Raw genomic sequence first — 57671 nt, forward strand, 5'->3', positions numbered from 1 at the left:
GGGGTGAATGTTCTACTCGAATTAATCCATAAAATGATTGAAAATCATAATTATGGATTGTATGAGAGTAAATCCCGATATAGAAAATATTAGCAACTGTCGAAGGCAGTTGCGCTATATTTTCATAATCGGGGTTCAATCAATATAAATGACATAAAAGAGGCTTGCCCAGCTTTTATATGTCATTTAATTTATTGAACAGGGAGGGATGAAGCGTAATTTGATCTTGAATTTTTGTGCCATCGCTAAAGCTAGGGCGACATGCGATTGTAACTTTTTTTTTCAAGAAAAAAAGTTTAGTAAAAAAAGTCCGCAATCTGTTTAACTGATCATTCATACCTGCATTTGTTTTACTTTATTCCTTATTTATATAGAGTTGTAAGGGATATAGAAAGTCAATAAAATAAGCTTATCTACAAGAAGAAGCAATTGAATATAAAAAGAAATCAGACAACTTCAGTATAGATTAATCAAATTAAAAAAGGTGAAACCTAAAATTATCCCAAAGAAAAACCCCCGAAAAAAATCCCGGGGGTACCTTTGAGAAGTTATAGCGATTAGTATTCTACATCAACCACTCGCCTTTCGAATCGGAAATTTTTAATATTGTCTATGAATTTTAAATGTGCCGGGTGATTGCGATAAACATCAAGCGACTGGCGGTTTTCAAATTCGGCTATTAGCACTACATCGGCTTGTTCTTTTTGTTCAATGGCATTCGCCCCATACTCAAACCGCTCGATTTGTGGAATTTGGGCCGGAAGCTCTGTAAGTTTTTTTAAGAAAATGCTTTTAATCCCGGCCTTCGAACGTCCATCTACTTCCTCATGCAGTCGCCACATTACAATATGCTTAATCATCAGCCTGATTGATTTCGTGTTTCAATGCTACCATTTTAATGGCTGCACCGGCTGCTTCTACGCCTTTGTTGCCGTGTTTGCCTCCTGCGCGGTCAAGTGCCTGTTGCTGGTTTTCGGTAGTCAGCACGCCAAAGCCCACAGGAATATTGTATTTTAAACTTACTTCATTTGTTCCCTCTGTTACGGCTTTGCACACAAAATCGAAGTGTCTTGTTTCACCTTGTATTACGCAACCCAGTACAATTATGGCATCAACATCGGTGTATTCAGCCATGTATTGCGCACCCAACGACAATTCATAGCTTCCGGGTACATATTTGAAGAGTATATCTTCGGGTTTTACGCCATGTTCAATGAGGGTATCTTTGGCTGCTTTGCCCATCGATTCTGTTACTTCAGGATTCCATTCTGCCACAAGAATTCCAAATTTGTATCCGGTGGCGTCCGGTATAGGCTGTATAGATGTATCGGAGAGGTTTTTTAATGAGGTAGCCATAGGTCCAAATTTTTATTGTTCTTAATAAAAAAGGAGGTATTTTTTAACACCTCCTTTAATCTCGTTAAGCCTTTGGTTATGAATTCATCATAGCCTTTGTGCGGCTTATGTATTTTTCAATTTGCCGGTATTCGCGACTTTCCGGAAATTCTTTTTCGATACGTTCGTAAAGCTCCAGTGCTTTTTCGTACTGTCCTTCGGTGTAATACACCTGTGCAGCTTTCATTAGATAAATAGGCGAAGTAAATCTATTTTTAAAAACATTGGCAGCTTCTTGGTAGTATTCTGCGCCTTTAATGTTTTCACCCATTTCTACATATGCATCACCAATGGCTCCTTTAGAAGTTACCCGGGTCATAATGTCTTCGGCAGAGTAATCTTTCAGGTAGTCTACAGCCTCTGTGAAGTTGCCCATGTGAAGATAACTTATACCGGCATAATACTGAGCCAGGTTTCCTGATGGTGTTGAACCATATTCGTCAATAATATCGAGGAAACCATAATTGTTTCCGTCCCCGTTGAGTGCCAGGTTAAATGAATCGCGCTGAAAATATTGTTCAGCCGGGAAAATCATTTCCTGCGCTTCCATAATTTTAGGTTGCATGATATATTTCTGATACCCCCAATATCCTATTACGAGGAGGGCTACCACTACAGCTACAGTGGTGATTGTTTTTTGATTCTTTTCAATGAAATGCTCTGTGCGACTCAACGCCTGTTCAACATTCTCAAATGTTGATTCCTGTGCCTGGTTTTGTTTCTTCTTTTTTGACATCTTCCTTACAGATTTTTCTATTAATTCAGCGCAAAATTAAGCGAAATTATTTCATCGGCAAATAAATTTACGAGCTGTTAAACGATTGTGGGTAAGTTTTCTGTTTTTTATACAAAATCTAAGGTGCAATGATTAATTTTGCACCCATGTATTTGAACAAGCTTACACTACTGAATTTTAAAAATTATGAATCTGCCGGGTTAGATCTGTCGCCGGCAATTAACTGTTTTGTAGGAGATAACGGTGCTGGGAAAACCAATTTGCTCGAGGCTGTATATTATTTATCTTATTGTAAAAGCTGTTTTAATATTCCTGATCTACAAAATATTAAGCAAGGCGATCAATTTTTTATGATTGATGGCAATTTTAATTTGCGCGACGAAGAGGAGAAAATTGTTTGTGGTGTGCAGGAGGGGCGGAAAAAGAAATTCAGCCGGAATAAAAAGGAGTATCAGCGCCTGTCTGATCATATTGGATTAATTCCTGTTGTACTCAGTACACCCAGCGATACACAGCTCATACACGACGGTAGTGAAGAGCGCAGAAGGCTGATCAATACGTTAATTTCTACCCATAATCGCAGTTACCTTCAAAAACTTATCGATTACAATAAAGCGCTGGAACAGCGAAATCGCTTGTTAAAACTTTTTGCAGAACAAAATTATTGGGATGAAACCTCGCTTGAGATGTGGGACGAAGCATTACATAAAAACGCCATGCCCATTTTTGAAGCGCGCAAGGAACTTCTTGAACAGTTAATACCCGATTTTCAGGAATACTACAATTATATTTCCGGTCAGCAGGAAGCGGTTTCCCTACAGTATAGATCCGATATTTTTGATGGCAAGCTAAACGATTTGTTGAAGCAAAACCGCAAGGCAGATCAGCTGGCGCGATATACAACTAAAGGGATACATCGCGACGATTTGATGTTTATGATTGGCGACCGCAATGTAAAGAAGACCGCCTCGCAAGGGCAGCAGAAAACTTATTTGGTGTCACTCAAATTTGCACAGTTCGAGCTCATTAAGAAAACCATGGATAAAAAACCCTTGTTGTTACTCGATGATGTTTTCGACAAGCTCGATGCTTCAAGGGTTGAACGCATCATTTCACTGGTGGCCAAAGATAGTTTCGGGCAAATTTTTATTACAGATGCCAATAAGGTAAGGATTGACAAAGTGCTTGAGAAAGTTTCATCAGATTTTCGTATCTTTAATGTAGTAAATGGACAAATTTCACCGGTAGAATAAATTAATACAATGAGAAGAAGCAATGAAAGTTCGCTGGGCGATTTAATTGATAATTGGCTTAAAAAGCAAAACAAACATTCACCTATAGTCAGGGCGCATGTGGTGAACCACTGGGAAAATTATGTGGGAAAAATGGCCGCTCGCTATACAGACAATGTGAAATTTAAAGACGACAGGCTTATTGTTAAAATGAAATCAGCAGTTGCGCGGCGCGAACTCGAAATGATAAAAACACCCCTGATTGAAAAAATCAACCAGGAGGCGGGGAGTGAAGTTGTATCTGATATTGAGTTTAATTCCTAATTCTGTGCACGCAGTATTTGTCTTCAAAAAACAACTTAATGCTCTTTCATTAATGGTTATTCTTTTTTACCATTAAGAAGTTAAGGAAGATGAAGGATAAAAAGCAAAAAACAATTGTGCGCTACTGGCGGCTTCAGCAATTCATCTAGCTTTCACTACAGCCCGTTTTTTTAACTTCAAAAAATTTCTCATACCCTGCAAAGAAGTATTCACTCTCTTTTTGGGCATTTTCGTCACTATCCGATCCATGTACAGCATTGGCCTGTACTGATTTTGCAAACATATTTCGTATGGTACCCGGATCGGCCTTTTGCGGATCGGTATTGCCTATTAGCTTACGAAAATCATCTACAGCATTTTCTTTCTGTAAAATAGCCGCAACGATGGGTCCTGATACCATAAATTCAACCAAATCTTCAAAGAATGGTTTTTCTTTGTGTATACAATAGAAACTGCGGGCTTCGCTTCGGCTAAGTTGTACCATTTTCATGGCCGCAATGTGAAAGCCAGCATTTGAGATTTTATCTAAAATGGGTCCGATATGCTCATTCTTTACAGCACCCGGCTTAATAATAGTGAGCGTAATAGTTTCTGACATGTTGTGAGTTTTATTAATTAAACATTCATGAAATACATTTAATACAATGATTTGTTCAGCTAAGATAAAAAGAATCCAAATAAAAAGTCAATCAGTTACTAATATCTCGCTGCAAATAAGTTTTGTTTTGGATTATTGATAATATTATTTCAATTTTTTTCAACAACTCAAGGGTGGTATGAGTTAGTTATATAAACGATTGTGGACATAAAAAAGAACAGGAGTAGCAGATGTTTGCATATCTGGTATTGATTATGAGTTTTAGTTTTGCATTGAATAGTAGCTTTGTTGAACAACAGACAAAAGAAAGGAATATTTTGACAGATATTTATAAGTTTCAAATTCTAAAAGCCGGTGATATCAATCCGGGTGGATGGATAAATAAACAATTAGAACGTGATTTAAACGATGGTTATGTAGGCCATTACGCCGAAGTGAATCCTACGGTTACCCACGATGTGTTTTTTAACCAAAACCGGATAAGTAAACGAAAATTCTCGTTACGTAAAGAATGGTGGAGTGGAGAACACGAAGGTTATTGGAAAGATGCTGTGGTACGCATGGCTTTTCTTACCGGAGACAGTGCCTACATCAATGAAATGCGTTCATGGATGAATGAATTACTGGAAAATACCGGAACGGAAGGTTATATTGGAATTTATCAGGACTGTGAAGCCACGGGTTGCCGTTTTCATCACGATCGAGGCAACGGTGAGTTGTGGACTACCAGCAGGGTTTTAATGGCCATGTTGGCTTATTACGAATTTACCGGCGAACAAAAAATTTTAGATGCTGCCGAAAAAGCCACTCAGCTCGTGATGCAGCAATATCAGGATAAAAACTATTTTTCGCATACTTCAAAAGGTGGCGGTGTGAGTCATGGAGTTGGTTTTTTTGAAAACCTGGAATGGCTCTACAGGCTTACAGGAAAAACGGAATATCTCCGTTTTGCAGGCAAATTGTACGAAGATTTTAATGAAGGCCCCATCAGAGATGATGATTTAAAAACCGAACTGTTACTCAATGAAGAACAATTGTTTGAAAAGCATGGCGCCCATATTGCTGAAGGATTGTTTGTGCCGGAATTTATAGCTACAATACAATCGGGTCATGCGTTGGATAGCGCCGCAGGTAATGTAATGGAAAAGCTGAAACAACATCTTACCCCCGGCGGGGCTATGCGTTGCGATGAATGGATAAAGGGTCGTGAAGGTACGGCTGATGAGCATTACGAATATTGCGGTATTGCCGAGATGATTAGTCCAATGAATAAAATGATTGCTTTTACCGGCAATTTTAACTTAGCCGATCGCATTGAGAAGATGACTTTTAATGCAGGGCAGGGTGCACGAATGCCTGTTTTAAAGGCTGTTTCTTATCTCACGACCGATAACCGCATAAAAATTAATCACAGTGAAATAGCCAAGCGTGAGTCATACGATGCTGCACACTTTGCCGCTGCGTGTTGTGCGCTCAATGCGGGCAGGTTAATGCCTTACTACGTAGAAGGCATGTGGATGAAGGCTGCCAATGACAATCAATTAGCAGCTATGCTTTATGGACCCAACACCTTAGAAACTTCTTTGAATGGTGTGCCGGTTAAGATTATCGAAGACACAGATTATCCGTTTTCCGATCAAATAACTTTTAACATAGCACCTGAAAAGCCTGTTGAATTTGATTTGGTGCTGCGGAAACCTTTTAATTGTCAGGACTTTAAACTTCAGAAACCAGCAGGTGCTGAAGTCGAAGAATTGGACGACAGGGTATTGTTACGCCACGAATGGAAACAAGGCGATAAGGTATCAGTTCAGTTTAATTTTAAGATAAGGCAACACGATCATCCAAAATCAAAAACTGTTAAAGGTAAAGGTGTATACATTCAACGTGGACCGCTTGTTTATGCTTTACCATTTGAGCATAAAACCAAGAAAGTAAAAGAACATCATAACAGTGGTTTTCACAGGTATAAAATAAAAGCAAAAGACAGAAGCAACTGGAAGTTGAAACTGGATGTGAACGAACCTTTGCAATTTATCCCGGCAAAAGCGGATAATCTTCTCACACCCTGGGATAAACCGGCAGTGAAGATAGAAGCTACGCTAGCAGATAGAAAAGGAAATCGAGATCGATATTTGTTAATTCCCATGGGGAATACTATATTTCGCCGTGTAGCATTTACAAAAGCTAACCATAAAAAATAAGATATGAAGGATAAAACCAGTATAGTAATTTGTGCCTATAATGAAGAACCAACAATAAAGGATGTGGTTTCGAAATGTAGAGCATATAACCCGGAGAGTGAAATTATAGTTGTTGATGACGGCTCACAGGATAAAACAGAGCAAATTTTAAGAGAATTAAATCAGGAGCTCGATTTTCGGTATATCCAGCTCGATGAGAACCAGGGTAAGAGTAATGCCATGGTTATTGGTGTAGAGCATGCCAAGCGAGAAATTATCCTGTTTTTTGATGCTGATGTATCAGGTATAAAAAAGGAACATTTCAATCAGTTGCTCGATCCACTGGAAGATGAGGCCGACATGGTGCTGGGTTCACCTTCTGAAACCCTCATTGATTATCGTGTAAATCCATTTAAAAGCCTAACGGGTGAGCGTGCTTTGTATAAAAAAGATCTTGAGCCCATTCTTGAGAACATTCAGGATATTCGATTTGGGGTAGAAACCTATATGAATTTGTATTTTCAGGCACATGGAAAAAAAATTAAGTATACCTTACTCGATGGGCTTACACATCCTACAAAATATGATAAAACAACGGCCGATAAAGCTACGAGGGAGTTTATAAATGAAGGAAAAGAAATCGCTGTTACTTTACTTAAAAATTATGACCTTATTACACAGCGTATTTCCAACTCATTCGGCGAGCAAGGCGACAATATTAAGGAATCGTTCAAAAAATTGCATAAAGATTTGAACGAAAAAATTCAGGTTTTACTAAAAAATAATGGATAGAAAGCGTATTGTCAGGTCTGCAGTTTTTCTAATTGTGGGCATCGGTCTTTTGTGGTTGGTTTTTCGCGATACTAAACTCGATCAGTTATACAGTGAATTGAATAAAATCAATCCGTTCTGGATAGGTCTATCGATTCTAATTAATATTTTAAGTCAGTTTGTGCGGGGTCTGCGCTGGAAGATGCTTTTCAGACCCATGAACTACAATCCACGCACAACAAATATATTCTTGTCCGTTATCGTTCTTGCATTTACCAACCAGGTGATACCACGTGGAGGAGAAATAGCACGGCTTGGTGTTATTAATCGCTATGATAAAATTCCGCTGGCAAAATTGTTTGGTACAGCACTCGTGGAAAGGCTCACCGATTTATTTATTTTGTTCCTGATTTTTGTAGCCCTGTTGGTGTGGCAAATGCCGTTAATAATTAAAATTATAGAGTTGCCAGAAATCAGTATGCAAAATTTGAGTTTCTCTACTGTGATGATAATTATTGGTGGCTCTGTAGTCTTTTTGCTGGTTGCCTGGTTTATTCTAAGAAAGTTCAATGTGTTTGAGCGTTTTCGCTATAAATTGAAGGCGGTCGGTCATGATATTAGAGAAGGTTTCACTTCGCTTTACAAGATTCAGGGAAAGTTATGGTACATCTTACAATCTGTTTTGATTTACGTCCTCTGGTTATTGATGTTTTATGTGCTCATTTTTGCTTATCCACCCATGAAAGATGTTAGTTTCACTGCAGCAGCTTTTACTTTTGGTGTAGCCACTTCAGCATTTTTATTGCCAATTCAGTCAGGTATGGGAGCGTGGCATTTTTTAGCCATACAAAGTCTGATGCTCTTCGGTATTGGACACGATACAGCTGCCGTTTTTGCACTAATGGCCCATGCTGTAACCAATTTGGTGCATTTGCCTCTGGGCGCAATTGCTTTTGCAGTGTTGCCCATTGTGAACAGAAACAAATCAACCAGCGGTTGAGGCTTTTATCCTGAGGATAAGTGGCTTTTCTTCCTGAAATAAGGTTTTAATTTTAGAAATTGTTTTTCATAAAAGTCGTAAGAAACCATAGCAAGTATATATGTTGCAAATAGTTCTGATGTTATAGCCAACAATGGGTGCCAATCTTCTAAAAATATAGTGCCAATAGTGATTGTAAAACCACTGTATACATATAATCCATAGGTGTATCGACCCAAATTTTCAGTTAACATAAAGACTCTGTTTTTTTTTATTCGGGGAGCCCATTCTATAAATACCAGTATTAGGGAAATGAAGCAAATTGATAGTTGAATATGATATATAATGGGGGGTGTGATTAAAATCAGGGATAAACAACTGAATACAAAAACCAGCATGGTAAATTTTATTCTATATTTTTTATTGTAAAATAGGAAGGCTCCTGCCATACCGGCAGCAAAATTTACAAAATGGGTAATGGTATGCGAATATGTTGAAAACTCATTGTTCCCGGCCCATAACATAAAAGTAACATAGGTTATTACAAGTAATATAACAAAAGTCCAGAGATGTCGTTTAAAAGAGTTTGCTATGAATAAAAATATGAGATAAAATTGCTCTTGTACACTCACGGACCAAAGGAGTTTCAATGAAAAAAGGGTATCAGAATTTTCATAATTTGACAAAAATAACCAGTACATCCATGGTTTTTTGGGCATAGATACCGAAAAGTCCCAAAAATATGTCATCAATGGCAGAAGTCCCATTAGGACTATTAATACAAGAAAGTATAATGGAAAAATGCGAAGTGCACGGCGCCAGAAAAAGTTCCTTTTTGAAAAACCGTTTGTAGTATCAATTTCCCGCAGTGTCAGCCATGTTAGTAAGAAACTGGATAATACAAAGAAAAAATCGACTCTTCCATAACCATAAATCCAATCTGAGGCACTATGGAAAAAGAAAATCGCCAGAAAAGCTAAGAAACGTAAAGTGTCTAACCCGGCAATTCTTTTCATATTGCTTTATGATAGTCTTTCCAGCTTGAGCTCATCATTTTTTTGCAATCCCCTGAGAAATTCTTCTGCTGAGACGCGTTTTTTAGACTGGGGCTGAAGCTCCTTAATTTCGTACCAGCCTTTTTTAACAGCTATTGCCAGGGTGGTTTGGTCTGTTTTTATGATGCCGGGAATGATGTCGTGATCCTCGCTGGTATAATGTCCCGTGAAAATTTTGGCCGTAAATGGCTTCCCGTTTTTTGTGAAAGTTGTCCAGGCTGCCGGGTGGGGAGATAGTCCGCGTATGAAATTGTGTATTACTCTGCCATCTTGCGACCAGTCTATTTCACAGTCTTCTTTGTAAATTTTTGGTGCAAACTTGTCTGATTTCCTGATTTGTGGAATTGCTTCTGCTGTGCCTTCTTCTATTTCATTTACTGAGGCACTTAAAATGGAAGCACCTGTAACCATGAGTTTATCATGTAGTGTACCTGCAGTATCGTTTGGGTAAATATTTACATTATGCTGCATGATGATGCGGCCTGTATCTATATTTTTTTCCAGAAAAAATGTTGTTACTCCTGTCTGTTTTTCACCGTTAATTATGGCATGATTTATTGGAGCTGCACCCCGGTAGTCAGGCAGTATGCTTGCATGCAAATTTATTGACCCGTGTGTTGGTAAGTCGAATACAGCCTCCGGTAGCATCCGAAATGCTACTACAACATTCAGGTCTGGCTGGAGTGCCTTAAGTTCGTCAATAAACTCTGGATCCTTCAGGTTGGTGGGTTGCAGTACCGGTATACCGGCTTTTACAGCAAATTCTTTAACGGGTGTGGGTATTACCTTTTGTCCTCTTCCACGTTTTTTGTCTGGTGCAGTAACCACTGCTACTACATTATAATTAATGTTAAGGGTCTCCAGCGATTTTACGGCAAAATCAGGAGTGCCCATGAAAATTATGCGCATATGAGTTATTTTCGAGGTGAATATATTATTCTACTGCTTGTTTTTTAGAAACCTTAATCCAGTCCACGGTAAAATAGGCCGGAAGATTTTCCGGTTGCTTCTCTAAAATGGATGCCAGATTAATGTAAAGTTCCTCGCCATTGAGTTGATGGGGCTCCCTTGCTACTTCAATGTTGTTCAATGACCAGATAAGCTCGTTTTCATTCCATTCAAGGCTGTAAATAAAAAACTTGTCATTTATATTGATGCCTTTTATTTTATGACTGATAACCTGCTTGCCATTTTCTTTGGGAATGTAGCGTACTTCAAATCCATTGCCATTCCCTGTTTTAATAAGATCTATGTGTGGGGTGATTTGTTCTCCTTTCAGACTCAGTCCGTGTACAATGTTGCTTGGTTGCTGTAAGCTGACTTTGGCTTCAATCTTACCCTGATTGAAGCGGAAAGCTTTAGCGGTATTAAGGGTACCGGAAGTAAAATCGAACTCATTTTCCATAAAACCTAGTTTTTTACTCCAGGTTTTACCTTTGGTATGTTCTTTTTTCGTTTCTATCTTGAGTGCCGACTGGTCAATACGCAGATTGTCACCTTTAGTGAAAAATTGTTTTTCGCCTTTGGTTACATAGTTGTCATTGAAAGCCATCATTCCGGCAAAAACCACAGGGGACCAGACATCATTATTCAATTGCTGTTCATCAAAATCATCAGAAAAAATGGTTTCCCACTGACGTATTGCTTTAAACCGGTCTTCTTCGGTAGCTTTAAAGTACCATTTTAAATCTTCGTTGTTTTCCAGTTCCTTAAATTTTGCCAGGCTTTTATATTCCTCTGTTTTCTCAAATTTCTTGTCGTCTTTCAGGTATTCCACTTTTTCTGTGAACGCGGGATCTTCCGTTTGTTCTTTGAGTTCATAATAGCGTTTCAGTTTGTCGCTCTCTTTTACTTCAAGGTAGTTTTTATACTGTTTCGATTGCTCAAACTTGCGGTAGAACTTAATATCCGGATCTTTTTGCAATTGTTTGTACTCTTGCTGAACTTTGAATAAATCGGAATTTTTAAAAGTGGTTTCTTTAAGTTTATCCTGGTATTCATCTGATTGCAGATAGATTTCCAGTGCTTCATACTCATTCATTAATTCGCCGCCCGATGTTTGATCTATGAAGTCGGGATGTCCTGCATTGACGAATTTAAAATATACTTTGAGCTCACCATCTTTTTGAAGGTTCTGGTATTGATCCCGCTGGTCAATTTGCTCCTTATATTCGGTCTCGTTTTCTTTATTTATTTTACTGTAATCAAAGCCCGCTACAGCTTCTTTTAATGAATTGAAACTGTTAAGTTTATCACTATCTTTCAGGCTTTTATAGGTCTTGAATCCCGGGCTATTGATTAGTTTGAAGTATTTTTTGAGGTCGGGCTGTTTTTTTAAGCTTTTAAACCGTTTTGCTTTATCAAGCTCTGCTTTGTGGTCAGCATCCATCTGCTTTTTAATCTCTTCTATCTGACCACTTTCTACGGTTTCTTTAATTTCATTGTACCTTGCAAGCTTCTCGCTTGCGGCTATCTCTTCAAACCGTTTGAGCTCATTAGATTCAAGCGTTTTAAAATAAAGTTGTATGCTTTTATCTTTTTGCAGATTAGTGAACTCGTTTATGAGTTTTTCTTCATCACTGCCTGTATAAATTATGGATTCTATCTCTTTTTTCTTTTGCTGAAACTCATCCGATTCAATGTATGCTTTCAGGTCTTCATATTCTTTAAGCATGTCAGATTCATCAATTTCCTGATGCCGTTTTTGTTCTTCAACCAATTGGTTCCGTGCTGATTCCAGTTTTTCAGTGTCCGGAATTTGCCCAAGTATGTTTTTTAACCACAAATTTGCCATAATGATTCAATTGTTTGTGTAACTGATCAAGTGGATAAATATACAAATTTCACAGGTTTGGTGGTACTTTATTGTGAAATAATTGGCAAATTTGTATGATGAACCATCGGTTTGAACAAAATTTTTTACTGCTATGTTAAAAAATCCAGTGCAAAAGGTAGCTGCAATTCATGACTTGAGTGGGTATGGAAGAGCCTCTCTAACAGTTGTTATTCCGGTTTTAAGTTCAATGGGTTTTCAGGTGTGTCCAATTCCCACAGCTGTGTTATCAACACATAGTCAATTTAAAAATTACCGGTTTGTGGATTTAACCGACCATATACCCGGCATTATGGAACACTGGAAAGAGCTCAACCTCCAGTTTGATGCTATTTACAGTGGTTTTCTGGGGTCTGCCAGACAAATTGATATGATGATACATTTCATAGATCAATTTAAGGACAAGGATACCATGGTAATGATCGATCCGGTTTTGGGTGACAATGGAAAAATTTACGGACCTTTTAACCAGGAGATGGTCAATGAAATGCGCAAACTGGTGTGTAAAGCCGATATCATTACACCCAATATTACAGAAGTTGGACTGCTACTCAATAACGACCCTGAGATGATTCGCAACACAAAAGATACCATTCTCGCCATTGATCAATTGACTGCTCTGGGGCCCGAAATTATTGTGGTAACTAGTGTACCCGATGACGATGATGGCAAAACCGCAGTTGTTGCCTATAACCGTCAGGATGGCCGTTATTGGAAAGTACCCGTAGATTATTTGCCTGCCGCTTATCCTGGCACTGGCGACACTTTTGCAAGTGTACTGCTTGGCTCGCTTTTGCAGGGCGATAATTTACCCATGTCGCTCGACCGTGCCGTACAATTTATTTCGCATGGCGTGCGCTCAACTTTTGGATTTCATTATGATGAGAAAGAGGGTATTTTATTGGAAAAAGTGCTGCCTGCATTGAAGTCTCCGGTACAACTGAGTAGTTATGAGGTTTTAAAAAAATAAGTAATTCCACAGTTTTATGAAGATAAGAATCTGTCAACCCGTCATTATGTATTTACCTGCATTCAAGCACTTTGTTTTAGCAATCATGTTGCCGCTGATGCTAATGTCTTGTGGTAGACAGCAAATAAATCAGCAAACCGCATTAATTCCAAAACCAGATAGTGTGGTGTTTTACACCGGATTTTTTAACATTAGTAATGGTGTGGATCTGATTTCTGACGGGTCTCTTAATGCTGAAGTTGAACTGTTGCGGAAATATTTGACGGAGCAAAGCATTATTGTTACAGACAATGTAGACCAGAAAGTGGAACTGATGCTTGATGGTAACCTGAAAAAAGACCATTATAAGTTAGAGATAACCGATAATCAGGTGCTGTTAAAATCAGGCAGTAGGCAAGCATTGAAATATGGTATACAAACCTTAAGGCAACTTTTATTTTTTGCGGTAGCTGACCAAAAAGCCATAGCTTGTCAGCATATTTCAGATGCGCCCAATTACAAGTATCGTGGCATGCACCTCGATGTGGCCCGTCACTTCATGCCCGTAGCATTTGTCAAAAAGTATATTGATATGATGGCCATGCTCAAAATGAACTATTTTCACTGGCATTTGGTCGATGATCAGGGTTGGCGCATAGAAGTTAAGCAATATCCGAAATTAACTGAAATTGGCTCAAAACGAAATGAAACCCTGACAGGACATGGAGGTGTGAAACCTTTTGAATACGATGGCATTCCGCATGAAGGGTTTTATACACAGGAAGAAATTAAGGAAATTGTAGCTTATGCCACTTTACGTGGAATAACAATCATTCCCGAAATCGAAATGCCCGGACATGCCCGCTCAGCCATTGCAGCTTATCCTGAATTAGGTGTTACGGGCGAGAAAATTGGTGTGTGGACACGTTGGGGTGTTTCGCCTTACATTTACAACGTGGAAGAATCCACTTTTGATTTTCTGGAGGGTGTTTTAGATGAAGTTGCTGAACTATTTCCCGGAAAATATATTCACATTGGCGGCGATGAGGCAGTGAAAGATCAGTGGAAAGCTTCTGGCCGCGTGCAGCAGCGCATAAAAGAATTGAACCTTACCGATGAAGCTGCGCTGCAAAGCTATTTCATTAATCGCATGGCCGATTATTTGCGAAAAATAGGCAAAGCCATTATCGGGTGGGACGAAATTTTAGAAGGTGGAGCACCTGATGACGCCGTGGTTACCTTCTGGCGCAGTTGGCACAAACCCAGTCCGGCCATTGAAGCTGCCCAAAATGGACATAAGGTGATTTTTACACCTGCTTCGCTTTGCTATTTCGATCATTATCAAACCACTTTACAAGATTCTATTGAACCATTAGCCATTGGCGGCTGCACACCGGTGGATTCACTTTACATCAAAAAACCTATCAATAGTAACTTTCCGGATAGTTTACGCCAATTTGTCTGGGGCGCGCAGGGAAACGTGTGGACAGAATACATGAAAACCCCTGAACATGTGGAACATATGGTGATGCCCCGTATGGCTGCTCTGGCAGAGGTGCTGTGGACGGATGAAAAAAAGCAGGATTTTGAAGATTTTAAGCGCCGGTTTAAAAATTTTGCCAAATGGTTGGAGGCGAATAATATTAATTATGCCAAATATATCTTCGAAGACAATTAGTAATGACTGATCGAAAACTAGAAATATGTTGCTATACGGCTGAATCCGCTATTCTGGCTGAAGCAACCGGAGCCCATCGCATTGAGTTATGCGATAATTATGCAGAAGGAGGTACTACGCCCTCTTTTGCCACAATTCAAAAAGTGGTTGACAATCTTGAGGTGCCGGTAAACGTGATTGTGCGTCCACGTGGTGGCGATTTTTTATATTCGGAACTGGAGTATGCAATTATCAAAGAGGATGTAAGGCAAATAAAAACACTTGGGGCAAATGGAGTGGTGGTTGGTTTTTTAACTACAGAGGGTGAAATTGATAGCAAAAGAACCAGCGAAATTGTAGAATTGGCTGGAAGTATGGAAGTGACTTTTCACCGGGCTTTTGATATGTGCAAAGATCCATGCAAAGCATTAGATCAGCTTATTGAATTAGGCGTAATTCGCATACTAACCTCTGGACGTATGAATAGTGCTTTAGAGGGAGCCGATTTAATTGGAAAGCTGGTTCAGAGAGCTCAAAACAATATTATTATAATGCCCGGAGGTGGTGTGAACGAAAAGAACATTTCGGAACTTATTCATTCTACAAATGCCCTGGAATATCATAGCAGCGCCAAAACATTTGTTCAAGGTAAAATGAATTACCAAAACCAAACCGTTAGCATGAGTGGTAGTACTAATCCGGAAGAATTCAGGCACATTTCGGTTGATCAGGAGCAGATTCGTGAAATGCTGAAGATATTACAAGAAGTATAGTCATCTGAAAATGAGGAATAGTAATCCCTTGTTTGAGCTGCACAATTCCAAATATGGAAACGTCATGGCGAGGAGGAACAGCCTGTTCCGATGAAGTCGGAAACGACGCCATCTGTTTCAAGCTTCTCTCGCGGTTTTTCACCTCATCCTAACCTTCTTCAGTCGAGAGCCTGACACAGCCTCAAGGAGAAGGTGCGCTTCGATCAGGCTGTAGTACAGAGTATTAAGCTGATTGTGGGTAATTTTGTTCGTTTTGCTGCGCATAGCCGTATGATAAAAATTCTGTAATGGCTGCACGGTTGGAGTCCGCTCTTTTGGAGAGTTAGTGAGGTGCGCGGTGGGGAAGTGATCTGTTTCCCTGCCGGCCATGCGGTGGCGGTTCCCCCTTCAGGGGGTTTGGAGCCCCGAAGCAAGCGAAGCAGTCTGCTTCAAACTGCACGAACGTTCAGCTGAATTGCAAATCCAGCCTTATTCTAACAGCTAACATAATAAAACAAAAACCGATTGGGTATTATTTCCAACCGGTTTTGCTATGTAATTGATTATATTTTTATTTTGACTATAGGTCAAATCCACCACGCCAACCAATTGAGAACTGTATTGAACCGGCTGATTCTTTTTGGTCGCCCCATGTTTCATATTTCATAGGTAATAGGTACATAGCAGAAATTGTAAAACCTCCAAGCTCTACGCCAATTTCAGGAGCTACTCCAAAAGCATAAGTGGATCCACCCTCAGCAATAACCTGACCATCTGATGTAACTTCAGGCACCTCTAAACGTGATGCTCCAGCTGAAATTGCGCCATATGGTGATACCTTGCTGTCAAAAAAACGGTAAAGTCCTTTAATTCCGCGGATACCCAAAAGGTACATATCGAGGTCGAAATTGTTGTCTGACGAACCTCCACCCACTAAAAGAGCATCATTGTATACTAACCCTACAGCAAGTTTGTTATCAAATTGTGGCAGGTGATAAAGGATATCAACACTATACCCAAAGCCTCCTTTTCCACCAGAACCTTCATCGTAAGTAAAAGCATCACCCTGAGGAGAAGCGTAACCAACAAAACCACCAATCGAAATTCTTTGCGCATTAGCGCTAAAAACAAATAATAAGCTTAATAAGGCAAAAAGTAAACTAATTTTCTTCATAAAATTGAATTTAATATTTAAAAATGAGACTTATAATAAAAAACTTAAGCTATCAATAGGTTATCTGCAAAAAAAAGTAATTTAATAAAGTGTCGTTTTAAGAGTATTGCGTTCAAAAGTAAAATTTTTTTTTCACTGTGCGATTAAAACGTGAAATTAGTTATAAAAAAATGGTTGTTAAAAGATTAAGGTTTTTGCTTTGATAGCTTTCGAAAGAAAGTCCCCGTATATTTTAAAAGTCACATATAATTATTGCCTTTTGCTATGAGGTTTTTATGTTGGATTTGCTTCAAATTATGTGAATGTTAAATGCCTCTATGCCAGTTTGCTTGAAAATAATGACGTCTTTGGTTGTATTGAAACCCTCATTTCGTCCATAGTGAAAGAATTTGTTTGAAACTTTACAACAGATAATTAGATTAGATCGATTTGTTGTTTCAGTTTCTAATTCAGCGGTGGTTCAGGTAAATTTTCATTAAATTTGACTATCACAAAATCGAAATCTCTGCTCAAAATGAAAAACACAACCATAATTCTACTAGCCTTTTTATTTTTCATAAGCTGCAATCCAAAACAAAAAACACCTGATGCAACAAATAAACTTCCGCGAATAGCAATCTGCGGACTGGCAATAGAATCCAGTACTTTTTCTCCGGCACAAACCCACCAAGATGCTTTTCATGCCAGAGTGGGAGATGAGATTTACACGTATTATCCGTTTTTAAGTGAGGATTCTGCCACAAGAAAACGAGCCAGGTATTTTCCAGCTCTACGTGGACATGCATTGCCAGGAGGTATTGTGACCAATGAAGCTTATGAAAGTTTGATGGCAAAAATGCTGCAAAAACTGGAGGCAAATGTACCCTACGACGGCGTTTTTTTCGATATTCATGGTGCCATGAGCGTAGTCGGTCTGGACGATCCTGAAGGAGATATGATACGCCGCGTGCGTGATGTGGTAGGGGAAGATGCTTTAATTTCAACGTCAATGGATTTGCATGGAAATGTCTCCCCGCAACTGGCGCATCAGTCAGATTTAATTACCTGTTACCGAATGGCGCCGCATGAGGATGCCCTTGAGTCTAAAAAACGTGCATTGACAAATTTACTTGACCGGATTGAGTCCGGCAAGGGAAGGCCAGCTTACAAAGCGTGGATTCCTGTGCCAATTTTGCTGCCGGGCGAAAAGACCAGTACGCGTATTGAGCCCGCCAAAAGTTTATATGCCAAAGTAAACCCTATGACCCATAAAGAAGGTGTGTTAGATGCTGCCCTCTGGGTAGGTTATGCCTGGGCCGATGAGCCCCGAAACCATGCGGTGGTAATGGTTACAGGAGATGACAAAAAGCAGGTGAAAGCATCGGCTGAAGAACTGGCGCAAAGTTTTTGGGATGTGCGGGAACAGTTTGAGTTTGTGGCGCCTGTGGCTACACTAAATGAAAGCCTTAATATGGCGTTGCAAAGCGATAAAAAGCCATTTATTATCAGCGATATGGGTGATAATCCCACAGCCGGCGGTGCCGGTGATGTTACCTGGACTTTGAAGCAAATTCTCAATAAAGCGGCTTTCCAAAAGGTTGAAGGCCCAACATTAATTTATGCATCTATACCCGGCCCCAAACTGGTTGAAAAAGCCCTGGAGGTTGGCGTGGGAGGAAAAGTTAACGAGTATGCAGGTGCTGAAGTAGATAACCGCTATGAAGGGCCAGTCAGGCTTAAAGGCGTAGTGGAAGCAATCAATAAAGGAGATAAACACGCCGGAGTTGAAGTTGTGGTGCGCGTTGGAAGTGCTCGGGTAATAGTAACCAAAAAACGTAAACCCTACCATCACGAGGCTGATTTTACCAACCTTAATTTAAAACCACGTGAAGCTGATATATTGGTTGTGAAAATTGGATATCTGGTGCCTGAATTGTACAACATGCGCGGCGACTGGATCATGGCGCTGACACCGGGCGGGGTAGATCAAAATTTAGAACGATTACCATACAAACGTATCAAGCGTCCCATGTATCCTTTAGATAAAGACATGGCTGAGCCGGATTTGTCTGCCCGTTTTATTCCATTATCCAATGAACAAAAAGCTTTAATTGAAAATTAATTTGTTTTAACCAATTAATTTGGTTTGTTATAGTTTGAAAAAATAGAAAATAATACACTTATGAATACAAATCTTGCAGTATTAATCGACGCCGATAATATTCCTCCGGGCAATGTAAAAGAAATGATGGAGGAAATTGCCAAATATGGAAATCCTACCATTAAACGAATTTATGGCGATTGGACCAAGCCTAATTTAGCAAAATGGAAAAGCTTGTTGCTTGAGAACGCTATTACGCCCATTCAACAATATGGCTACACATCGGGCAAAAATGCAACAGATTCTGCCATGATAATTGACGCAATGGACATCCTCTATGCACAAAAGGTCCAGGGATTTTGTCTGGTCTCAAGCGATAGTGATTTTACCCGCCTGGCAACCCGTTTGCGTGAGGCCGGTTTGCAGGTAATTGGTATTGGCGAGAAGAAAACCCCCAGTCCGTTTATCGTGGCCTGCGATAAGTTTATTTACCTTGAAATTCTGAAGAAACAGGCTGATAAACAAACTGATGACGATGGAAAAGAACAGAGTAAAGAGTCTGTGGATAAAATCACCCGAAAGGATATTAAACTTATATCTTCTACCATATCCGATTTGTCAGACGACGATGGTTGGGCCTTTTTGGGAGATGTAGGTAGCTTGTTGCAAAAGAAACAACCAAACTTTGACTCACGGAATTATGGTTTCGAAAAACTTACACCATTGATAAAATCAATCGGTCAGTTTGAAATAGAACAGCGCGAAAACCCCAAAAGCCGTAATAAACTAATTTTTGTGAAAAATAAAGAGAAAACGAAATCCGGCCCGAAGAAGAAAGTTTGAGTTTTATAAACTTCAGCTTTTTTAGGTTCGTGCTGCCTAAGTAATTTAAAATTCATTTTTGGAGCAAAAGCAAACGTAGCGATTTTGTTAATCTTTCTCGAGGAGAAGATTGGTAATGCAAAAGGCTAAATTTAAGAAGCGAATTAGTTGTAAATAGTAAAAAAAGCCTCTTAGTGATTATTAACAACTAAGAGGCTTTCATAATTTGATTAGTATTTCTGTATTTTTATATCGGTTACGATATTATCAGAATTCAGCTCTTTTGCTTTTATACTTCCCTTTCTACCATCTTCTAATTCAAAGAAAATCATGTTGGGGATTGTTGACGAACCAAAAACATCCTGATCATAAGTAACTGTCATATCAACCAATAAGCTGTCGTTAGTCATGCTGTCAAATTCTTCAACAGTAATAACCGGACTACTTTGGTAATTGTCGACTATGGTATGCGTAGCATTAGGAATTGCTACACCAGCATCATTAGCATTGTCCGGGCTGACAAACTTCATCACTGATGTTGTATTTGAGTTGAATCCAATATGTATGGAGCTTCCATTTTCGCCATTAATGAGATTAGCTGTATAAATTTGTTCTGTGTCAAATGAATAAAACCTGCCGTAAGTTGAGTTCTCATTAAGGCCAAAAGTAATGTCTGTATAAGTTTCAATTGCGCTAAAGCCTGCAACTTCGATAGAATCTGTTTTGCTATCGCTGCCTTCACTATTTTTAGCAGTCAACATAACATATAATTTTCCTGCTTTATCGACTGTAATGTTTTGAGGTTCGGCTTCTTCCGATGTTTCTACACTTGCACCTGCGCTAAAGCTCCACTCATAAGATGTGGCATCGGAACTCAAATTATTAATTGTTAATTTTGCATTTGGAGATTCCCCGCTTACAGTCAATTCAAAATCTGAAACTGGCTTTGTTCCATCGTTTTCATCGTCAGAACAAGAGACCATAGCTGCGAAAAGTAATACTAATAAAGTAAATTGTTTCATGGTAAATGTGTTTTTAATATAATTTATAAAATGAACGACAAAATTAAAGATTTAAGTAAAACAACAATATTTAATGGAGTTTTTTTACAATATTCCGTAAGATGTGGCCGTCTCCGATTAAACCGTACAAACCCACAAGCAACGACGCGTCACCACGATCCGCCGGCTGGCGAAGAAGTGATCTGTTTCGAGCTTGCGCTGCGGTTGTTTGCAAAAGATTGCCACGGGCTTCGCCCTCGCAATGACGTCTCCGAATGGACGATGTCGTTGCCGTTTTTGCTGTGCAAGCCCAAAATCACCGACGCGTCATCACGAGCGGAGCGAAGTGATCTGTTTCAAGGTTTCACTTGCGGCAATAAATCATTCCATTGCGGATTTATCTTCTCAATTAAATCGATTTTCTTTTGCCGAGACCCGGATTTGATTTGCTTTTCTCTGGCAATAGCCTCTTCAATACGAGGAAAAACTTCAAAATATACCAAATTGGTAACGTTATACTTTTTTGTGAAAGCGTTGGGATGGTAGCCGGTTTGATGCTCATTGATTCGTTTGTAAAGGTCAGATGTAACGCCTGTGTATAAAACTGTGTTGTTTTTATTGGTTGCTATGTAGGTAAAACCGCCTCGTTTCATTGTTTTTTGTTCAAAAGTACATATTTTTTCATAGATTGGCTGAGCCGAGCTTGCACTAAGTGCTGCCGTTCAGATTACCGTTCCGTTTATTTCAACAGATTGCTTCATTTCGACTGTACTCAATGACCACTTCGCTACGCTCATCGCAATGACGTCGCTGATTGGACTACACAAACCCAAAATCACCGACGCGTCATCACGAGCGGAGCGAAGTGATCTGTTTCGAGCTTGCGCTGCGGTTGTTTGCAACAGATTGCCACGGGCTTCGCCCTCGCAATGACGCGTCTCCGATTGGTCTGTACAAACCGAAACCGAGAATCGGAGACGTCATCACGAGTGCAGCGAAGTGATCTGTTTCAAGCTTGCGCTGCGGTTGTTTGCAACAGATTGCCACGGGCTTCGCCCTCGCAATGACGCATCTCCGATTATCCTGCACAAACCCAAAATCGAAAACGCTCTCTCTCAGCGGAGTGGTTACTGCATGGTCGAAGTACCGAAGCAACCTGTTACAAGTTCTGTCCACCGCCGATTTTTTACCTACAGGCAACACCGACCCGCCGCAGCGGTTGGTGGGTTTTAAAAAGAAATAAACACCCAAAAATCTAATTCCCGGCAACATTTTTGTTAATCTCTTGTTTATTGAATTAGTATGAAATACTTTTTATCAAATATCGCCATACTCACATACATCGTCGGCCTTTTTGGCTGGCAGGTGAACAAACACTATTCCGATGGTGAGCTGTTTGATATTAAGTTGTTTGCCGAGGCCGAAAAATGCTGTGATACCGGTTGCGATTGCTGCGATGATACGCTAGATATCTATCAGCTCGATACAGAACACGATACGGGACAAAAAACAGAAATCGAGGTTCCTGTGCTTGATCTGTCAACCAAACACAATGTTTTCGATTTTTTTACGGCAGATGCAACTCATACTGAACCTACAACCATTCGCCCACCACCATTAATTTCATACTTACATACTTTACCTAATTTACAAACATTCCTTTGTTGATTGATTATCACTGTTTCTTCAAAACTTGTCACTAAGTAATATGTTGAAGTTTTGAGCAGTGTTCATTCTATTAATAATCAATCAAATGCTAGTGTTATGGGCTTCTTACACGCTTAAATAGCTGAAGATAGAACATATACGGCATCCTAAACAAAAAGGAACATGTTTAATAAAACCATAAAGTTTTTTCTTGAAAATAAACTGGTTACATTTCTGGCACTTGCTGTATTCGTAGCATGGGGAATTTCAACTTCACCATTTAATTGGGATACAGGTATTTTACCAAACGACCCGGTTCCAGTTGATGCAATCCCCGATATCGGCAAAAATCAGCAAATTGTGTACACCGAATGGCCGGGCCGTTCTCCGCAGGATATCGAAGATCAAATTTCATATCCCCTCACTACCGCACTCCTGGGTATTCCGGGTGTTGAAACCATTCGCAGTAATTCAATTTTCGGGATTTCGAGTATCTACGTAATTTTTGAAGATGATGTGGAGTTTTATTGGAGTCGTACACGCATACTGGAAAAACTTAATTCTTTGCCGCCGGGTACTTTGCCGGACGATGTAAAGCCTGCGCTGGGGCCTGATGCCACGGCATTGGGACAGATTTACTGGTACACGCTCGAAGGGCGCGATAAAAACGGCGATCCGGCAGGCGGCTGGGACCCGCATGAGTTACGTACTTTGCAGGACTTTCATGTGCGCTACTCGCTAACGGCGGCCAAAGGAGTGGCGGAAGTGGCCTCTATCGGCGGGTTTGTGAAAGAATATCAGGTCGATATTGATCCCGATGCCATGAAAGCCCACGGCGTGAATATCAGCCAAATAATGAGCGCTGTAAAAAACAGTAACCTCGATATTGGTGCACGTACCATTGAATATAATCGCGCCGAATATCTTGTCAGGGCCCTCGGCTATATTCAGGAACTTGAAGATTTGGAGAAAAGTGTTGTAGCTGTAAAAAATAATGTACCCATCACGTTAGACGATGTGGCCAAAATTAATTTTGGTCCGGGCACACGCCGGGGTGGTCTGGATAAGGGTGGAGTAGAGGCTGTTGGTGGCGTTGTGGTGGCGCGTTATGGCGCCAATCCCATGAAAGCCATCGAAAACGTAAAGGAAAAAATTGCCGAAATTGCTCCGGGTTTGCCTTCTAAAACGTTGGAAGATGGCACAGAATCGAAAGTCACCATTGTGCCGTTTTACGATCGTACCGGATTGATTAAAGAAACCCTTGGTACGCTTGAAGAAGCCATTTCACTTCAGTTGCTCATTAGTATTCTGGTAATTGTTGTGCTGGTAATGAACCTTCGGGCTTCATTTCTCATCTCCAGTTTGTTGCCCATTGGTGTGTTGATGACGTTTATCACCATGCGCCAATTTGGTGTGGATGCCAACATTGTAGCGCTTTCTGGAATTGCTATTTCTATTGGTGTGATGATTGATGTGGGCGTGGTTTTTACCGAAAATATTATCCGGCACATCGAAATGGCCAAAAACGTGGGAGCCAGAGGTAAAAAGCTGCTGAATGTAATTTATGAAGGCGCTGTAGAGGTTGCCGGGGCAGTTGTTACGGCCATTTTAACCACAATTGTGAGTTTCCTGCCGGTCTTTGCTATGGAAGCTGCCGAGGGCAAATTGTTTAAACCGCTGGCTTTTACCAAAACTTTCACCATGGTATCGGCGCTGATTATTGGTTTGATTATTATTCCGGCGCTTGCTCACCTGGTGTTTTCTATGAGATTTGATAAAAAACAGTACAGAAAAGTGCTTAATGGTTTTGCAGCCATTGCCGGTGTTGTGTTGGCTGTATCAACCGGATATTATCTGGCGTTGGCCATCACGGCTTTTGGTGTGAATAACTATTTTGCCGATCGTTGGCCCGAAAAACGAAGAAATTTCGTGAATTACATCAACATAGCCATTACAGCCGCTATTGTAATTTTCTTTCTGGCAAAAGTCTGGATGCCCCTGGGCGCACAAAACTCATTGTTTGCCAATTTCTTTTTTGTGATAATGGTTGTGGCGGTGATTCTCGGTGTATTGTCAACCGTGGTGTACTTCTATCCCACAATTTTGAAATGGACATTGAACCATAAATGGGCGTTTATGGTTCTTCCGATTTTAATTGTCTTATTCGGAATTACGGCCTGGCAGGGTTTTGACCGCATATTCGGTTTTATGCCCAAATTTGTAAAGGATACAAAAGCATATCAATCATTAAATGAAGCTGTTCCGGGCCTTGGTAAAGAGTTTATGCCTGATCTCGATGAGGGCTCATTCCTATTGATGCCTACAACCATGCCGCATTCAGGTGTTCAGGAAAATCTTGATGTAATCCGGATGCTCGATAAGCGGGTAAACTCCATTCCGGAAGTCGAAATTATTGTAGGAAAGTGGGGAAGGGTAAACAGTGCACTCGACCCGGCTCCTGTGTCCATGTTCGAGAATGTGATTAACTATAAGCCGGAATATATTTTGGATGAGGATGGTCATCGTATGCGGTTTAAAACCAACGATGATGGCGCTTTTGTCTTACAAGACGGCTCAACTTATAATCCTGCGGAAGAGGATTTCCGTTTAATTCCCAAAGAGCAACTCATACAGGATAATAACGGTGACTATTTCAGGCAATGGCGCGATAAAATTCGCTCTGCAGACGATATTTGGAACGAAATTATCGACCGGGCGAAAATTCCCGGACTCACATCAGCTCCCAAACTGCAACCTATTTCTACTCGATTGGTAATGTTGCAAACCGGCATGCGGGCACCTATGGGAATTAAGGTGTTTGGCCCTGATTTGGAAACTATTGAATCTGTCGGTCTCCAACTTGAAGAACATTTGAAAGATGTAGAAGGCGTATCACGTTCGTCGGTTTTTGCCGATCGGGTAGTGGGTAAACCGTATCTTCAGATAGATATCGACCGCGATGCAGTGGCTCGTTACGGGCTAACGATAAAAAAATTGCAAACGGTTCTCGCCGGAGCTGTGGGCGGCATAAAACTCACCACCACGGTAGAAGGACGTGAACGGTTCCCGGTGCGCATGCGCTATGCCCGCGAATTTCGCGATAATCCTGAAGGATTGAAAAAGATATTGATTCCAACATCAACGGGCGCGCAGGTTCCTCTGAGTGAGGTTGCAGATATCACATACAAGCGTGGCCCCCAGATGATTAAAAGTGAGAATACTTTCCTGGTTTCGTACGTTATTTTCGACAAAATAGATGGTTTTGCCGAGGTTGATGTGGTTGAAAAAGCACAGGAACATTTAAACGGGTTATTGGAATCAGGCGAATTTGAATTGCCGGGCGGCGTAAGTTATGTGTTTACGGGAAATTATGAGAATCAGATTCGGGCTACAAAACGCCTGGCATTAGTCATTCCTATTTCGCTCATCATCATTTTCCTGATATTGTATTTTCAATTCCGGTCAGCCACCTCCACAACACTGATATTTTCAGGTATTCTGGTGGCTTTCTCCGGCGGCTTTATCATGCTTTGGCTGTATGGTCAGCCCTGGTTTTTGGATGCACAGATGGCAGGAATGAATCTGCGTGAACTGTTTCAAATCAAAACCATCAACCTGAGTGTGGCCGTATGGGTGGGTTTTATTGCACTTTTTGGAATTGCAACTGATGATGGTGTGCTGATTAGTACTTACATCAAGCAATCGATGGAACGTCATAAACCCAAAACAGTGAAAGAATTGCGGGAAGTGATTGTCGAGGCAGGCTCAAAACGAGTACGCCCGGCAATGATGACAACCGCCACCACGCTCATTGCATTGCTGCCGGTTCTCACATCCACAGGAAAAGGTTCCGACATTATGGTGCCTATGTCCATTCCATTATTTGGAGGAATGTTCATTGAAGTGCTAACCATGTTTGTAGTTCCCGTACTTTACAGTTTCTGGCAGGAACGCCGCATTCTAAACGCTGCCAAACAAGGCCAATTGCAGGAAAACGCAATATCTGAATAAAAATGAGAAGTGATATTCAAAAACCAAACGAATAATCTCAAATTGATATGAAACATATAATCAAAATAATAATAATAATCATTGGACTTGGTCAGATGTTGCAAGCTCAGGATCAGCTCAACCGTTACCTGGAAACAGCGGCTGAAAACAATCCGGAGTTACAAGCGAAGTTCAATGAATATATGGCAGCTTTGGAAGTTGCTCCACAAGTGAAGGCATTGCCCGATCCAAAGCTGGCATTTGCCTGGTTCATCAGTCCGGTGGAGACTCGCGAAGGTCCGCAGCAACTCAAAATTTCAGCATCGCAGTATTTTCCGTGGTTCGGAACGCTGGAAGCCAAAAAAAGTGCTGCCGTGCAAAACGCGAAAGCTAAATATGAAGTGTTCAAACAAACCCGGTCGCGACTGTTTCAGGAAGTTAAAGTCGAGTTTTATAACCTCTATTTTAACGAGCGGGCCATCACTATTACAATGGACAATATTCAACTGTTGCAAAGTATCCGGCAAATGGCCATCGTGAAGATTGAGTCCGGACTTGTTTCCATGGTCGATGAATACCGCATACAAATGGAAATCAACGAGCTCGAAAACCAATTGGCGTTGCTGCGCGATGAAAAATGGGCGTTACAAACCGGGTTTCGGAATTTGCTCAATGCAGGGAATGATTTGAACATGATTTTACCTGACACACTCCGGCGAAGCGATTTTCCGCTGAAAAAGCAGGCTGTGTTGGATTCAATACAGGCCGGAAATCATCAGCTTTTAAAACTGGATTTCAAGCAGGCAGTCCTGACTCATCGTAAACGCGCTGCCAAAAAAGCCGGGATGCCCGACTTTTCTGTGGGATTGACTTACACTTTAATCGGTGAAGGTGAAAACAATGCATCAGGTAAAGATGCCTTTGTGTTTCCTTCGGTCGGCATTACAATTCCACTGTACCGGAAAAAGTATAACGCTATGGTAAACGAAGTTGCATACCTCGAAGTGGCGAATCAGAAAAAGAAAGAAAGTAAAAAAGATGCATTAGAAACGTTGTTTGAAAAAACCTGGAACAATTATCAGGATGCCGGGCGGCGGATTGTACTCTACGAAAAACAGGCGAACCTGGCACGGCGGGCCCTGAACTTATTGGAATCGGAGTATGCGTCTGAAAATACCGATTTTGAAGAAATTCTTCGTATGGAGCGTAAAGTATTGAAATATAACCTGGAATTTGAAAAAGCAAAAACCGATAAGCAAGCAGCCATTGCCTTTATCCGGTACTTAATGGGAAGGTAATTATTTGAAGTGGCGCAATCATAAAAATATAAAAAAATGAAAAAAATAATAGAAAAGATAAGACAGCATTACAAGCAATTATCCATTGCTGTTGCCATTGGGTTAATGTTGGGTATATTGATTTCGTTGATGTTTTCATCAGATAATCAACAAATCAAACCATCAGCAAATCAGCAAAGCGAGGCTGGGCACGATCATGAGTCGGAAGATCCAACCACGTGGACATGCTCCATGCACCCGCAGATTAAGCAGGATAAACCCGGCGATTGCCCGATATGTGGAATGGACCTTATTCCGCTTGAAAGCGCAGAATCCGGTGGCGACAATATCAATCCGGACGAGATTATGCTCACAGAATCAGCGGCAAAGCTGGCCGATATTCAAACCACGGAAGTGAAAAAGGGAAGTCCGGTGAAAACCATTTTTATGCAAGGCAAGGTGGCGGCAGATGAGCGCAACATTGCTGAACTCACGGCGCGCTTTGGCGGCCGATTAGAAAAACTCTTTGTGAATTTTACCGGCGAACGCGTACAAAAAGGTGAAAAGTTGGCGACAATATATTCACCCGAGTTGGTTACGGCGCAGCGCGAACTCATTGAGGCTATTTCATTCAAAGACAATCGTCCACAAATTTACAGGGCGGCCAAAGCAAAACTAAAACTTTGGGATTTAAACGATGCGCAAATTGAAGCCATTGAAACCAAAGGCGAGCCCAAACTCTATTTCGACGTATTAGCTCCCATCAGCGGGACTGTGATGAATCGGCATGTGGCTGTGGGCGATTATTTAAAAATGGGCGATCCGTTATTCAAGGTTGTAAACTTATCCTCTGTTTGGGTGATGTTTGATGCCTATGAATCTGATCTGCCGTGGATTGAAGTAGGCGACAAAATTGAATTTACGGTGAATGCGCTTCCCGGCAAAACTTTTAACGCCAAGGTTACTTTCATCGATCCGTTTATCAATCCTCAGGTGCGTACCGCTAAAGTGAGGGTACAATTGCAAAATCCCAATGCGAAGCTAAAACCCGGAATGTTTGCCGGCGGAACGCTGCACTCTTCCATTGCGGCTAAAGCCAATGAGTTGCTAATTCCCAAATCTTCAATTTTGTGGACTGGCAAACGATCTGTGGTTTATGTGAAAGTTCCCGACAGGGGACAGCCAAGTTTCCTTTATCGCGAAATTGAGTTGGGGCCTGAAGCCGGTGATTTTTATGTGGTGGCCGATGGGCTCAAAGAAGGCGAAAAAATTGCCACCAACGGCGTGTTTAAAATTGATGCCGCAGCACAACTCGAAGGCAAACAAAGCATGATGAACCCGGAAGGCGGAAAAATATCTACAGGGCACGACCACGGAGGTATGGACATGAGTGGTGATGGCGATGCGGAGGCGCAAAACGAAACTCCAACTCCGGAAGATTTAGCCGCGCCGGATGCCTTTAAAAAACAACTTACCGATGTGTACCAAAAATACATCGACATGAAAGATGCTTTTGTAGCTTCTGATGCACAAAAAGTGAGCGATAAGGCCACCCAAGTCAGAAAAATGCTCGATGAAGTTGATATGGGCTTGCTCAAAGGCGATGCTCACATGCAGTGGATGGATTATCTGGAAACGCTGAATGAAACCATTCAATCTATTAGTAAAACAACTGTTTTGGAGAAGCAAAGAAAAACTTTTTCCAAATTTAACCTGGCCTTTTATAAAGCAGTTAAAGCATTTGGACTAAAAGGAGTAGAGACCCACTACCAATATTGCCCCATGGCAAATCGCGACCAGGGAGCTTATTGGTTTAGTAATGAGAAAGAGATCAGAAACCCGTACTTTGGCGAATCGATGTTGAAATGCGGAGAAAACAGGGAAACCTTTAAGTAAAATCCGTAAGGATAATAGTCAAAAGGCTATTGCAAAGGTAGGTAATGACACCAAAAATTATAAAGCAGATGATAAAGCCTATGAAGGTTTACCCGGATGTAGTAAATAAGAAAGATCCGAAGAATAATAAAATGAGGGAAAAAAGGAAGCTGACTGATACTTAAAGTGTCAGTTGGCATTACCTTTTACCCGGGTTTAAATAAAAAACGTGATTTAATATTATAAAAAGAGACCATGCCCCTGTATATTATAAAGCCTGTTTTAATGGTATTAATTTCATGTTCAAAAATACTTATCCTTGTAGATGTAAGGATTAATATTCATTATCGACTATCTTAATAAGGAAGATACATTCGTCAAAAAAAAGGCTCTTTATTTGGATTTAATGATGTTTTTATCTTAATTTAGATTATATTAAAATAACCATTATGTTTTTAAAAAATTTATTACCCGTAACTATTCTATTAATTTTAGTACAATTTGGTGTTGCTCAAACCAATTCAAATGAGCAGCGTGCCACATTGATTCGTGCCAGCGAAAATATGACAGAGGTTCAATCTCTGGCGCAAAAGATGCAATCCGGTAATTTTGTGCCGGCGGAAGAAATCTATAAAGAGGTGAACCCTAAAGAGCGTGGCATTAACCAGGTTGTACCTGGTAAGGGACTTCCAAAAGGCGGAGATCCCCTTCAGGGTTTGCAAAAGCGGTCTGTTCAATACGATAGCCGTGCACCCATTTTTACTTTTGAAGCGATAAGTGCTTATGTAACACCTACCGATCCGACTGGGGCAGTAGGTCCCAATCACTTTGTGAATGCATGGAATTCAGCATTCAGGATTTGGGATAAGCAAGGAAATCCATTAACACCGGAAGCTTCATTAGCTAATATTTTTCCGGGAGAAACCATGGGTGACCCAATTGTGATATATGATCAGTTTTCTGATCGTTTTCTCGTTACTCAATTTTATTCCAATGGTTTTCTTGTAGCTATTACCCAGGGTCCCGATCCTGTAAATGATGGCTGGTATACTTATCAGTTTCCAACAAGCACCTTTCCCGATTATCCAAAATATTCCATTTGGTCCGATGGATACTACATAACAGCCAACAAGAACTCTTCTACAGCCGGAACCAGTGAGGTTGTTTATGCACTCGAAAGGGACAAAATCATCCAGGGTGATCCTACCGCACAAATGATTGGGTTTCCATTGCCTACGATCAATACCAACGGGTTTTTCAGTCCGCTTGGTTTTAATGTAACCGGTACCGAATTACCACCTCCCGGTAATGCCCCTGTTGTTTATATGCAAGACGATTCGTGGGCAGGTGTAGCCGATGATCATCTTAAAATATGGTCCATTGACGTTGATTGGAATTCACCAGCGAACTCTACAATTTCTGCCCAGCAGGAATTGGCCACAACGCCCTTTGATGGCTTATTTGATGGTGGATCGTTTTCTAACCTGCCACAACCCAGTGGTAGTGATATAGATGCTTTGCAGGCCACCATAATGTACATGGCCCAGTATCGCAGGTTTGCTACCCATAATTCGGTAGTTTTTAATTTTGTTGTAGATTTGGATGGTAATGATAATAACAGTGGAATCCGTTGGTACGAGCTCCGACAGGATACCGATACAGATCCCTGGACAATATACCAGGAAGGTACTTATGCGCAACCCCATGGCAACAGTGCTTTCTCGGGCAATATGAATATGGATGCACAGGGCAACATCGCTTTAGCCTATACCATAGTGAGCGATACAGCATATCCCTCTTTACGGTATACCGGAAGATATGCTGCTGACCCCTTAAATGTGATGACGCTTGAAGAAGAAACCATTGCCAACGGCACACAATCAAATCCTTCATATCGTTATGGTGATTATTCACAAATGACCATCGATCCGGAAGATGATCTCACCTTTTGGTCTATTGGAGAGTATTTTACAGGTGGAGCACGTAAAAACCAGGTGGGTGTTTTCAAACTGGCCCCTGATTTCGAGAACGATTTAGGTATTGTAAGTGTAGATTCCCCGCAGGGTTTGCTTATGGGTAGCGAAGAAACTGTAACAGTATCTGTCAGGAATTTTGGGACGGCCAATCAGGTTGATGTGCCGATTTATTATCAAATTGATGATCAGAATGTTGTAAGTGAAATTGTTACAGATACTGTTTTTGCAGGAGAAATTTTGCAATATTCCTTTCAAACCACCGCTGACCTGTCTATTACAGATACCACTTATGAGTTAAAAGTCTATACAGCCTTAGCTATTGATGAAAATATAGCTAACGACAGCCTTATGGTACCTCTTTCTCCACTGGATGCCCACGACATAGGCGTTGAAAGCATTTTATCGCCGATTTCGGGTTCGGGTTTATCAGACAATGAAATAGTGTCTGTGCAGATAAAGAATTTCGGTGCAGAAACACAAGCAGACGTTGACATCAGGTATTCGATAGATGATATGCCTGTGTTTTTTGAAACTATAACGGATTCTCTGTACAGCGGTGATTCTTACACTTACAACTTTGTGCAGCGAGCAGATTTATTAGCTGTTCAGGACTATGAATTAACTGTCAATACTGCATTGGAAGTCGATGAAGAGGTAACCAATGATACACTTTCGGTTATCATTTCCAACTCGTTTTGTATGCCTCAGTCAGATTGTTCACTAGGTCATGGAATTTATCGGTTCCAAATGGGATCTATCAACCATGCATCAGTATGCAATGATGTCGGTTATGCTGATTATTCTATGTTGATGACCAACATGTACCTTGAGGAATCTCAAACCATGAACATCACAACGCATCATGGCGATGTGTATGTAAAAGCCTGGATAGATTTTAACGATAATTTTGTTTTTGAAAACCATGAAGTCATTGTAAGCAATGAGGTAATTGCAGCCGGAGAAGGATCGGGTGAGTTTACCCATACAATTAACTTTCAATTCCCTGAAATTGCAACTGCAGGTGAACATTTACTAAGAGTTAAAACTAATAGTGACGGAAATGTACCAGAGAATGCATGCGAGGCCACAACTTATGGTGAAACAGAAGACTATAAGGTGAACTTAAAAAGTTTAACCGGAATTGCAGATTTGGCGCCAGATACCGAGCTGAATATAATGACACTTGGTGGAAATCAGTTTAAGGCTGTTTTAAACAGTCCAACCCAGGAACCATTAAACATTAGTTTACATGATACACAAGGCCGAACTTTAATCTATAATCGGGTGTATCCGGTAAACGGCCAATATACCTATGAATTTAATATGGGTTATGCACCTAAAGGTATTTATCTATTGCGAATGGGTAATGCACAATGGGGTAAGGTTAAGAAGATTAGTGTAAAGTAAAAAATATCAAATCAATTTAAAAATCAGAAACTATGAGAACTAAGATTTTTGTAACAATGCTATTTATTATGGCAGGCGCAACAGCTTTGCTTGCCGGAGAAAAGAATGTGAAACTAAAGGTTTATGGCAACTGTGGCATGTGCGAATCCCGTATTGAAAAAGCTGCAAAATCAGTCGATGGAATCAGTGAAGCATCATGGGACAAAACCACACAAATGCTGCAGGTTACCATGTCTGATAATGTGGATGAGATGACCATTCATAAAGCTATAGCTAAAGTGGGTCACGATACCAACAAAGTCACAGCAGATGATGCTACTTACAGTGGTTTACCCGGATGTTGCAAATACGACCGTCCTGCAAAAACACACAAATCAGACTGTAATACACCATGCAAAAAAGCTAAGAAAAAAGAGTGCGACAAGTCGTAAAGTTGCATTAATAAAAAAAAGCCCGGCAATCCTATTGTTTGTCGGGCTTTTTTCCTTTTAACTCCAAATTATTAAATATAATTCTGATATGTTTGTTAACGTTATGTTTACGTTAACAAACATATCAGGGTATTTTGATGTATTAATTTATGTAACTTATTGCACCAAAATTCAGTATGTATGGAGCCGCGTTTTGAGCTTGATCTGTCATATAGTATCAAAGATAATGTGGTGCGTATGATGCATGAACAGTACGACCAGATAATATCTTTTTGTAAAGCCCGTGATGTTGATTCCGATAAAGCAGTGCATGAAATCAGGAAAAGTTTTAAACGGTTACGTGCCATATTACGCCTTGTTCGTGATGCAATAGGCTATAGCAGTTACTACAGAGAAAACGCCTTTTGCAGAGAGGAGTCAAAATTGCTAAGCGAATTAAGAGACTTAAAGGTTTTTCAGGAAGATTTGCAACACATCGCCAAAAACTACCAGGAGTCTGTAGATCTTCAATTTATTGAGCAATTGCAAGAGGTAATTTCAGAGCTACACCAAAAGCAATTTAAGGAAGTATTTAAAGCTGATTTATTTCACAAAATCATAGATGATGTACAGTTGGCTAAGGAACGCGTGAATTCGTTATCTTTTTATACCGAAGGATTTGATTTGATAGCACCAGGACTTATGCGAATTTATGGCAAAGGTCGAAAGGAACTCAACACAGTTAAACGTGAGCCATCTACGGAACACTTTCACAATTTAAGAAAACGAGTCAAATATTTGATGTATTTTTCGCAGATATTACAACCATTGTATACTGAATACTTTACGCTGCTTTCCAAAGAACTGGATAAAGCGTCAGATTATTTGGGTCTTGACCACAATTTTGCGGAACTTATTATTTTTGTCGACGAACTAAACAAAAAAGGTATCCCAAGGCAAAAGAAAAACAAATTTATAGCCTTTTTACAAAACTTTAGAAACGATTTGCACCACAGTGCCTTAGAGAAAGTTGAAAGCATCTATGTTGAGTCACCAAAAGTTTTTAATAAACGAATCAGACAATATTTTTTGAATCATAAGTTACACGAAACCCATTAAAATTTTAAATTTAACTTGTAAATAATACAGCAAATCAAATTTTATAGCCATGGATACGCAAAAATTAGCAATGCAGCAAAAGGTCATGAAGTGCCTGGAAGATAATCTGAAAGTTTGGAGTCATATTTTAGAAATGCAAAAGGATTATGACCGTTTTGTTAAAAATATGAAAAAAATTAACGATTTACAGCCTGCGGTTCATAGCAATCCTGAACCCATTGCTGCTAATATTAAAAACACCCACGAAAAGCTTATTGCACAGTTGTTGCCGGTTATAAAAGTGCTGTCAGTTTATGCTCATGACAAAGGCATGAAAAAACTAGAAAAAAAGTTAAAAATTGACCGTAAAGCGCTTAATAAACTTAAGCCAAACCAATTGGAGAAAGAATCGCTTGCTGTTTGGAAAGCCATCACTAAGCATCAAAGTGCCAATGTTGAAAAAGCTAAAAATGACGAAGCTGAAAATTATGGACTGTCTCAGAAAATGATTGATAGTCTATACGATACCATTATACAGTATAAAAACCTACAGGAAAATTATAAAGAGGAAAAATCGGCCAGTAAAAAGGCTATATCTGCAACGGATGACCGAATAAATGCAAATAACAAACTTCTGAAAAAACGTATCGATAAGTTTATTTATCTGTTTGAGCAAAGCAAGCCTGAATTTTTCAATTGCTACATGATGGCCCGAAAAAATAAACCCATGCCAGCCAACCCACCCAAAAAAAGCAGCAGTAAACCAAAAAACCAGCAAAGTGGCAAAACATCTGAACCAAAATAATTTGTTTTTCAAAAACATTTCCTACCTTTGCAGCCTCAAAGTAATCTCTTGCAGGAAAAACTGTTACATTGCTTTTAAAATTTTAACTACTAAAGCTATAGGAAAATGGACTTAATGAAGGTTGTAGATGAGCATTTTAAGGAAGAGAGAAATCTTCCTGATTTTAAAGTAGGTGATACTGTAACTGTTCACTACAAAATTAAAGAGGGAGCCAAAGAGCGTATCCAGAATTTCCGCGGAGTAGTATTACAGCGTCGTGGAACAGGCATTAACGAGACCTTTACCGTACGCAAAATGGCAAGCGGTGTTGGTGTAGAAAGAATTTTTCCGGTAAACTCTCCATTTGTGGAGCAGGTTGATATCAACAAACGAGGTAAAGTGCGTCGTGCACGTATTTTCTACTTCAGAAAACTTACCGGTAAAAGTGCACGCATTAAAGAAAAAATCTATACAAAATCATAAACATGGTTTTGGGAAAATATCAGGACGTCTCCTTCGGGTGGCGTCCTTTTTTTATGCTTTTTTACAATACTTTTGTGTGCTTTAACAAGAAACATTAAATTTGGTCAGGAAAATCAGGTGCTCTTGGACTTTTGGGTAAAGCTATACAAATTCAGCTCAATAATAAGTTCCATTGGTCCAAATAAATATAAATTGTTATTCCAATGAAGTTGATAAAATTCCTGCTTATTGCCTCTGTAGCAATATTACTCCATTTTCAATCGAATGCGCAGCCTGCTGCCACCAAAACCGTAACTTTTAATTTATGTTACCCCGATGATGCGCATCCCCTAAACAATGCATTGCTTACTAATTTAATGAGTGCACTGCCCCGGGTCAATGATAAACCATGCCTAACCTTCGAGGTAACTTTTTCATTCAAATATCGTGTGGCAGGCTCAAATTTCAGAACCGAAATTCTTTGTGAGAATGTTAAACTGGCGCATCCATTAACCTTTCAGCGTTTCGACCTCTCTGATAAAATTTTTCCTGTTACAGCTACCATAAATGTTAAGGTCGATAAGCAAACTAAAACCTTTGAACATCAGCTTAAAGCCGATGCCAAAATGGGTGACATACTTACGCCCGACCAACCACAAACCTTTATTGTTGAAATAACTTCAATTCAAACAGGACAAGAGGTTTTAAGCAGAATTGTAGAAAAACAGCAGCACATTTCTGCTTATTATACTGCAGATACGCAGATTAAGCTGGCTTTTGAAGAACTCAATACCATCAATCCTGACAGCCTCGAGCTATTGGACCATTATCTCGATATTACCCGAAAAAACTTTGCCATTGTAGAACGCATTAAGAAAAAAGAGCTTTATAAACATTTAAACCTTGGAGCAAATGACCCATTAAATGTTTACGACCGAACCAATGAATTGCATAAAGCAACTTTCGAAGCAAAAAATGCACTCCTCGAGCAAACCGATAACTTAGGTGAAGAGTATCTCAGACTTGGGTTGGAAGCTCTCGAACAGCAGGATACAGTAACTGCACTAGCGTATTTTAACACAGCCATTGAGGTCGATTCTGCATTGGCCGGTCCGTATGTAGAAAAAGCTAAAATTGATTTTAATCGTGGCAAACTCCTCGAAATCATTGACCAAATACGTTTTATAAGTGCGCAGACAACCCACCATAGTGGTAACCGCGACGATATGGTGGAAATGATTAAATACATTGAAAATCAGCTTATTGAGGAGGCGGAAGCACAAAACAGGCAGGAGCATTATCACGAAGCACTTACTTTAATGGATTCTGCTGAACATATTTGTAATAGCATTCAGGTAGTTGTTTGTTCCGATATGATTAATGTGGCAAGGTCTCACAGTTGGAGAGGATTACTCAATCAGCACATCATTAATTGGTTCGACATTATTTCCAGAGAACAATACAGCGAATTGCCCGAAGTGGTAAAAGAAGGTTTTCAGTTTCGTAGAAACCACAACAAATGGTTAACCACAAATGAATTATTGTATACGAACCTGCAGATTGTTCAGGATACCCTCATAACTGTGGCAGCGCAACACGAAGATGCCAATCCTGAAAAGGCCCTGGAGGCTTTGTATGCTGCAAGACAAATATGTAATGCCTATGTAGAAATTCCTTGTGCCGAAAATCTTGATGAACGCTTTAAAGCAGCTTTTCAAAAATCTTATCAGAAAATGCTCAACGAGGCAGAATTAGCACTGCAGGATAGCCTGCCTAATCGGGCCGATACCATTCAAAGCAAAGCTATGCGCTACATTAAAGCGCAAGACCTTTCTCCCACAAAGAAACACCGTAGAATAATAGAACAAATTGCAGCACAAAGGTATGCTCTTTTGCTACAAAGCATCAGGGCTGTAGAGTTAGCCGATAAAAAGGTGATAACTTTACTGGATTCAGCAATTACTATACGTAAAAATTATGGATTGGACGAAGTTAGAGATGAAAATTATCAAAAGACCAGATTATTGACAGATTATACAACTTCGCTCGCTGAGAAAGCGGAACGTATGCTTCGTGCCGAACAAATCGTAATTGCTACAGGATTGCTGCAGGAAATAGACTGGGTTGTAACCCGGTTTAATTTTGTTTTAAACGATTCCCAGCAAGCATTTGTAGAGAAATTACGTGAAAAAATTGGAAGACAGGCATGTTATCAAAGCTATAAGCAATTACGTATATATATGATTGCTGCAGATAAATTTATGAGTCGCGATGATTATCCACATGCAGAACAAAGCCTGGAAAAAGCACTGAAGCTTACAAAACAGAAATCCGGTTGTGGTTTTGATGCAGACCCAATTAACGAAGGTATAAATCGAATAGCTGATGTAGCTGATTTTCAAAGGCACCTTCGCGAGTTCAAAAGTTTTGCTGTGAATAATAAATTTGAGCAAGCCATAACCAGGTACGATCTCATTCAAAATAAATATCACGATTCCTTGCTTGAACCATTTAATCTTGAAGTAGAATCCTTAGCCGTGCAAGCTCGTAAAACCGATTACCTGCCTTTTATACATCATGCAGCCAAAATTCTGGCAGAAAGAGGTCAGCCAAACGAAAGTTTTGGTTTAATAACTTATCTCTACAAAAATGACTTCGACCATCAATTGTCTGTGCCTGCTCAGGAAGCCCTGGGAGCAAGTCTTGCCAAAGAATTTTACATAAACGACCCATCAAATGAATCGGCACAGTTATATCAAGGGTATGTGATAGATAAGAAATGGAGTAAACCTTTTAAAAAAGCCTTTAAACGTCAATGGAAAATAATGCAAACCGAAACCGAAACAGACAAATAATATTTATCCTATTAATATTTTTAAGCGTAGGTGCACACGCCCAGCAAAAAGAAGCAACAACAAATTATTCCGAAAAAACACCACTTTATTCACATATAAATGTAAATATAGCAGTAAACTCTTCGAGAATATTAAGAACCCATGATACGCTACCCAATTTTGGCTATAATTATGGAGTAGGTGGCGGCCTGGAAAATGAGCTTTTTTTCAACCAGAAATTTTCCGGTCTCGCGGGCATGAACCTTAGCTTATACCGGTCATCTATGGAGAGTAGTGCCAATATCTACAGAGTATTGGCTGTAAATTTACGTGTGGCAGGCAAATATTATTTAACCCACAGGGTTGCCGCCTACTTTGGATTGAGTAATTATTTTACAGTCACCCAGCAATTAAAGACCTCATATCTCGATGAGAATTGGAATAATGAAGATTATATGGATAAATTTCAATTTGGTGGAATAGCCGGATTTGATTTTTACCTGTACGATTGGAGTACGATAAGAACTACAGTGGCTATACATCAGCAAGCCGTTGCTTTTGAAGTGGCTTTTATCATAACGCCCGATTATTTACCTTAATTACTCTGCCAATATTTTGGGCCTAAAAATACATTTGTTTCTTTGTTATAAAGGCTATGTGTGTTAATTGGCTGTTAAGTTATGTCAAACCGCTTTGTTCTTTGTAAATAATTATCAAATTTACGGGTCAATCCATAATTATTATTGTAATTTTGGTAGGAATCGTAAACTTAATATCTCATGCTTTTAAGGTCTTTATTATTATCTCTAACAATTATCTCTGCAAACCAGGTTTTTTCACAGGAAGAAAAAAAAGTCGCTGATGATTATAGTCGAAGTGCTATTACAGTCAAAATGCTCGATTACAAAACAGGTAAACACAGGCAGCAACTCGAGCAGGTATTTGTAAATCTCCCTGTTCCTGCAAAGTTCGACAATAACAATTTGACAGACAAGGTAATTGAAACAAAACTCGCAGAAGGTGCTGCCCGTAAAGCAAAAATTGCAGCCATTAAAAAACATCTTGAACAAGAAAAAGCCGCTAACCATATTATTGCAAAATGGTTTAACCGGCAGGAAAATGGCCGCATGAACATGGAAATAATTCACAAAAGAGGGCTTTACAATGCAGTAGACTCTGATGTGAAAAAAGCCGAGGCTTCAAAAAGAGGCAAAGCCATGCTCATGGATATGGGGATGAAGTTACTCGGTAAATCCTACATTGTTGTGATTGATTACGCCAAAATCAGAAATCATAAAGAACTCGACATTGATGATCGCCATGGGTGGCGTACACCAATTAATGTATTACTTTTCAAGGTAAAATACAACAGCGACGTGCAGGCAAAGCTCTTTGATGAAATGTGGATTTATAGCGACGATGATCCGGAAACCGTAAAAGCCAAGAGGGAAAAATTTAACAATCATACATTCAAGGTAGAATATGTGATGACTACAAGCAACCCAACTCCGGTGCAGCGTATGCAGTATAATTCAGATACACAGCTTGGTAAACTTTTGCCACAAAAATCGGATGAAGAGTTATTTAAGGAGTTAGTTGCCAAAGGTCATGAACGCGCATTTTTTCTGTTGGAAAAAAGTCATGAAGATTTCAGAGTCAAAATGCCACTCTATGATGACCGCCCCTTACAATCCAAAATTGGTAAAAAAGAAGGCCTTAAGGTCGATCAGCGTTATTTTGTATACGAATACGAATACAATCAAAAAACAGAAAAGGCTGAACCCAATCGCAAAGGAGTCGTGAGAGCCAAAAATGTGGTAGATAACCGTGAGGTAGCAAGTGGAGAATCACCTACTTCCCGCTTTTATCAAATTAGTGGTGGGCGCTTGCAAAAAGGAATGCTCCTGCAACAGAAATCAGATTGGGGTATAGGAGTGCAGGGAAGATTTGGTATCGGAAACATGGGTGGCGGCGGTATAAAAGCTACTCTTAATACAGCCCGTTATGTGGGTATACCGCAGCTAAAGATATACGGCTATTTGGCTGTCGATGCCAAAACCTATGAAGTACCAGATAAATATTTAACTGGCACTGATCCGGTGGAATACGATTTTGGTTTCTTGCGTCTTGGAGGCGGACTGTCCAAAGGCTTTTATTTTGCCCGTATGTTCAGCATCGAACCATTTCTGGGCATTGCCTATGAAACGGCATCTCATAGCTATTTAACTTATGAAGACCATACGCTTTATTCGAAAAATATCACTGATGTAGATGATGCTATAGATTTCAATGTACTGATGTTTGACATAGGTGCAGATCTTGGCATTCATGTAACTTACTGGATGAAGCTGATTGCTGGTGTGGAATATCATCAGGTGGGTGATATTATTGATAGTGACGGGGATGTGTATGCCTTAGACGATCCAGATGGTGACCCTGTGAATTACGCAGATTTTTTTATAGACCGCGAAGGAATAACCTATAATGTAGGCTTATATATTGAATTTTAATTATTAAAAAACAAAAACCAGCCATGTTGAAAAATGTTGTTGCAATACCGGGTTAACTTAAACAGTATTGATGCGATATGATTCACAGGTAAAAAATTACTGCATATGAAAATTTTTAACAAAAACACATTACTGGTTTTATTGGCAATGCTTACTGTATTGCCAGTTAGTGCTCAGGAACAAACCAGTGAAACGGAATCTGTATACCGCAGAAGTTCCCTTTATCCACTATTGCTCGAAACCAAACCGGTTTTTAGCGATCAATCCGAAGCAGAACTCAATGCCATCGTAATGAAAGCTTACGGTGAAGCACCCTTTCCTGAAAAATACAACGATCACAGGTTGCCTGAAGTAAGTTTTAAGTTTAGTGACTATTCTCAGCTTTCGGCAGAAGATCTTCAAAAAGAAGAAGACAGCGGAAAAAAGAAAAACGGTCGAAAAATTGATCAGAAGTACCTGCAGGCCATCAATAAGTACATTGAGGAAAAAGATGTACCCCGCAAAATGATTGCCAAATGGTTTAACCGAAAAGAAGACGGGTCTTTTGATATGAGTATGATCCACAAGCGTGGAGCCTATAATGCAAGCGCCATGGAAGTACAACTGGCAAGTGGCTCTATACGAGGTATGGCAGCCATTAAAGATGCAGGAGAAGAACTCATCAAAAACACTTTTTTTGTGGTAAACCGCATGCGCTTTGTGAAAAATGAACCCATTGCCCGCGCAACCAGAGATGTGGCCATAGAAATTGCTAAAAACACCATTGACAATCGATTGGCACGCATGGCTGCCATAAAAACTGCCGAAATAGCCTATAACGCCGCCAAGGATGGTTACTCTGTGTGGAATGTTGCTTATCTCTATCAACTTGAATGGAATGACGAAATTGCTGACAAGTTTTACATGGATATGTGGATGGATTCTACTTCTATTGATCCGGAGCGCAAAGCATTATTTGATAATACAGACATATTTAAACTAAACTATGTTGGCTTTCAAAAAGCCAAATCACTTGTTTTGTTGGGTATTGGTAAGAAACCCGAAGAAATTTTAACGGTTGCCACAGTGCGTAATATCGACAGGGTTTATGTTAAACTTCAGAAAGAATATGATGTTTTTAAAACCAAAACGCCAATTCTTTCAGCTGATCCAATTATTGCAAAAATTGGCATGAAAGAGGGCGTCGAAGGAGGCGATAAGTTTGATGTGCTGGAAATGGTATTGGACGAAAAGACCGGATTAACACGTTATGATAAAGTAGGTCGTGTTAAGGTAAAGAAAAAAGACATCTGGGACAATCGTTATGTGTTGAGTGTCGACGATACGAAGTTAGAAAATAAAGAAGAAGATGATGATGAAATACCTGGGACAGTATTTAAAGGCGGAGGAAGAAAAGTTATGGCCGGAATGCTTTTGCGCCAGGTTAAATAATTTAATGTTATATTAGCATAAAATCATAAATTTAATTGTTTGAAATGAGGCTGGTTTGACATTAGATTTTTTGAGATACTAAATTTATTCTGAGTCTAACAGTTATTTAAAATTAATACACATGAAAAAGTTATTACAAATCTTAGTTATAGCAGGTTTGGCCTATGGATTATTTGGTTGTGCTGCTAAAAAAACAATGGATGCCACTTATGAAAGTGAACATGCCATAGAAGCCGAAATTATTAGTGTAGGTAACGACGGCACAAAAATGATTAAATCATGGGGTTATGCAAAAACTCCTGAATTGGCGCTTATTGATGCTAAACGCAAAGCTGTTAAGGCTGCTATCTTTCATGGATTTGCAGCAGGCGGCGGTTCAGCAAAGGTTGGTCCTATTGTGAAAGATGAAAATGCCAAAACCGAGCACAAAACATTTTTCGATGAATTCTTTAAAGATGGCGGCAAATACCTTCAGTATGTAAACTCAAAGAATGTGGGCATGCCATCAGGTCAAGATCGACTGAAAATGAAAAAAGGCTACAAAGTAGCTGCATCAGTAGCCATTGAATTTGATAGCCTGCGAAAATATTTGGAAGAAAAAGGTATTGCAAGAAGCCTTGATGCCGGATTTTAATTTAACCTTAAAAACAGGAGCACTATGAAAAATATTGTTTTAACTATTTCAGTCTTAATGCTGGCTGTTGCAATGTTTGCTCAGCCTGCCAAGAAACCAACCATTATGGTGGTTCCTTCTGATCAATATTGTATTTCAAGAGATTATAAGCAGGAATTTAATAATCAGGGAGAGACGAAAGTGTTACCCGATTACAAAAAAGCGCTTCAAAATGATAGCGACCTTCGCCTGGTTATATCAAAAATGAGTGGAATAATGGCAGACCGTGGTTTTCCGCTCAAAGACCTTGAGCAAGAATTGAAAAAACTCGAAAATGAGCGCGCCCAAAAAGACATGACCATAAGTAGTTCTACAGGAATGGGGCTTGCGGAATCACCCATTGATGCATTATTGCGTACTGCAAAAGCCGATATCATTATGGATTTGAGTTTCGAAATCAAGCGCCGGGGACCACAGCAATACATTACCTATATTTTAAATGGTTACGATGCCTATACATCTAAAAATATAGCATCATCCTCAGGTGCAGGCGAACCTTCATCTGCTGCTACACCTGATGTGCTGCTCGAAGAGGCTGTTTTAGCTCATATGGATGAGTTCAATGACCGGTTGATGAACTATTTTACTGATATGTTTGAAAAGGGACGTGAAGTTACTATTCAGGTACTGGTAAATGACGCAGCCATGGATAACCTTGAAAGTGAATATACATGGAAAGGTAAAACAGGTGAACTGGGTCGATTGATTAATGCCTGGTTTATTATGAATACAGTTGAAAAACGGTTCTCCCGGGCAACAAGTACAGAAAATCTTTTAATTATGGATCAGGTGCGTATGCCAATGTTTACTGAGGATCCCTGGACCGGTGAGAAAGTCGGTCAGGATACGCAAGATTTCGCCTACAAGTTAAAAAGCTGGCTTGAAGATGAAATAGGAATTGGCGATCCAATAAAAATTGCCCCCAAGGGCCTTGGAGAAGTATGGCTCATAATCGGGGGTAAATAAAAAATCGACTGTGTTGAATTAAAATTCTCAATAATGAAACAAATACTTATATTACTGACCATGCTTGCTGTACTTTTCAGTACCGTAGTCAATGGCCAGAACAACGAAGGAAAAGCAGATGACGAGGCTCGTATTGCTGTTGCTCCCGTAGTGAAAAACAGTGAACTGCCCGCCCATGCTAAAAAGATGCTCATACACAAAATGACCCAGTTATTGTCGTTGAACAATATGGCCGGCGGTGATGAAGCATCCTTTTTTACCATCGAAGGTGATGCCACTGTGCTTACACAGGAGACTACACCAACCGCACCTCCAATGGTGTCTTTGCAATTGAGTGTATCATTCAAAATTACAGACAAGCAAAGTGGTAAGGTTTTCAGTGAAGTAAGTACAGATGTAAAAGGTGTAGGTACGAACGAAACAAAGGCATACATGACCGCACTGCGTTACGTAAACATTCGTTCTGCGCAATTCAGAGCTTTTGTGGATAAGGGCAAAGAGCGCATCTTACAGTATTATAACTCAAACTGCGACTTCTTCCTAAGCCGTGCCGAAGCACTAAAAGAGCAAGGGAATAATGCCGAAGCAATAAAGGTGCTCAAGGCTGTACCGCAAGTGAGCAAAGAGTGCTATGATAAAGCCATGAAACTTCTGGGTACAATCGATATGCCTGAACCACAGCAAACACAAGGTGGAGGTGGTGATGTAGCCCAGTCTTCCGGTGGCTCACCTGTCAGTTCCAGCGGTTCAGAAGTGGAGATTGATGATAATATTTACCTGGTTTACAATAACATGAAGACTTTTGGTGATAAAATTACCATGTACTTCCAGCTTGAGAACCGTGGCGGTAAAGATTATGAGTTGAAAGACTATAACCGTGATATCCGGATTTTAGCTGAAGGAGGCATCGAAAAGAGCGTCAACAAAGTTGAAGTGGCCGGGAAATCAGGAGCCAATACCCGTGCAACACTCATGCCTGGCGTACCTGTCAAAATGGAGTGTCATTTCGATAAAGTAGACAAAGTAATGATGTTTGAGTTTCCTTTTAACGACAGCGATTTCAGAATTAAAGACTTCGGTCAGGCCACTGCATCTGCAGCAGACAAGAGCTCAACAGGGGGCAATGAAGGTGGCGGCAGCGGCCAGGTTGTTGGTGCTATTGATTATTCTAATCTTGGCGGTTACGAAGGTGCCAAAATTGTTTTCAATAAAGTTACCAAATGGGGTAAATTTAAGTTGCCTGTCGATCAGTTTGGCAACTTCTCATATGACTCACCAAAAGAAGTTCAGGGTAAAGTTACTCGCTATCAGTTTAAAACTGCACCGGAAAACAATCCTGAGTATCTCATGATGAAGTCAAAACCCAATTTTGAAAATAGAGGGTTCAAATTGGTTGTCGACCGCGATAATGATAATTTAAGCTCAGGAAATTTCCGTAATGGTTATATGCGCAAGCTCGATAACGAGCGTTTCGGTATCAAGTATGGCGTATCACCATGGGATAACAATAATGCTTACATGCTTTATAAAGGTTCCAATGGTGGTAAAACCATATATATTTCTGTTTATTTTATGGCAGATAAAGAACATACCATCATAACACAAGATGTTGTAGAGGTGCAGTAGAAATATTGTCTTAATGCATTGAGCCGGGTTCCATTGGAATCCGGCTTTATTTTTATTTTAGGATCTTTTTTTCTGCTATTAACATTTTGTTGTATAACATTTTGATCCTTATAGTGTATTAGCCTTAAACATAAATAGTATCCTATGAGAAAACTATATTTTATATTTAGCATTCTTTTGGCTGCAAATACCGTACTTCTGGCCGATCACCACCAGGTATCTATAAGTGGCTTTTCATATTCTCCCGATTATTTAACCGTAAATGTCGGAGATACAGTTACCATTAGTGCAAACACGACACATCCCCTGGTGCAGGTTAGCAGCACTACCTGGTATGAAGAAGAAGCAACCCCACTAGGCGGTGGTTTTGGTCCCACAACTTCAGACTATACTTTTGAGATTACATCGCAGGACACAATTTTTTATGTATGCGAAAACCATGTAGGTTCCGGGATGAAAGGCAAAATAGCTGTAACTTCAGCAACCTCAGTGCCCTCTGAACCCACATTTGATTTTACCATTTACCCCAACCCGGCACCCCGCGGATATGTGAATGTATCTGTTCCGCATACAGACGGACAAAACAAAGTCCTGAAACTATACAATGCAGTGGGGCAAATAATGCGTACAGAAACTTTTTCATCCGAAGCAATATCCGTAAATACGGATTTGCCTGCAGGAGCATATTTCATAACTGTGCGCAGTGAGGAGTTTATGCGCACCAGAAAGCTTGAAATTTCCCGATAAATTAAATATAGCCATAATCAATCATTTAATTAAGTAGATAGTAGGCTACCTGTTTATTTATTTGCGTGAATTATAAGTTGAAAAATAATTTTATCATGTTGAATTACAAAAACCTATCAATTTTAACAATTGCTTTAACAAGCATGCTAACATTTATAACCGCATGTGATGATGATAACGATGAACCCGCCAATAGTGCACCTGTATGTACGATAACAAATCCAGATAATGGTGCTGCGTTTTCACAAGGCGAGATTATAACCATTGCTGTGGATGCAGAAGATGAAGACAACAATCTTGAAGAGGTGCGTTTTTATATAAATGATATTGGTGTTGGTTCGGCCAGTAGCTTCCCCTATAATTTTGAATGGAATACCGGGGACGAAGCACCAGGTTCCTTTGCTATAAAAGTGGAGGCCATTGATGAAGTGCAGGAAAAATCAACTGATGCGATTGACATTTCGATTGTGGCTGGTGGCGATGCCCCTGTAGCATCCTTTTCTGCAAGTCAAACTACCATGGCAGAAGGAGAATCAATAAATTTCTCAGATCAGTCCACAAACTCACCAACTTCATGGAGTTGGGATTTCGGCGATGGCAACGTAAGCACTGATCAGAATCCTACTCATACATATAGCAATACAGGAACTTATACCGTTAAATTGGCAGTTTCCAATAGTTATGGTTCCGATACATTAACCAGGTCCGATTATATTACAGTCGAAACCAGTGGGAGCGAAGGAACTGTATCAGATATTGATGGTAATGTGTACAATACAGTTGTAATTGGCAATCAGGAATGGATGGCAGAAAACCTGAAAGCCACAACTTATAAAACAGGAACGGCTATTGAACTTATTACAGATAATACTGAATGGGAGAACGAAACTACAGGTGCGTATTGTTGGTATGATAACGATGAGAATCAATATGCTGACACTTACGGTGCGCTTTATAATTGGTTTGCTGTGAGTACTGGTGACTTATGTCCCGATGGCTGGCATGTACCCACTGATGATGAATGGAAAACCCTGGAAATGCATCTTGGTATGACCCAGACACAGGCAAATAATATCGGTTTCAGAGGTTTGGATGAAGGAAGTAAGCTGGCTGGCAATGCCACACTATGGATTGATGGCGACCTGGAATGGAATAACGAATTTGGTTCAACTGAGTTTTTAGGCCTTCCGGGAGGAAATCGCTTTGATAGTGGTGCATTTAATAACCTTGGTAGTTATGTAATTTGGTGGGCATCTACCGAATATGATCTAAATTCAGCCTGGATTCATTATTTATACCATAACGCTACATCGGTTGGTCGCGATTCTGATCTTAAATCAAATGGCTTTTCAGTGCGTTGTATAAAAGACTAGTACTTATTGGTAAATTACATGGTTTATCGATCATTTAAATATTAGATGTCTAAGTTTTTTGTGAGAAAAAAATGATCATGCTTTAGATAGCTGAATTCAGTCGTCAACTAAAACTTAAAGGTATTAGGTAACTTGGTGATGATGGTTTTTTCAATTAAATTGCAGCAGATACCCGAACAGGTATCTCCTTTTTTATGAACTTAAACTATCTAACAATGAATCGTTTGAGAATTGTATTACTTATACTGGTATCGTTTTTTGTGTTTTCTTCGTGTGGCTATTTTTGGCGGGCATTGGTCTACCAGAAAGTCGATATTGATGATTATAAAATATTTCCCAATCGGGTGATAGAAGCCGGTACACATGACCCATGGGAGGAAGCCAATAGTTACAACGATTTTACTTTATCCGATACTACTTTCGATCGCACCATGGACCTCAAAACAGTGGCTTTTTTAGCAATTCAAAACGGGAAAATTCTTTACGAGAATTATTGGGACAATTACACCGACAGTTCCTGGAGTAACTCTTTTTCAGCTTCTAAAAGTATCGTTAGCCTATTGATGGGAATAGCCATAGAGGAGGGGAAAATTGGTTCTGTGAATGATCCGGTAGCCAAATATGTGCCTGCATACGACAACGAAACCAATCGCGATTTGCGCATTAAAGACGTATTAACCATGAGCTCAGGCTTAAACTGGCATGAAGCCTATGCCAATCCCTGGAGCAAAACCACCAAAGCCTATTATGGTCGTAAGTTAGAGAAAATGATACTAAAACTGAAAGTGAAATCAGAGCCCGGAAAATATTTCCATTATTTCAGTGGCGACACGGAACTTTTGGCCATTATTCTGCGCAATGCCACCGGCATGAGCCTGGCAGATTATGCTTCAGAAAAACTTTGGAAAAAAATCGGGGCCAAACATGACGCCCTTTGGAGCCTCGACCACGAAGGCGGAATAGAAAAGGCTTATTGCTGTTTCAATAGCAACGCTCGTGATTTTGCGCGTATCGGCCAGCTTGTGCTCAACAATGGCTCCTGGGATGGAGAACAGGTAGTGCCAAAAGATTGGCTGGAGCAATCACTGAAACCAGCTGATCATTTGTTAACCGAAGACGAAAACAAACCTGTAAAATTTTACGGCTACCAATGGTGGAGGGTGAAACATAAGGGACACTTGACGTATTATGCCCGTGGATTGGCCGGACAGTATATTTTTATTGTGCCTGACAAGGATTTGGTTATAGTGCGCCTTGGCCATAAAAGGAGTAAAGAACGCATCAATAATTTGCCTTCAGACATTTATCTCTGGTTGGATACTGGATTTAAAATTGCCAATGCTAAAAGCGCACAGTAAATACGGTTTTCCCGGGTTGCGATGTGGCTGTAATGTTACCGCCCTGCGCCCTGATCAACTGGCGCGATAATGAGAGTCCAATACCGGATCCGGTTTGTTTTGTGGTAAAGAACGGGATGAATATTTTTTCCAGTACTTCCGGTAAAATGCCCTGTCCATTATCCATTACCTGCAACATGATATTGCCATAATTGCCAAAACCGGCAATGAGACTTATTTCCGGGGTTTCTGTTTTTTCCAGTGCATGTATGGCATTGCGCAAGAGATTAATGAAAACCTGTTCCATCATGGTTTCATCGGCTGTTATTTCAAGATTTTCGGGCTCTATGCGCGTTGAAAGCTTAATTCCGGCTTTTTCAAGGTCTTTTTGCATGAAATGTTCCAGGTTAGCATAAAAATCTTTAATCTTTAGTATGTTAAAGTTAGGCTTGGGGATTCTGGTTAAACTGCGATATGTCTGGACAAATTGCAGTAAACCTTCACTACGTTTATGTATGGTTTGTAGGGCCTGCTTAATATCTGCAGTTACTTCGGTTGTGTCTTCTCCGGCTTCATGACTTTGTTGCCAGTCATCAACCATGAGGTTAACGGTTGTGGATAAGGATGTGATGGGGGTGATGCTGTTCATGATTTCGTGCGTTAGAACCCTAATGAGTTTTTGCCAGGCCTCCATCTCGTTTTGTTCCAATTCAGACTCGATGTTTTGTACCGAAACAATGGTGATTTCTTTATTTTCTTGCTTAAACTGTTTGGCGTATACCGACAATTGCAACAAATCGTCGTTAATCTGTACTTTGATAAGCTTACGCTGATTGTTATGTATGTTACGTAGTATTTCCACCAGCTCTGTGCTAAATTTCTCTAAATCAGATATATTGGTTACTTTTTTTATCTGAAATAGTTTGTTAGCTGCATTGTTGAGCATCAATATTTTACCATCCGCTTCATAAGCCATCATTGATATACCAATGTGTTGCACCACATTTTGGTAAAAGAAAAACTGTTCTTCTTTTTCTTTGCGTATGGAATGAAATTCTTCCAACACCTGGTTAAATGATGAAGATAATCCATCGAATGCTTCGCCAAGGCCGGCAGGTTTAAATGACCGGTTAAATTCAGCATATCGGATAGAATCTAGAAATACAGTAAGTTGTCGATTGGTCTTGTTTACCAGTTTTATGAGCCAGTAACCCTGCAAAAGGGCAAGCACAAATAAAAATGAGGCTGTAAAATAAAATTGCGTTTGGTAATAAAGGTACCCAGCCAACAAAGCTGTAACTAGAATGATGAATACCCTGATTATAACCTGAAATGAAAATTTTTTATAATCCATGTTTTTCCATTCTGCGATATAGCGACGTGCGTGTCAGTCCAAGCTCTCGCGCAGCATGGCTGATATTGCCGTGCGTTTTATCCAGTACTTTTTTTATCACTTTTTTCTCTACTTCGTCAAGGTCGTAAGTATCGAATTCCATACCGCCTTTGGCTTTACTTTTATTATAAAGCACAAAGTCATCCGGTTCCAGCATGTTACCATCAGCCATAATTACGGCTCTTTCTATGGCGTGCTGTAGTTCCCTGATATTGCCGGGCCAGTTGTACATTTCCAGCTCTTTCATTGCTGATGCAGATACTTTTCGTATGCGTTTTTTATATTTTTTACCGAAAATTTTCAGGTAATGGTCTGCCAGCAAAGGAATGTCCTCGATTCGTTCGCGCAGTGGGGGAAGTTCAATTTCTACTGTATTGATTCTGTATAATAAATCTTGCCTGAACTCACCATTGTCAACCATTTCGTATATTGAAGCATTGGTTGCGCAAATAAGTCTGATATCAATATCTTTTGGTGTTTTGGCACCAAGTCTTTTTACCTGCCTGCGTTCAATGGCTGTAAGCAGTTTTGCCTGAAGGGGCAGCGTCAGGTTTCCTATTTCGTCTAAAAAAAGCGTACCACCTGATGCTACTTCAAAGCGACCGGGTTTGGCATCCTTTGCATCGGTAAATGCTCCTTTTTCGTGGCCAAAGAGTTCGCTTTCAAAGAGGGTGTCGGGTATGGCGCCAAGGTCAACGTTGACAAAGATAGCGTCTTTTCTGCTCGAATTGCGGTGGAGCGAACGCGCTACAACCTCTTTACCCGTACCATTTTCACCCGTTATCAGCACGCTGGCATCTGTTCCGGCGACTTTGTTGATCGTAGAAAACACGTTTTTCATTTTTGGCGCAACGCCTATGAAATCTTTAAATGGCTGGTCAGTGGCAGCAGATAATTCGCGCGTGCGGTTTTTTTCAGTAGATACCTCTTCCTGACTGAAGCGCAGTCGCAAACTTGAGTTTACGGTAGCTATAATTTTTTCATTCTGGAAAGGTTTTAAAATAAAATCTGTTGCTCCCGCTTTGATGGCCTGCACGGCTTTATCGGTGTTGCCATAGGCAGTGATAAATACCACCACAGCGAGCGGGTCTATTTTCAGAATTTTTTCTAACCAGTAAAAACCTTCCTGCCCGCTGCTGGCATCCTGCGAAAAGTTCATGTCAAGCAAAATCACATCATAATCGCGTTCCTGCATTAAGTCCGGTATATTGTCCGGATTAGGCTCTATCTCTACATGATTTACATGATGTTTCAGCAATAGTTTTAAAGAAAAAAGAATATCCTCGTTATCGTCTACAATTAGAATATTTCCATGCTTGCTCATAGTAGGTGGTTTAATGAATTATGATAGCCCAAATTACACTTTTTTACTATTTAAAACAAAAATGTTCGTAAGTGAACAGCAATAAGGCAGAATTGAACACTTATTTAGGCTCTGATATTTAGTTTTATGTCTTATAATCTGATGGTTATAAGTAGTTGGACTAATTTTAGCTTTGTGTAAGAAAAATTGAATGATGCCCTTTAAATTAACTATAGTATGCTTTTTAATGCTCAGTAGCATTTTTTCCTGTAGAAACGAAATGAACGTTGCGCCGGCTGCCATACAGATAGATACCATTTATCAGGTTGCTGTTTCAAATAAATATATTGTTTCAGGTCAGTTACAGACTAATAAAGATACCTTATTTTCACCTTTGTCGGGCAGTGTTAAGTGGTTAGCTGCACATGGTGAGTTGGTAAACCATGCTGATACAATTTGTATCATAAAAACGCCGGTAAATTCCTTTCCATTAAACAATAGAGCTGAACTTTTGCACATTCAAAATCAGTTACAAAAGCAAATAAGTATGCTTGCAAAATACTTAGAAGCAGTTGAACCAGAGAAACATCAGGAGCAATTTTTATATTTAACAGATCAACTCAAAGAGCTGAAATTAATTGATGATGAAGTTTTAAGTACAGCCAAAAATGCTAAAGAATTAGAGACCTTGATAAAAATGAACATAAGTCGGGTCAGTAAGCGAATGAAAGATATTGCAAAACAGCAAATTATTAAGCAAGGCAGCACAGTTTATTACATTACAAGCCCTGCCCGGGGCAGATTGAATATTATTGGTTCAAAACCTGAGGTTGATGCAGGAGATATTTTGGGCAATATTAGCCACACCGGTAATGGTTTGTATGCTTTCAGGGCTGATAATATGCCTCAGGGAGAATGGAAAAGCGGCGTACGTATTTTTGCAGGCGAAAAAAAGTATGGTGGTGAAATTGTTGACCAAGAAGGAAATATATTTATATTAGAATTACAAAAGCAATGTGCCGGTATTGATGACCACACAAACAAGCAAGCCAAAATGAAGTTAATCAGTGAGCCTGTACGCCGCATTTTAATATCAAGAAGTGCAGTAATTAAGAATGGAGATGTTGAATGGGTATTTCGCAGGAAAGGGAATATATTTGAAAAGGTACGGGTAAAGTCCGCCCCTTACAATGGTTCATTGATAGAAATAACATCCGGTTTGCATCATAATGATCAAATTATTGTATCTTCAACAGAACCAATCTGGGATCAATCCCATCTAAAAATGACAGGTTTTTATGCTGAAAATTAGCAATTTAACTAAAGTTTTCCGGGCCGATGAGGTCGAAACTGTTGCCCTTAACGACATTAACCTGGAAATACACGAAGGAGAATTTGTGGCCATTATGGGCCCTTCAGGATGTGGTAAAACAACCTTACTCAATATTCTGGGATTAATTGATTTACCCAGCTCGGGAACCTATTATTTCAGAAACAAAGAGGTGAGCAGACTTAAAGAAAAGGCACGGGCAAAACTCAGAAAGGGGAGCATTGGCTTTATTTTCCAGAATTTCAACCTCATCGAAGAACTCAACGTGTTTGAAAATGTAGAGTTGCCTCTGATTTATATGGGTGTATCATCGCGTGAGCGGAAACGCAAAGTAATGGAAGCACTTGAGAAAGTTCAGATTACGCACCGTCACCGACATTTTCCCGTACAACTTTCCGGGGGGCAGCAGCAACGCGTAGCAGTGGCCCGGGCTGTAGTGGCTGATCCACCTTTAATCCTTGCCGATGAACCCACCGGAAATCTCGATTCTGCTCATGGTGAAGACGTTATGCAACTACTGAACGGTTTAAATAGCAATGGAACTACAATTGTAATGGTTACGCACTCTCAGCGCGACGCAGATTACAGTCGAAGACTTATTCGCCTGTTCGATGGAAAAATTATACATGAAAACGTGGGAGAAGGATTTGAAAAGAAATTATAGACCAACTGTAAATTTAAAATTGATAGAGCTTTGAAATGGCGTTGCTGGCATATGGCTTTCAGACATGCGTTGACTAACCGCATGTATTTTTTCATTAATGTGCTCGGATTGGTTCTGGGGTTTACAGCCGTGTTTTTAATTGGCATATACCTTAATGATGAATTAAACTTTGACCGTTTCCATAAAGACTCTGACCGCATATACCGGGTGGTGCAATTCGGTAACTATGGTGGACTGGTAGAACGGTCATCCAGTTGTCCGTTCCCATTGGGCCCGGCTATTGACAAATATTTCGACGAGAAAATAGAGGCGCACACCCGTTTGTATAATTATCAATCGCCGAGTACGCAGATTGCCTATCGAAATATAATGCATTACGATAGAGGTTTCTTTTTTACCGATCCCGGTTTTTTTGATGTTTTTACTGTAGATACAATTGATTCCAAAAGTGAACATTGGCTTACAAAACCATTTCAGGCCGTTATAAGTGCCAGTGCTGCCCGCAAGTATTTTGGACACATCGATGTGGTTGGCAAAAAACTAACCATCGAAAATCAGTTTCAAGTCGAAGTTCAGGCCGTAGTGAAAAACTGGCCCGTCCATTCACATTTTGATTTCAGCGTGTTGGTATCTATGGATTCTTATGCACAAATGCGGGGTGGTAAACTTCCCGGTAATTGGGTGCAAAATCCCTGTTGGACATATGTTAAAGTTTCTGAAAATACCAATCAGAGCGAAATACAAAAAAAACTTCCGGTTTTTGTAAAGTCGCACTTCGATGCCTTCATAAAGGATAATAATGCGTTGTTCCTTCAACCTTTGCATGATATCCACCTTACATCGCATCTTGAATATGAGATACGCAAAAATGGAAATATGGAGTACGTCTATATTTTTGGAGGTATTGCGCTGTTTTTAATTCTCATGGCTGCCATTAATTATATTAACCTTACTACTGCTACTTTTGCTTCCAGGGCCAGAGAAATTGCCGTAAAGAAAGTACTGGGCGCTACATCTGGTAATATTCGGTTTCAGTTATTTGTAGAAGCATTTGTCATTACTTTGATTGCTGCTATAATATCTGTGGTTTTTACTGAGCTGTTTTTACCCTGGTTCAATAAAATTACACTGAAGGATTTTGAATTATTAGATATCTTATCGTGGAAAAATGTGCTGCTATTTTTGCTCATTCTTGTTGCCGTAGCTACTGCAGGCGGAATATATCCAGCCATTTTTATTGCAGCACTGCAACCTGCACGAATATTAAAAGGAAACCTGCGCCGTGCCGGTAAAACCGGCATGAGTCGTAAGGTGTTGGTGGTGAGTCAGTTATTCATTTCAATTTTGCTGGTGTTTGCTGCTTTAACCATACATGAGCAGTATCGGCATTTATTGCGTTCTTCCAATGGAATAAATCGTGAAAACCTGTTGGTGATTAATGCTCGTTTTTCAGATTTACATAAAAGTTATCCGGAGTTTAAAAAAGCGATTGAAAAGCATGATGCCATTGATAAAATTACTGCCTCTGACTATATTCCCGGTATTGAGCATAACCGGCATGGGTTTTTTATTGGTGCAGATACTGCTGCAAATGATGTCGTTTTTTTACCGGCACTTCGTGTGGTGAATGATTTTTTCGAAGTCTATGGTTTGGAAATTACGCATGGACGGGGATTTAAAAATGATACCTCCGATTTGCAATCTGCTGTTTTAATTAATCCCGAAATGGCAGCATATCTGGGTTATGAAAATCCTGTTGATGCCATCGGGAGCCATGTAAATATTTATTATGGACAGGAAAAGGTAGTAGGCATTTTTCAGAATTTTTATCCTAAATCTTTGCACTATGAACCCAATCCGTTTGTGATTGATTTGGTATCTGAAAAACAAAACCCGAAAATAGGCATTCAATATGCAGCTGTGCGCTATACGCCAGGTAATAAGAAGGAAGTGCTGGCGTTTATAAAAAAACAATTAAAAAGGTATGCTGGCGAAAAAGAAGTTCAGATTAGTGAATACAAAGATATTTATTACAGCCAGTACGCAGAAGAAAGGTTATTTAATCAGCTTGCAGGTATAATGTCAGTGCTTAGTTTGATTATTTCTGCTGTAGGACTTCTTGGTTTGGTGTCTTTTATGATTCTGCAAAAAAGTAAGGAGATAAGTGTGCGAAAGCTTCATGGTGCATCAAACTCTGCTATTTTGAGACTTGTGGCAGGCGAATTTATTCGTATTTTTATTATTGTAGCGCTTTTTGCATTGCCTGTTGCATGGTTTCTCGGGAGGTTGTGGCTAAATAATTTTGCATCGCATGTCGGAGTTTCTTTAATTAACTGGATTGTAGCATCTCTTACAGTAGCAATAATGATTATACTCGTGGTCGCACTCAGGTTGAGAGAGGCAGCAAGGGTTAATCCGGCCGAAATATTAAAATATGAGTGATTTATGTGGAAAAATTATTTAGCCATAGTATACCGCAATATTCTTCGTCAGAAGCTTAATACCTCTATCAATATTTTGGGACTGGCTGCAGGTATATCAGCTGCGTCACTCATCTTTCTGTATGTGTATACAGAACTGAATTTTGACGAAAATTGGCATGAGCCTGGAAATTTATATCGGGTAAACGAAAACTTTGAATATTATCAAAAAGACAGTACACCCTATGCAGTGACTACTCATGTATTAGGCAGTCGTTTGCGCGAGTATTTTCCCGATATGGAGGTTTGCAGAATGGAGTCTGGTGATTATGGCGACAACATTTTTGTAGATGACAAATGGTTAAATCCAGGAGTAATTAACCATGCTGACAGCAATTTTTTTAAGCTTTTTACTTATCCCCGTACCTTTTTTAATGATGAAAACGATACACTACCCAAAGCCTGGGTTGCGAAAAAGGTTTACGACAATTTTTTTGCACCATACAACACACAAACTTTTCAATATGGTGACAAGTGGTACGAAGTAGCGGGAACCTTTAATAAAAGTGGTTACCATTCTCATCTTGATGTAGATATTGTGGTGCCCTATGATTCATTATTACTTAATGATTACAAACATGTTGCAGACTGGACACGTTTGAATACTTTCACTTATGTGAGGACAGCATATGACAAGGAAAGACTTGAACGTATGATAAACCAAAAGGTTGAAAGTGAAGTAGATGAATTTACGCGTAAATACAACATGCAAATGGATTTGTATTTTCCCGTGATAGCAGTGCCAGATATTCATTTTAATCATGTATATCAGTATGACAGCTTATCGAACAGGGATAGAAATGTGGTGTGGCTTTTTAGCATCATAGGCATTTTGATTATAACAATTGCCAGTATCAATTATATCAATATGGCCATAGCTCAGGGAGGCATCAGAGCCCGCGAAATTGCCATACGTAAAACCATGGGAGCTACCCGAAGAAACGTCATTATACAATTTTTGGGAGAATCTGTGGCCATTACGCTATTGGCCATTATTATTTCTGTGATTTTTACAGAAATGCTATTCCCTGCATTCAACGAAATTACCGGGTTCAATTTTCACATTTTTGAAGCAGCAGTTTTATCCCGGTTAGTTGTTTTTTTATCAATTGTATGGATTTTATTGGGGTTTTTGAGTGGCTTTTATCCTGCATTTGTACTTTCGTTGTTCCAACCCATTACTATTTTCAGAGGTGGAGCCGACTTGATGTTGTACCGTAATGTGCGGTCTTATTTTGTATCCTCTACTAAAGTTAGGAAACTGATGCTTGTGGCCCAATATCTGGTTGCCGGAACCATCATCATTGCCACAATTATTATTCAATTGCAAACCAGTTATCTCGTAAACCGCGATATGGGGTTTGATATGGATAAGCTTGTAATTATGCAGTTGGAAAAAGACAGCACAAGGGCCCCGCAGTACAGAAAACTATTGGATGCCGTGCTTGAACTGGAAAATGTGGAGAAAGCAACCCTCGCAGAGCGTGTTCCGGGTTTACGTACAGGCAGGTTATTGTTTTACTTCGATTCCGATTCA

45 protein-coding genes (1 of these 45 running past the window's edge) are annotated in these 57671 nt (G+C 39.9%); 33 read left to right on the forward strand and 12 right to left on the reverse strand.

The window, feature by feature from the left end; translation table 11 throughout:
- Nucleotides 1-557: 557 nt before the first annotated feature.
- The 3 genes from ACTB0Y_RS01675 to ACTB0Y_RS01685 all read right to left on the reverse strand — a co-directional run bounded on the left by ACTB0Y_RS01675 (nucleotide 558) and on the right by ACTB0Y_RS01685 (nucleotide 2131).
- Nucleotides 558-860 (reverse strand): Dabb family protein, encoded by a 303-nt coding sequence (locus ACTB0Y_RS01675; protein WP_463205050.1) that lies wholly within the window; start codon nucleotides 858-860, stop codon nucleotides 558-560.
- The gene (gene ribH / locus ACTB0Y_RS01680) at nucleotides 853-1356 is read right to left on the reverse strand and encodes a 6,7-dimethyl-8-ribityllumazine synthase (protein ID WP_463205051.1); all 504 of its coding nucleotides are present in this window, start codon (nucleotides 1354-1356) and stop codon (nucleotides 853-855) included. Before ribH ends, ACTB0Y_RS01675 begins: the two co-directional genes overlap by 8 nt.
- 76 nt (nucleotides 1357-1432) lie before the next feature.
- Nucleotides 1433-2131 (reverse strand): tetratricopeptide repeat protein, encoded by a 699-nt coding sequence (locus ACTB0Y_RS01685; RefSeq protein ID WP_463205052.1) that lies wholly within the window; start codon nucleotides 2129-2131, stop codon nucleotides 1433-1435.
- 128 nt (nucleotides 2132-2259) lie between these two features.
- Here ACTB0Y_RS01685 and recF point away from each other — a divergent pair, with 128 nt between their 5' ends.
- Both recF and ACTB0Y_RS01695 read left to right on the forward strand, forming a co-directional pair.
- Entirely contained in the window at nucleotides 2260-3384 is a 1125-nt protein-coding gene (recF, locus tag ACTB0Y_RS01690; protein WP_463205053.1) for a DNA replication/repair protein RecF, read from the forward strand.
- A 9-nt stretch (nucleotides 3385-3393) separates the two neighbouring features.
- Nucleotides 3394-3687, forward strand: a complete 294-nt coding sequence (locus tag ACTB0Y_RS01695; protein WP_463205054.1) for a DciA family protein — start codon at nucleotides 3394-3396, stop codon at nucleotides 3685-3687.
- Nucleotides 3688-3832: 145 nt separating this feature from the next.
- Here ACTB0Y_RS01695 and ndk read toward each other — a convergent pair whose 3' ends face one another.
- Nucleotides 3833-4285, reverse strand: a complete 453-nt coding sequence (ndk, locus tag ACTB0Y_RS01700) for a nucleoside-diphosphate kinase (RefSeq protein ID WP_463205055.1) — start codon at nucleotides 4283-4285, stop codon at nucleotides 3833-3835.
- A gap of 230 nt (nucleotides 4286-4515) precedes the next feature.
- Between ndk and ACTB0Y_RS01705 the strand changes: the two genes are divergently transcribed.
- From ACTB0Y_RS01705 to ACTB0Y_RS01715, 3 genes are read left to right on the forward strand one after another with little or no spacing between them, the layout of a single operon-like run.
- Nucleotides 4516-6489, forward strand: coding sequence for a beta-L-arabinofuranosidase domain-containing protein (locus ACTB0Y_RS01705; protein ID WP_463205056.1), 1974 nt, complete (start codon nucleotides 4516-4518; stop codon nucleotides 6487-6489).
- Between the two features lie 3 nt (nucleotides 6490-6492).
- The gene (locus ACTB0Y_RS01710; protein ID WP_463205057.1) at nucleotides 6493-7260 is read left to right on the forward strand and encodes a glycosyltransferase family 2 protein; all 768 of its coding nucleotides are present in this window, start codon (nucleotides 6493-6495) and stop codon (nucleotides 7258-7260) included.
- A complete protein-coding gene (locus ACTB0Y_RS01715; RefSeq protein WP_463205058.1) occupies nucleotides 7253-8239 on the forward strand; it encodes a lysylphosphatidylglycerol synthase transmembrane domain-containing protein in 987 nt (328 codons plus the stop codon). Before ACTB0Y_RS01710 ends, ACTB0Y_RS01715 begins: the two co-directional genes overlap by 8 nt.
- 5 nt (nucleotides 8240-8244) lie before the next feature.
- Here ACTB0Y_RS01715 and ACTB0Y_RS01720 read toward each other — a convergent pair whose 3' ends face one another.
- From ACTB0Y_RS01720 to ACTB0Y_RS01730, 3 genes are read right to left on the reverse strand one after another with little or no spacing between them, the layout of a single operon-like run.
- Complete coding sequence (locus ACTB0Y_RS01720) at nucleotides 8245-9234, reverse strand: acyltransferase family protein (protein ID WP_463205059.1); 990 nt, start codon at nucleotides 9232-9234, stop codon at nucleotides 8245-8247.
- 6 nt (nucleotides 9235-9240) lie between these two features.
- The gene (gene fmt, locus ACTB0Y_RS01725; protein WP_463205060.1) at nucleotides 9241-10182 is read right to left on the reverse strand and encodes a methionyl-tRNA formyltransferase; all 942 of its coding nucleotides are present in this window, start codon (nucleotides 10180-10182) and stop codon (nucleotides 9241-9243) included.
- Nucleotides 10183-10207: 25 nt separating this feature from the next.
- Nucleotides 10208-12067 (reverse strand): glycoside hydrolase family 16 protein, encoded by a 1860-nt coding sequence (locus ACTB0Y_RS01730; protein ID WP_463205061.1) that lies wholly within the window; start codon nucleotides 12065-12067, stop codon nucleotides 10208-10210.
- Nucleotides 12068-12200: 133 nt separating this feature from the next.
- On the opposite strand from ACTB0Y_RS01730, the gene ACTB0Y_RS01735 reads away from it, so the two are divergent.
- From ACTB0Y_RS01735 to ACTB0Y_RS01745, 3 genes are read left to right on the forward strand one after another with little or no spacing between them, the layout of a single operon-like run.
- Nucleotides 12201-13076, forward strand: coding sequence for a pyridoxamine kinase (locus ACTB0Y_RS01735; protein ID WP_463205062.1), 876 nt, complete (start codon nucleotides 12201-12203; stop codon nucleotides 13074-13076).
- 16 nt (nucleotides 13077-13092) lie between these two features.
- Nucleotides 13093-14733 carry a beta-N-acetylhexosaminidase gene (locus tag ACTB0Y_RS01740; protein ID WP_463205063.1) on the forward strand — a complete coding sequence of 547 codons (1641 nt, stop codon included), beginning with the start codon at nucleotides 13093-13095 and terminating at the stop codon, nucleotides 14731-14733.
- Between the two features lie 2 nt (nucleotides 14734-14735).
- On the forward strand, nucleotides 14736-15485 hold the full coding sequence (locus ACTB0Y_RS01745) for a copper homeostasis protein CutC (protein WP_463205064.1): 750 nt from the start codon (nucleotides 14736-14738) through the stop codon (nucleotides 15483-15485).
- Between the two features lie 559 nt (nucleotides 15486-16044).
- On the opposite strand, the gene ACTB0Y_RS01750 is transcribed toward ACTB0Y_RS01745, so the two are convergent.
- A complete protein-coding gene (locus tag ACTB0Y_RS01750; RefSeq protein ID WP_463205065.1) occupies nucleotides 16045-16638 on the reverse strand; it encodes a hypothetical protein in 594 nt (197 codons plus the stop codon).
- Nucleotides 16639-17152: 514 nt separating this feature from the next.
- On the opposite strand from ACTB0Y_RS01750, the gene ACTB0Y_RS01755 reads away from it, so the two are divergent.
- Nucleotides 17153-18739 (forward strand): M81 family metallopeptidase, encoded by a 1587-nt coding sequence (locus ACTB0Y_RS01755; protein ID WP_463205066.1) that lies wholly within the window; start codon nucleotides 17153-17155, stop codon nucleotides 18737-18739.
- Between the two features lie 60 nt (nucleotides 18740-18799).
- Nucleotides 18800-19561, forward strand: coding sequence for an NYN domain-containing protein (locus tag ACTB0Y_RS01760; RefSeq protein WP_463205067.1), 762 nt, complete (start codon nucleotides 18800-18802; stop codon nucleotides 19559-19561).
- Nucleotides 19562-19770: 209 nt separating this feature from the next.
- On the opposite strand, the gene ACTB0Y_RS01765 is transcribed toward ACTB0Y_RS01760, so the two are convergent.
- Together ACTB0Y_RS01765 and ACTB0Y_RS01770 are read right to left on the reverse strand one after the other, a co-directional pair.
- On the reverse strand, nucleotides 19771-20562 hold the full coding sequence (locus ACTB0Y_RS01765) for a PKD domain-containing protein (RefSeq protein WP_463205068.1): 792 nt from the start codon (nucleotides 20560-20562) through the stop codon (nucleotides 19771-19773).
- A 335-nt stretch (nucleotides 20563-20897) separates the two neighbouring features.
- Nucleotides 20898-21194 (reverse strand): GIY-YIG nuclease family protein, encoded by a 297-nt coding sequence (locus ACTB0Y_RS01770; RefSeq protein WP_463205069.1) that lies wholly within the window; start codon nucleotides 21192-21194, stop codon nucleotides 20898-20900.
- Nucleotides 21195-21843: 649 nt separating this feature from the next.
- Here ACTB0Y_RS01770 and ACTB0Y_RS01775 point away from each other — a divergent pair.
- From ACTB0Y_RS01775 to ACTB0Y_RS01865, 19 genes are all read left to right on the forward strand, one after another.
- Complete coding sequence (locus ACTB0Y_RS01775) at nucleotides 21844-22209, forward strand: hypothetical protein (RefSeq protein WP_463205070.1); 366 nt, start codon at nucleotides 21844-21846, stop codon at nucleotides 22207-22209.
- A 162-nt stretch (nucleotides 22210-22371) separates the two neighbouring features.
- Nucleotides 22372-26199 (forward strand): efflux RND transporter permease subunit, encoded by a 3828-nt coding sequence (locus tag ACTB0Y_RS01780; protein ID WP_463205071.1) that lies wholly within the window; start codon nucleotides 22372-22374, stop codon nucleotides 26197-26199.
- A gap of 47 nt (nucleotides 26200-26246) precedes the next feature.
- The gene (locus ACTB0Y_RS01785; RefSeq protein ID WP_463205072.1) at nucleotides 26247-27476 is read left to right on the forward strand and encodes a TolC family protein; all 1230 of its coding nucleotides are present in this window, start codon (nucleotides 26247-26249) and stop codon (nucleotides 27474-27476) included.
- Between the two features lie 36 nt (nucleotides 27477-27512).
- A complete protein-coding gene (locus ACTB0Y_RS01790) occupies nucleotides 27513-29351 on the forward strand; it encodes an efflux RND transporter periplasmic adaptor subunit (protein ID WP_463205073.1) in 1839 nt (612 codons plus the stop codon).
- Between the two features lie 428 nt (nucleotides 29352-29779).
- Nucleotides 29780-32713, forward strand: a complete 2934-nt coding sequence (locus tag ACTB0Y_RS01795) for a GEVED domain-containing protein (RefSeq protein ID WP_463205074.1) — start codon at nucleotides 29780-29782, stop codon at nucleotides 32711-32713.
- A 32-nt stretch (nucleotides 32714-32745) separates the two neighbouring features.
- Nucleotides 32746-33144 carry a heavy-metal-associated domain-containing protein gene (locus ACTB0Y_RS01800; protein WP_463205075.1) on the forward strand — a complete coding sequence of 133 codons (399 nt, stop codon included), beginning with the start codon at nucleotides 32746-32748 and terminating at the stop codon, nucleotides 33142-33144.
- Nucleotides 33145-33324: 180 nt separating this feature from the next.
- A complete protein-coding gene (locus tag ACTB0Y_RS01805; protein ID WP_463205076.1) occupies nucleotides 33325-34242 on the forward strand; it encodes a CHAD domain-containing protein in 918 nt (305 codons plus the stop codon).
- 49 nt (nucleotides 34243-34291) lie between these two features.
- Complete coding sequence (locus ACTB0Y_RS01810) at nucleotides 34292-35026, forward strand: hypothetical protein (RefSeq protein ID WP_463205077.1); 735 nt, start codon at nucleotides 34292-34294, stop codon at nucleotides 35024-35026.
- Nucleotides 35027-35131: 105 nt separating this feature from the next.
- Complete coding sequence (gene rplS, locus ACTB0Y_RS01815) at nucleotides 35132-35488, forward strand: 50S ribosomal protein L19 (protein WP_463205078.1); 357 nt, start codon at nucleotides 35132-35134, stop codon at nucleotides 35486-35488.
- A gap of 203 nt (nucleotides 35489-35691) precedes the next feature.
- Nucleotides 35692-38322 carry a tetratricopeptide repeat protein gene (locus tag ACTB0Y_RS01820; protein ID WP_463205079.1) on the forward strand — a complete coding sequence of 877 codons (2631 nt, stop codon included), beginning with the start codon at nucleotides 35692-35694 and terminating at the stop codon, nucleotides 38320-38322.
- Nucleotides 38283-38900: a hypothetical protein gene (locus ACTB0Y_RS01825; protein WP_463205080.1), complete on the forward strand. Its 618-nt coding sequence runs from the start codon at nucleotides 38283-38285 to the stop codon at nucleotides 38898-38900. The genes ACTB0Y_RS01820 and ACTB0Y_RS01825 overlap by 40 nt, the downstream gene beginning before the upstream one ends.
- A gap of 180 nt (nucleotides 38901-39080) precedes the next feature.
- Nucleotides 39081-40811 carry a hypothetical protein gene (locus tag ACTB0Y_RS01830; protein ID WP_463205081.1) on the forward strand — a complete coding sequence of 577 codons (1731 nt, stop codon included), beginning with the start codon at nucleotides 39081-39083 and terminating at the stop codon, nucleotides 40809-40811.
- Nucleotides 40812-40916: 105 nt separating this feature from the next.
- Nucleotides 40917-42242 (forward strand): hypothetical protein, encoded by a 1326-nt coding sequence (locus ACTB0Y_RS01835; protein ID WP_463205082.1) that lies wholly within the window; start codon nucleotides 40917-40919, stop codon nucleotides 42240-42242.
- 121 nt (nucleotides 42243-42363) lie between these two features.
- Nucleotides 42364-42876, forward strand: coding sequence for a hypothetical protein (locus ACTB0Y_RS01840; RefSeq protein WP_463205083.1), 513 nt, complete (start codon nucleotides 42364-42366; stop codon nucleotides 42874-42876).
- 24 nt (nucleotides 42877-42900) lie between these two features.
- Nucleotides 42901-43881, forward strand: a complete 981-nt coding sequence (locus ACTB0Y_RS01845; protein WP_463205084.1) for a DUF6175 family protein — start codon at nucleotides 42901-42903, stop codon at nucleotides 43879-43881.
- A gap of 33 nt (nucleotides 43882-43914) precedes the next feature.
- Nucleotides 43915-45507: a hypothetical protein gene (locus ACTB0Y_RS01850; RefSeq protein WP_463205086.1), complete on the forward strand. Its 1593-nt coding sequence runs from the start codon at nucleotides 43915-43917 to the stop codon at nucleotides 45505-45507.
- A gap of 144 nt (nucleotides 45508-45651) precedes the next feature.
- Nucleotides 45652-46254, forward strand: coding sequence for a T9SS type A sorting domain-containing protein (locus ACTB0Y_RS01855; protein WP_463205087.1), 603 nt, complete (start codon nucleotides 45652-45654; stop codon nucleotides 46252-46254).
- Nucleotides 46255-46349: 95 nt separating this feature from the next.
- Nucleotides 46350-47627: an FISUMP domain-containing protein gene (locus ACTB0Y_RS01860; RefSeq protein ID WP_463205088.1), complete on the forward strand. Its 1278-nt coding sequence runs from the start codon at nucleotides 46350-46352 to the stop codon at nucleotides 47625-47627.
- Nucleotides 47628-47842: 215 nt separating this feature from the next.
- Nucleotides 47843-48985, forward strand: coding sequence for a serine hydrolase domain-containing protein (locus ACTB0Y_RS01865; protein WP_463205089.1), 1143 nt, complete (start codon nucleotides 47843-47845; stop codon nucleotides 48983-48985).
- Here ACTB0Y_RS01865 and ACTB0Y_RS01870 read toward each other — a convergent pair.
- Both ACTB0Y_RS01870 and ACTB0Y_RS01875 read right to left on the reverse strand, forming a co-directional pair.
- Entirely contained in the window at nucleotides 48969-50318 is a 1350-nt protein-coding gene (locus ACTB0Y_RS01870; protein ID WP_463205090.1) for a sensor histidine kinase, read from the reverse strand. The two genes, ACTB0Y_RS01865 and ACTB0Y_RS01870, sit on opposite strands and share 17 nt — an antisense overlap.
- Entirely contained in the window at nucleotides 50308-51681 is a 1374-nt protein-coding gene (locus tag ACTB0Y_RS01875; protein ID WP_463205091.1) for a sigma-54-dependent transcriptional regulator, read from the reverse strand. Before ACTB0Y_RS01875 ends, ACTB0Y_RS01870 begins: the two co-directional genes overlap by 11 nt.
- Before the next feature lie 259 nt (nucleotides 51682-51940).
- On the opposite strand from ACTB0Y_RS01875, the gene ACTB0Y_RS01880 reads away from it, so the two are divergent.
- The 4 genes in view from ACTB0Y_RS01880 to ACTB0Y_RS01895 are tightly spaced (at most 51 nt apart) and all read left to right on the forward strand, a layout consistent with a single transcriptional unit that may run on beyond the window.
- On the forward strand, nucleotides 51941-52972 hold the full coding sequence (locus tag ACTB0Y_RS01880; RefSeq protein WP_463205092.1) for a hypothetical protein: 1032 nt from the start codon (nucleotides 51941-51943) through the stop codon (nucleotides 52970-52972).
- Nucleotides 52959-53654 carry an ABC transporter ATP-binding protein gene (locus ACTB0Y_RS01885; protein ID WP_463205093.1) on the forward strand — a complete coding sequence of 232 codons (696 nt, stop codon included), beginning with the start codon at nucleotides 52959-52961 and terminating at the stop codon, nucleotides 53652-53654. The genes ACTB0Y_RS01880 and ACTB0Y_RS01885 overlap by 14 nt, the downstream gene beginning before the upstream one ends.
- A 51-nt stretch (nucleotides 53655-53705) precedes the next feature.
- Nucleotides 53706-56096 (forward strand): ABC transporter permease, encoded by a 2391-nt coding sequence (locus ACTB0Y_RS01890; RefSeq protein ID WP_463205094.1) that lies wholly within the window; start codon nucleotides 53706-53708, stop codon nucleotides 56094-56096.
- A gap of 3 nt (nucleotides 56097-56099) precedes the next feature.
- Nucleotides 56100-57671, forward strand: the 5' portion of a protein-coding gene (locus tag ACTB0Y_RS01895; protein WP_463205095.1) for an ABC transporter permease. 837 nt of this gene lie beyond the right edge of the window; 1572 of the gene's 2409 nt are visible here — the first part of the coding sequence; it begins with the start codon at nucleotides 56100-56102; the stop codon falls past the right edge of the window.

The organism is Salinivirga sp., from assembly GCF_055145285.1.

What these genes read in the sequence shown, in the direction of transcription:
- ACTB0Y_RS01710 (WP_463205057.1), top strand. Translation starts at nt 6,493, where the DNA reads ATGAAGGATAAAACCAGTATAGTAATTTGTGCCTATAATGAAGAACCA.
- ACTB0Y_RS01855 (WP_463205087.1), top strand. Translation starts at nt 45,652, where the DNA reads ATGAGAAAACTATATTTTATATTTAGCATTCTTTTGGCTGCAAATACC.
- ACTB0Y_RS01745 (WP_463205064.1), top strand. Translation starts at nt 14,736, where the DNA reads ATGACTGATCGAAAACTAGAAATATGTTGCTATACGGCTGAATCCGCT.
- ACTB0Y_RS01885 (WP_463205093.1), top strand. Translation starts at nt 52,959, where the DNA reads ATGCTGAAAATTAGCAATTTAACTAAAGTTTTCCGGGCCGATGAGGTC.
- ACTB0Y_RS01770 (WP_463205069.1), bottom strand. Translation starts at nt 21,194, where the DNA reads ATGAAACGAGGCGGTTTTACCTACATAGCAACCAATAAAAACAACACA.
- ACTB0Y_RS01860 (WP_463205088.1), top strand. Translation starts at nt 46,350, where the DNA reads ATGTTGAATTACAAAAACCTATCAATTTTAACAATTGCTTTAACAAGC.
- ACTB0Y_RS01805 (WP_463205076.1), top strand. Translation starts at nt 33,325, where the DNA reads ATGGAGCCGCGTTTTGAGCTTGATCTGTCATATAGTATCAAAGATAAT.
- ACTB0Y_RS01720 (WP_463205059.1), bottom strand. Translation starts at nt 9,234, where the DNA reads ATGAAAAGAATTGCCGGGTTAGACACTTTACGTTTCTTAGCTTTTCTG.
- ACTB0Y_RS01800 (WP_463205075.1), top strand. Translation starts at nt 32,746, where the DNA reads ATGAGAACTAAGATTTTTGTAACAATGCTATTTATTATGGCAGGCGCA.
- fmt (WP_463205060.1), bottom strand. Translation starts at nt 10,182, where the DNA reads ATGCGCATAATTTTCATGGGCACTCCTGATTTTGCCGTAAAATCGCTG.
- ACTB0Y_RS01715 (WP_463205058.1), top strand. Translation starts at nt 7,253, where the DNA reads ATGGATAGAAAGCGTATTGTCAGGTCTGCAGTTTTTCTAATTGTGGGC.
- ACTB0Y_RS01730 (WP_463205061.1), bottom strand. Translation starts at nt 12,067, where the DNA reads ATGGCAAATTTGTGGTTAAAAAACATACTTGGGCAAATTCCGGACACT.
- ACTB0Y_RS01685 (WP_463205052.1), bottom strand. Translation starts at nt 2,131, where the DNA reads ATGTCAAAAAAGAAGAAACAAAACCAGGCACAGGAATCAACATTTGAG.
- ACTB0Y_RS01780 (WP_463205071.1), top strand. Translation starts at nt 22,372, where the DNA reads ATGTTTAATAAAACCATAAAGTTTTTTCTTGAAAATAAACTGGTTACA.
- recF (WP_463205053.1), top strand. Translation starts at nt 2,260, where the DNA reads ATGATTAATTTTGCACCCATGTATTTGAACAAGCTTACACTACTGAAT.
- ACTB0Y_RS01875 (WP_463205091.1), bottom strand. Translation starts at nt 51,681, where the DNA reads ATGAGCAAGCATGGAAATATTCTAATTGTAGACGATAACGAGGATATT.
- ACTB0Y_RS01890 (WP_463205094.1), top strand. Translation starts at nt 53,706, where the DNA reads ATGGCTTTCAGACATGCGTTGACTAACCGCATGTATTTTTTCATTAAT.
- ACTB0Y_RS01765 (WP_463205068.1), bottom strand. Translation starts at nt 20,562, where the DNA reads ATGAAACAATTTACTTTATTAGTATTACTTTTCGCAGCTATGGTCTCT.
- ACTB0Y_RS01795 (WP_463205074.1), top strand. Translation starts at nt 29,780, where the DNA reads ATGTTTTTAAAAAATTTATTACCCGTAACTATTCTATTAATTTTAGTA.
- ACTB0Y_RS01735 (WP_463205062.1), top strand. Translation starts at nt 12,201, where the DNA reads ATGTTAAAAAATCCAGTGCAAAAGGTAGCTGCAATTCATGACTTGAGT.
- rplS (WP_463205078.1), top strand. Translation starts at nt 35,132, where the DNA reads ATGGACTTAATGAAGGTTGTAGATGAGCATTTTAAGGAAGAGAGAAAT.
- ACTB0Y_RS01790 (WP_463205073.1), top strand. Translation starts at nt 27,513, where the DNA reads ATGAAAAAAATAATAGAAAAGATAAGACAGCATTACAAGCAATTATCC.
- ACTB0Y_RS01865 (WP_463205089.1), top strand. Translation starts at nt 47,843, where the DNA reads ATGAATCGTTTGAGAATTGTATTACTTATACTGGTATCGTTTTTTGTG.
- ribH (WP_463205051.1), bottom strand. Translation starts at nt 1,356, where the DNA reads ATGGCTACCTCATTAAAAAACCTCTCCGATACATCTATACAGCCTATA.
- ACTB0Y_RS01695 (WP_463205054.1), top strand. Translation starts at nt 3,394, where the DNA reads ATGAGAAGAAGCAATGAAAGTTCGCTGGGCGATTTAATTGATAATTGG.
- ACTB0Y_RS01870 (WP_463205090.1), bottom strand. Translation starts at nt 50,318, where the DNA reads ATGGATTATAAAAAATTTTCATTTCAGGTTATAATCAGGGTATTCATC.
- ACTB0Y_RS01810 (WP_463205077.1), top strand. Translation starts at nt 34,292, where the DNA reads ATGGATACGCAAAAATTAGCAATGCAGCAAAAGGTCATGAAGTGCCTG.
- ACTB0Y_RS01755 (WP_463205066.1), top strand. Translation starts at nt 17,153, where the DNA reads ATGAAAAACACAACCATAATTCTACTAGCCTTTTTATTTTTCATAAGC.
- ACTB0Y_RS01775 (WP_463205070.1), top strand. Translation starts at nt 21,844, where the DNA reads ATGAAATACTTTTTATCAAATATCGCCATACTCACATACATCGTCGGC.
- ACTB0Y_RS01760 (WP_463205067.1), top strand. Translation starts at nt 18,800, where the DNA reads ATGAATACAAATCTTGCAGTATTAATCGACGCCGATAATATTCCTCCG.
- ACTB0Y_RS01820 (WP_463205079.1), top strand. Translation starts at nt 35,692, where the DNA reads ATGAAGTTGATAAAATTCCTGCTTATTGCCTCTGTAGCAATATTACTC.
- ACTB0Y_RS01740 (WP_463205063.1), top strand. Translation starts at nt 13,093, where the DNA reads ATGAAGATAAGAATCTGTCAACCCGTCATTATGTATTTACCTGCATTC.
- ACTB0Y_RS01835 (WP_463205082.1), top strand. Translation starts at nt 40,917, where the DNA reads ATGAAAATTTTTAACAAAAACACATTACTGGTTTTATTGGCAATGCTT.
- ACTB0Y_RS01750 (WP_463205065.1), bottom strand. Translation starts at nt 16,638, where the DNA reads ATGAAGAAAATTAGTTTACTTTTTGCCTTATTAAGCTTATTATTTGTT.
- ACTB0Y_RS01830 (WP_463205081.1), top strand. Translation starts at nt 39,081, where the DNA reads ATGCTTTTAAGGTCTTTATTATTATCTCTAACAATTATCTCTGCAAAC.
- ACTB0Y_RS01785 (WP_463205072.1), top strand. Translation starts at nt 26,247, where the DNA reads ATGAAACATATAATCAAAATAATAATAATAATCATTGGACTTGGTCAG.
- ACTB0Y_RS01840 (WP_463205083.1), top strand. Translation starts at nt 42,364, where the DNA reads ATGAAAAAGTTATTACAAATCTTAGTTATAGCAGGTTTGGCCTATGGA.
- ndk (WP_463205055.1), bottom strand. Translation starts at nt 4,285, where the DNA reads ATGTCAGAAACTATTACGCTCACTATTATTAAGCCGGGTGCTGTAAAG.
- ACTB0Y_RS01705 (WP_463205056.1), top strand. Translation starts at nt 4,516, where the DNA reads ATGTTTGCATATCTGGTATTGATTATGAGTTTTAGTTTTGCATTGAAT.
- ACTB0Y_RS01880 (WP_463205092.1), top strand. Translation starts at nt 51,941, where the DNA reads ATGAACGTTGCGCCGGCTGCCATACAGATAGATACCATTTATCAGGTT.
- ACTB0Y_RS01675 (WP_463205050.1), bottom strand. Translation starts at nt 860, where the DNA reads ATGATTAAGCATATTGTAATGTGGCGACTGCATGAGGAAGTAGATGGA.
- ACTB0Y_RS01850 (WP_463205086.1), top strand. Translation starts at nt 43,915, where the DNA reads ATGAAACAAATACTTATATTACTGACCATGCTTGCTGTACTTTTCAGT.
- ACTB0Y_RS01825 (WP_463205080.1), top strand. Translation starts at nt 38,283, where the DNA reads ATGGAAAATAATGCAAACCGAAACCGAAACAGACAAATAATATTTATC.
- ACTB0Y_RS01845 (WP_463205084.1), top strand. Translation starts at nt 42,901, where the DNA reads ATGAAAAATATTGTTTTAACTATTTCAGTCTTAATGCTGGCTGTTGCA.